The organism is Streptomyces sp. PsTaAH-137 (genome assembly GCF_003259365.1).
Lineage (GTDB): Bacteria > Actinomycetota > Actinomycetes > Streptomycetales > Streptomycetaceae > Streptomyces.
In genome coordinates this window covers 113,332-171,002 of record NZ_QLLY01000005.1, presented here as the reverse complement: position 1 = coordinate 171,002, position 57,671 = coordinate 113,332, and the positions used below count along the sequence as shown (strand labels likewise).

Sequence of the window (57,671 nt, the reverse complement as noted above, 5' to 3'; positions counted from 1 at the left end):
GGAGGACCACGAACTGCTGCGGGAGACGGTCCGCGCGTTCGCCGACAAGCACGCCGCGCCGCACGCCGAGCGGTGGCGGGAGGCGGGAGTGGTCGACCGGGACCTCTTCGAGGAGGCCGCCCGCGCCGGACTCCTCGGCTTCAACATCCCGGAGGAGTACGGCGGCGGCGGGATCACCGACTTCCGCTTCAACGCGGTGATCGGCGAGGAGTTCTCCCGCCACCCCGCTGCGGACGCCCTCGCGGCGGTCGGCCTCTCCAACGACATCGTCGTGCCGTACTTCACCGACCTCACCGACGACGCGCAGAAGGCCCGCTGGCTGCCCGGCATCGCGGCCGGACGGCTCGTCGTGGCGGTCGCGATGACCGAACCCGGCACCGGCAGCGACCTGGCCGGCATCGCCACCACCGCCGTCCGCGACGGCGACGACTACGTCGTCAACGGCAGCAAAGTCTTCATCTCCAACGGCCAGAACGCCGACCTGGTGGTGACCGCCGTCCGCACCGGGCCCGACCGGCACGGCGGCCTGAGCCTGCTCGTCGTCGAGGCGGACCGGCCCGGCTTCTCCCGCGGCCGCAACCTGAAGAAGGTCGGCCTGCACGCCCAGGACACCAGCGAACTGTTCTTCCAGGACGTCCGCGTCCCCGCCGCCCACATGCTGGGAGCCGAGGGCTCGGGCTTCCGGGCCCTGATGCGCAATCTTCCCCAGGAGCGCATCTCGATCGCCGCCAACGCCATGGCGTCCATCGAGGTCGTACTGGAGCGGACCGTCGACTACGTGCGGGAGCGCAAGGCGTTCGGCCGGAGCGTCGGCTCCTTCCAGAACACCCGCTTCCAGCTCGCCGACATGGCCACCACCGCCCGCGTGGGCCGCACGTACATCGACGACCTGCTCGCCCGGCACTCCCGCGGCGCCCTGAGCGCCGTCGACGCCGCCGCCGCGAAGTTCTGGGCGACGGAGCAGTACGTCGACATCGTCGGCCGCTGCCTCCAACTGCACGGCGCCTACGGCTACATGCTGGAGTACCCCATCGCCCACGCCTACCTCGACTCCCGCATCACCACCATCTACGGCGGCACCACGGAGATCATGAAGGAGATCGTCGCCCGCGACCTGGATCTCTAGCCCGGGCGCCTGCCGTGGAGGGCGCAGCCGCAGGCGGGCGGGCCCGTGGGGCCCGCCCGCCGGTACCCCGTCGGGGGTGTCAGTTGTCGTTCAGGGCCTTGTTCAGCGCGTCGATCGCGAGGTGCCGGGCGACGTTCGCGGCGCGGGTGTCACGCAGACTGTCCAGGAGCAGGAAGTCGTGGACCATGCCGGCGACGCGGACGGACGTGACGTCGACACCGGCCTCGCGGAGCCTGTTGGCGTAACTCTCGCCCTCGTCGCGCAGCACATCCGCCTCGTCGGTGATCACCAGCGTGGTCGGCAGCCCCTTGAGCTGGTCGAGACTCGACTGGAGCGGCGACGCGTAGTGCTGCTTGCGCTCCTCCGGATCGCCGGTGTAGGCGTCCCAGAACCACTTCATGCCGTCGCGCGTGAGGTAGTAGCCCTCGGCGAACTGCAGATACGACGGGGTGTCGAAGTCCGCGTTCGTCACCGGGTACAGCAGCACCTGCGCCTTCAGGTCGATGCCGTTGTCGCGCTCCTTGTTCATGAGGGCGAACACGGCGGACATGCAGCCGCCGACGGACTCACCGGTCACCGCCACCCGCGAGGTGTCCAGACCGTGCTCGGCGCCGTTCTTCAGGACCCACTGGCCCACGGCGTAGTTCTGCTCCACCTGCGTGGGGTACTTCGCCTCCGGCGCCCGGTCGTAGACGGGGAACACACCCGCCGCGTTCGCCCCGACGACCAGTTCCCGGAAGAGACGGTCGTGGGTCTTGTCGTCGCCGAAGACCCACCCCGCGCCGTGGATGTACACGACGACGGGCAGCGGGCCGGTGGCGCCCTTGGGCCTGATGATGCGGGTACGGACCGTGCCCCACTCGCCCGCGTCGACGTCGACCCACTCCTCGTCGACCTCGGGCCGGGCCACGCCCTCGCCGCTCTGCAGGCCCGCGAGGATGTCACGGCCCTGCTCCGGCGGGACCTCGTAGATCCGCGGGTGCGGGTCGGTGGCCTCGGCGAGCTCGCGGGCGGCGGGCTCCAGGTACGGGGTGATGGGGTCGGGCAGATTCGACATGCGCACACGCCTCCAGAGCGGGGAACCGAGCGAATCGGGCCAGATGGCGGGCCCGCGGGACGGCTGTCGCGGGACGTGCCGGCGACCGCCTCCGTGTGGAGATCCCATCCTTGCCGACCCCCGGTGCGCCGCAACTCGGCGCCACGCTCCGTAGCCGCGTCAGGCCGGCCGGCACAGCGAGCGCTGCCGGCCCAGCCCCGCGATCTCCATCTCCATCACATCGCCGTCGCCCAGATACGGGAAGCGGCCCGACAGCGCCACGCCCTGCGGTGTGCCCGTGTTGATGACGTCGCCCGGCTCCAGGACCAGGTACCGCGACAGGTGGTGCACGATCTCGCCGACCGAGAAGATCATGTCGGCGGTCACCGAGTCCTGCCGCGGCTCACCGTTGACCCACGACCGCAGCCGCAGCCCCTGCGGGTCGCCCACCTCGTCCGCCGTCACCAGGACCGGACCGAGCGGGTTGAACGTGGCGCAGCTCTTGCCCTTGGACCACTGGCCGCCCGACACCTCCAGCTGGAAGGCCCGCTCGGACACGTCGTTGCTGACCGCGTACCCGGCGACGTGCGCGAGCGCCTCCTCGGGCGAGTCGAGATAGGCGGCGCGGCGGCCGATGACGACGGCCAGCTCGACCTCCCAGTCGGTCTTCTCCCCGCCGCGCGGGATCAGCACGTCGTCGTACGGACCGACGACCGTGTTCGGCGACTTGTAGAAGAGGATCGGCTGCTCGGACGGCTGCGCACCGGACTCGGCGGCGTGCGCCGCGTAGTTCTGGCCGATGCACAGCACTGCCGAGGGCCGGGCCACGGGCGCGCCCACCCGCTGACCGGTGAGGTCGATCTCGGGCAGGTCCTCGGCCGGTGGCACGAGTCCGGGGCGCTCCGCGAGAGCCGCGAGGAACGTGCCGTCGATGTCGTCCGTCACGGACGACAGATCGTGGTGGCGGCCGTCGGGGGCGGCGAGGACGGGACGTTCGCGGCCCGGCGGGCCGACGCGCATGAGACGCATGAGAGGTCAGATCTCCAACTGGTCCTGTTGCAGGGAAGGGTGGGTGAGTGGATCAGTGCAGCCGCGCCAGCGACTCGACGCCCACCGCCGTCAGCGCGGGCAGCCCGTCGAGCAGGCGCAGCACTTCGGTCACGGCGCTCGCGCCGAGCCTTTGCCGGCACTCCACGGTGCCCGCCGCGGTGTGCGGGGTGAGCAGGACGTTCGGCAGGGTGCGGAACGGGTGGTCGACGGGCAACGGCTCCGCGTCGAAGACGTCGACGGCGGCGTCGATCCGGCCGGTGCGCAGTTCGGCGGCGAGCGCAGACTCGTCGACGAGCCAGGAGCGGGCCGTGTTCACCAGCCCGGCCCCGTCGGGCAGCAGGGCCAGTCGCTCCACGTCGAGCAGGCGCCGGGTCTCCTCGGTGGCCGGGGCGTGCACGGCGACGATCCTGCTGCTCCGCAACAGCGTTTCCAGCGGCATGAGTTCGACGCCGAGGCGGTCCGCCTCGGACGGCGGCAGAAACGGGTCCGTGACCGACACCCGCGCGCCCAGCGCCCGGGCCAGAGCGATGTACGCCCGGCCCGTGCGGGACGCGCCGATCACCCCGATCGCGCTGCCGTGGATCTCGTGCCGGGGCGGCGCCTGTCCCGCCGCCTCCCAGGAAGCGCCGGTGCGCAGCGCGTGGTCGAAGCGGTGCGTGCGGTGCAGCAGGGCGAGCGTGAACGCGAGGGCCACCTCGGCGACGGGCCGCGCCATCTCGTCCCCGGCCTGCGTGACCCGCACCCCGCGCCGGAACACCTCCTCGGCGACGTACGGGGCGACGGCCGAACCGGTGTGCGCCACCAACTCCAACTCCGGCGCGTGCGTCAGCAGTTCGCCGTCGATCCGCGGTGTGCCCCAGGACGTGATCAGTGCGCGGGCGCCCGGCAGGGCCGCGGTCAGCGCCGCCCGGTCGGTGTGCGCGTCGAGGACGGTCAGGTCCGCCGCCGCGTCGAGGCGCCGCCAGGTCTCGGCGGTGAAGAACTCCTCCCGCCGCCCCGGCGGCACGCTCACCACGACCTTCGGCCGCTCAGCGGAGCCAGTCATCCAGGTGCTCCTTCACGAAGGCGTCGTCCGTCAGCCACGGGTACGCGGCCGCCACCCGGGTCAGCTCGTCGGCCTGGCCCGGTGACAGCGTCTCCGCCGGGTCCAGGCACCAGATGCCCTCCAACAGGCCCTGACGGCGCAGGACTTCGTGGATACCGGCGATGCAGCCGCGGAACGCCCCGCGCACGTCGAAGACGGCCTGGTTGGCGTCGGTCAGCTCGGGGCGGCGGGCCAGACAGCGCAGCAGCGCCTCGTGGTCACCGGCCCGCGCCGCCCGCACGTCGTCCAGGAGCGTGGCCGCCGACCGGGTCCACACCGCCCACTGCCCGAGCAGCCCGCCCGCGAACCAGCGACGCCCGCCCGCCGTCTCGTACGGGGTGAGCAGGTCGCCGATGATGTCGTCGTCGTTGCCGGTGTACAGCGCCACCTCGGACGCGCGGTCGGCGGCGCCCACCGCGCGGATGACGTCGGCCGTCCGGTACCGGTCGAAGGGGGCGATCTTTACGGCCGCCGTCGACGGCAGGTCCGCGAAGGCCGACCAGAACGCCGGCGACAAGTACCGCCCGCCGACGGCTTCCTGGAGGTAGAAGCCGATGACCGGCAGCACCTCGCCGACCGCCCGCGCCCGTTCCAGGAGGCCCTTCTCGTCGGCGCCCGGCACGGCGGGGCTCAGCAGCACCGCGTCGTAGCCGAGCGATGCCGCGAGTTCGGCCTCGGCGACGGCCTGCGCCGTGTACCCGCAGGCCCCGGCCACCTTCACGAAGGGGCGGCCCGCCTCGGCCCGTACGGTCTCGGCGGCCAGTTCGAGCACCGGCCTCAGCAGGCCCACGCGGGGCTCGCGGATCTCGAACTGGGTGGTGTGCACGGCCACCGCGACACCGCCCGCGCCGGACGCCAGGTAGTAGCGGGTCAGCGCCCGCTGGCGGCGTTCGTCGAGCCTGCGGTCGGCGTCGAGTGCAAGGGGGTGGGCGGGGATGACGGTGCCCTGGGAGAGCACTTCGAGCGCGGTCATGGTGCGGTTCAGAACCTTCCGTCGCGGACCTGGAACTTGGTGGGCTTGCCGGACAGCGGCAGACCCCGGCGGAGCCAGTCGGCCTGCCAGCTCACCAGCGTGCGCAGCGGCACGTCCGGATAGCCGAACAGGGCGTGGCAGCGGCTCGCGTCGGACAGCAGCGCCGTCGGCGCCTCGGTGCCCGTGAAGGACGGCTCCTTGCCGAACTCCGCGCCGAACCAGTGCGCGAGCCGCCGCACCGACGCCGTCTCCGGGCCGGTCAGGTTCACGGTGAACCCGTCGCCGTCCGCCGCGTGCTTCAACGAGCGCAGGGCGACCTCATTGGCGTACCCCTGCCAGACGACGTTGGCGTGCCCGGTCGTCACGTCCACCGGCTCGCCGTCGCGGACCCGGGAGGCGATGTCGGCGAGGACTCCGTAGCGCAGGTCCACCGCGTAGTTGAGGCGGATCAGGGCGACGGGCGTGCCCCGGGTGAGCGCGGCGTGACCGAAGATCCGCTCGCGGCCCAGGCACGACATGGCGTACTCGCCGACCGGCGCGACCGGGTCGTCCTCGGTGCAGCCGCCCGAGCTCACCGGGACCAGCGGATACACGTTGCCGGTGGAGAACGCGGCGATCCGGGCCGTCGGCCAGCGGCGCGCGACGCGGTCCGGCATGGCCGCGTTCACCGCCCACGCGTGCGCAGGCGTCCCGGCGGAGCCGAACTTGGCGCCCACCATGAAGACGATGTTGCCCGCGTCCGGCAGGGCGGCGAGGTCGGCCGCCGGGTCCATCAGGTCGAAGGCGACCGTGCGCACCCCGTCGGCCTCCAGGGCGCGCGCCGCCTCCGGGTCCGACCAGCGCGACACCGCGTGCACGGCGACATCGGTGCGGCCCGCCGCATCGAGGGCGCGGCGCGCGAGCCGGCACAGGCTCGGGCCCATCTTGCCGCCCGCGCCGAGCACCAGCAGATCGCCGTCGAGCCCGGCGAGGTCCGCGACGAGCGCGGGGGAGGGGGTGGCCAGGCGCTCTTCCAGCGCCGCCTCAGCAGTGAACATCGTGGAACTCAACCCTTGATCCCGGACGCCGTGACGCCCTCGGTGAAGTAGCGCTGGCCCACCAGATACGCGGCGAAGATGGGCACGAACGCGATGACGGAACCCGACAGGACCACGTTCAGCGGCACGTTCTGCTGCTGGAGCGAGGCGATGCCGACGGTGAGCGTGCGCATGTCGGTGGACTGGCCGATGACGAGCGGCCACAGGAAGTCGTTCCAGTGCCACAGGAAGACGAACACGCCGAGCGTGGCGAGGATCGGCTTCAGCAGCGGCAGCACGATCCGGCGGAACACCTGCCACTCGCTGCACCCGTCGAGCCGCGCCGCCTCGAACAGCTCGTCGGGCAGTCCCTGGATGAACTGCCGCATCAGGAACACCGCTTGGGCGTTGGCGAGGGTCGGCACGATGAGCCCCCAGTAGGTGTCGACGCCGCCCAGCTTCGCGATCATCGCGAAGGTCGGGATCATCGTGACGTGGTAGGGCACCATCACCATCGACAGGAACGACCAGAACATCGCCTCGCGCCCCGGGAACCGCTTCTTGGCGAACGCGTATCCCGCGAGCGAGGCGAGGAGCAGCACGCCGACCACGGAGACGACCGAGTAGACCAGCGTGTTGAGCAGCCAGCGCGGCACGTCCTGCGAGCCGAGCACCGAGTCGTACGCCTCGCCGGTCAGCGGCCACGGCAGCAGGCTCCCGGGGAACTCCACGGCGGCGGACGGTTTCAGGGACAGGACGACCATCGCGTAGAACGGGAAGATCGTGGCGAGCGCGGCGATCGTGAGGAGCACGCCCCGCACGATCCGGCCGCCGGGCGTGCCGCGCAGTCCGGCCGGCACAAAGTCCCGTTCGGCCTCCTTGCGCAGCCGCCGCGACGGGCGAACGGGCGCTTCCGGCGCGGGAGTCGGGGTCTTCTCGACAGGCGGTGCGGTCATGGTCACTGGTCCTTCCCGATCACGAGCCGCTGGACGACGGCGACCACGAGGGTCAGCACGAACAGGGCGACCCCGATCGCGGAGGCGTAGCCCAGGTCGAAGTACTTGAAGCCCGCGTCGTACAGCTGGAACACGAGGGTGTAGCTGGCGTTGGCGGGGCCGCCGCCGGTCATCGTGTACACCGCGTCGAACACCTGGAACGACGCCGTCGTCTCGATGACGGCGAGGAAGAACAGCGCGGGCCGCAACTGCGGCAGCACGATGTGCCGGAAGCGCTGCCAGGGCCCCGCGCCGTCGGTCAGCGCGGCCTCCTCCAGCTCCCGCGGGATGTCCTGCATCCGGGCCAGCAGGATCAGCATCCCGTAGCCGAAGCGGGACCAGATCCCGACCACGGCGAGCGCCGGGACGACCAGCGTGTCGGACGTCAGCCACGACTCGTCGGACATGCCGAACCAACTGACGAACGTCGCCCACGGGCCGCCCGTCGAGAAGATCCACACGAAGACGGTCGCGGCCAGCACCAGCGAGGTGACGACCGGCAGGAAGAACACCGAACGGAACACCTTCGAGCCGCGGAACGCCCGCCGCGTCAGCAGCGCGAGCGCCACCGAAGCGACCAGCGTGCCCGGCACGGCGAGCACCGTGTACAGGACGGTGACCTTGAGGGACTTCCAGAACAGCGGATCGGCCCACAGACGCGTGAAGTTGTCGACGCCGATGAACCTGCCGCCTCCGGTCAGGGTGTAGTCGGTGAAGCTCATCAGCACACCGGCGACACCCGGACCGAACCGGAAGGCGAGGAAGAGGAGGAAACAGGGAAGGACGAACAGCAGGCCGATCCGGGCTTCGCGGCGCGCTTGGGGGCCGGGGCGGGTGGTTCGGCGGGTGTGGTCCGCGACTGCTGTCACGGTCGGTCTCCTTGTGGTACGGGGGAGGGGGTGCAGTCCTCGATCGCCGGACGGGCTCGAATGTGTCAGCCGCGGGCGGCCAGCGCGTCGGCCGCCTTGGCCGCCGTGTCCAGCGCGTCCTTCGGCGACTTCTTGCCGAGCAGCGCCGCCTGGATCTCCGGCGCCAGCACGCCCATCACCTCACGCGCCTTGTCCTGGAGCGGGCCGGCCGTCATGGTCGGCAGGGTGTCGCCGACGGCCTTCTGGAGCGCGTCGCCCGGGTAGAGGTCACCGGCCGATTCGCGCGCCGGGAAGTAGCCCGCGCCCTTCTCCAGACCGGCCGCGTTCTTCGGCTCGGCGACGAAGCCGATCCAGTCGCCGGCCAGGTCCGTGTTGGCACCCTTGAGCATCGACAGCGCGCCGACGGTCCCGTACCCGACCGACTTCGCGTCCTTCAGCGGCGGCTGGACGACGATGTTCTCCTTGCCCCAGAACGGCTCGACGTCCGCCGGGGTGTTCTGCCACGTACAGGCGACCTTGCCCTGGGCGACCGGCGTCTGCTCCAGCTTCGGCGTCGTCGTCACCAGGTCCTTGTCGGTGTAGCCGCCGTCGACCAGCTTCTTCAGGTACGTCAGCGCCTTCACACCGGCGGCGCTGTTGAACGTCGTCGCCTTCCCGTCCTCGGCGAACACGTCGCCGCCCGCCTGCCACAGCAGCGGGTAGAACGTCATGTTGAGCGTCTGCTGCGTGTCACCGCTGTAGCTGGTCGCGTAGTAGCCCTTCTTCTTCAACTTCGGCGCCAGCGCTTCGAGGTCGGCCCACGTCGTCGGGTACGACGTCTCGCCGATCGCCTTGAAGACCCGCTTGTCGCAGATCAGCGGGTTGGCGCTGGTGAGCACGGGGGTGCCCAGCGCCTTCCCGTCGACGGTCACCGACTGGAGCGCGAAGTCGGTGTAGTCCTTCTTCGCGTCGGCCGGCATGTAGTCGTCGGCGGGCACGATGTTCTTCGCGTACTTGGGCAGCTGGTCCGGGATCAGGTACACGACGTCGGGGCCCTTGCCGGAGGCGATGGCGGTGGCCAGCTGGGTGTCGCGGTTGGCCCAGGGGAAGGTCTCCACCTTGACGGTGACGCCAGCGTGCTTCTTCTCGAACGCGGAGACCAGACCGTCCCAGTACGCCTTGTTCTTCGCCTCGTCGAAGATCACGGGGTACGTCCACATGGTGACGGTCTTGCTGTCGGAGCCGCTGCCCGAGCCGCCGCACCCGGCGAGGGCGCTCACGGCGAGGACGGTGGCGAGGGCGGGCGCTGCGGCCACACGCAGTCTGGAACTCCGTTGCGTGGTACGGGACATGAGGGTTTCTCCAGGGGCGTGGAAGGGGCGTGGAAGGGTGTGGGGGAGGTCAGTGGGCGGGGACGGTCTGCACGGTCCCCGTGTGCCGGGCCCGTTCCGCGGCGAACGCCGCGAGATGGCTGCCGAGGGACGCCGTCGTCCCCGAGCGCACGGCGGCCGGGTCGCCGGTCGCGACGGCCCGCACGAACGCCTCGACGAGTGCGGTGTCGCCGCCGCCGTGCCCGTCGGCCGCGTTCGACCCGCTGGCACCGAGCTCGTGCACGACGGTCTCGCCGGTGCGGAAGTCCTGCACGGTGACCCGCTCGCCGTCGCCGCGCAGCCAGCCGTGCGAGCCGAAGATCCGGGTCTGCCGGTGCGTCTGCTCGGTGAAGGCGACCATCTGGAACGTGGCGGTCACCCCGTCCGACAGCTGCATGGCGAGGACCTGGTGGTCGACCACGTCGTTGTCGGAGCGGTAGACGCACATCCCGTACGGGCCCTCGCGCAGCGCGGTGAGCAGCCCGGCCTCGTCGGTCGCCTCCGTGACATGCGTGACCGGCCACACCGGACCCCGCTCGCGGAGCGTGGGGACATACAACTTCAAGGCGCTGTAAGGGCACTGGGCCTCGACCGCGCAGTCCAGGCAGCGTTCGCCGGAGCCCTCCGGGGCGTTCCCGGGTGTGAAGTGCCGCAGCCCGCCGAAGCTCGCGACCTGCTCGATCCGGGCGTCGCCCAGCACGTACGAGAGCCAGTCCAGGTCGTGACAGGACTTGGCGAGCAGCATCGGGGAGGAGTCCCTCTCGCTGCTCCACGGCCCGCGGACGTAACTGTGCGCGTAGTGCCACCAGCCGACCGGCTCCAGATGGTCGACCGACACCAGCTGCCCGAGCACTCCCGAGTCGACGACCTCCTTCACCAGGTCCGTGTACGGCATGTACCGCATGACGTGGCACACGGCGAACAGCACGCCGGCCTCCCGCACCCCCTCGACGAGGGTCCGCGTCTCCTCCTCGGTCGGCGCGAGCGGCTTCTCGGCGAGGATCGCGTACCCGGCGCGGGCGAGCGCCAGGACCGGTTCGACGTGGTCGCGGTCCTGGGTGGCGACGATCACCGCGTCCGCGATCCGCTCCTCGGCGAGCGGCCGCCAGTCCTCGTACTGGACGGGCGCCCCGGACGCGGCCCGCGCGGCGGGGCGCGGGTCGGCGACCGCGACCAGCTCGGCCCGCTCGGGGTGCTGCTTGATCCACTCGGCGTAGGTGAGGCCGCGGTTGCCCGCGCCGACGAGGGCGACGCGGACCGGGCGGCCGGTGATCGGGGTGTGCGTGGACACGAGGGTTCCCTGGAGGTGTCGGTGGGCCGGGGTGTCAGTAGCGGACGGTGCCCGCGGTGTGGGCGACGCGCGCGCCCTCGTCGGGGAGGGCGGCGCGTTCGACGCCGTCCTCGACGCAGCCGGTGTGCAGCAGATGGCTGCCGGAGCCGGCGAACGCGGCGGCGCGCAGGTCGAGCCGCCCGCCGGTGAAGGTGCATCCCGTGGCGCGGTACCGGTTGACGCCCTCGGTGACGAGCAGATGCGCGGTCTTCGCGTCGGCGGCGTCGGAGGTGACTCCGGACAGCTCCCAGGTGACGGTGCGCTCGGCGCCGCCCGCCCGGGTGAGCAGGGCGTCGTCCCTGGTGCCGCCGCCGACGCGGAGCCCGTCGGCGCGCAGTCGCTGGTCCTTGGCGCCGGTCAACGTGACCCCGGTGTCCTTGAGTTCACCGCCGTGGAAGGTCAGCTCGCGGTGCGCGTACGAGACCGCGGCCGCGTCCGCAGCGCCGGTGAGGGTGCAGCCGTCGAGGGTGAGCGGGCCGGTGCCGTTGAAGGCGGCGCCACCGACCCCGGTGAGGGTGACGCCGCGCAGGGTGAGCGGATCGGCGACGTCCGCCTTGGTGATCTCGGCGCCGGACGCGAACGCGAAGCTCGAATCGGCGATCACGTTGGGGCGCTTCGACCGCGACGAGGCCTGCGACACGATGAGCGGGCCGCTCGCGGTGCAGCCCCGCATCTGGATGCCGTCGGCGTTCACCCACAGCATGCCGGAGCCGTCGAGGGACGGCTTCCCGATGACGGTGACGTCCTCCAGGGTGAGGTCGGTGACCTTGACCCGGGCCACGAACCACGAGCAGGCGTGCCGCCGCACCGTGATCCGCTTGGCCGCGCCGCCCCAGGCGGCACCGGAGTTCGCGAACGTCATCAGACCGGAGTTGCCCGTGTACACGAGGTCGTGCTCGAACTGGCCGTGCGTGACGAACGGGCCCTGGTCGTCCCCGTCGCCGTGACAGTTCGTCACATAGCAGTAGGCGGAGGCCGTGAAGTCGTTCAGATGCCGGGCGTTGGAGGTGTGACAGTCCTCGACGTGCCCGTACAGGCAGTAGATCTGCTGGGTCAGATAGCCGGCGCCGCCGTACGTCACGGACTTCGGGTTGGCCAGCGAGCACTGCTCAGTGCGGAAGAAGGTGCACCAGCGGCGCATGACCACGGGCCAGAAGGTGCCGGTCGCCTCAATGCCGGAGACGTCGCAGCGGACCGCGTACTCGTACGACACCGGGTGCGAGCCGGTGAGTTCGTCGTCGCCCGCGCCCTCGAAGACGAGGTTGCGCACATGGGCGCCGTCGACCGGCTCGACCCGCGTCCAGGTGAGCGTCCGCCCCGCCGCGAGGTCCCAGCCGATCTGGTAGCCGACGCGGATGTGCGTGCCGTCGACGACATCGGTGACCTGGACGAGCCGCTGGATCTCCTTCTCGTACTTCCCCGACAGGGCGTCCACCTCGACGGCCCACCACTGGCCGGCCTTGAACAGACCGGAGTCGCCGACCTCGAACAGGTCGGAGAGGTCAGGCATCGCCGCGCCCAGCTTGTGGGTGTGGGTGGTGTCGGTGGGGGTGCCGCGGAAGGCGAGGACGGCGCCGAAGGGGTTGTCGTGGGTGTTGGCCTCGATGCCGGTGGTGAGCATGCGGTGGCCGTGGAAGTCGAGTTCGATGCGGGAGCGGTGCCACAGGTGGCGCTTGGTGAAGAGGAGGTCGGTGTGGGCCTCGATGCGGTGGACGGCCGGGTCGTCGACCATGGCGTCGAGGGCGGCGTCGGCGGGGGTGTCGGCGTCGAAGTGGCCGAAGGTGCGGAAGTCCAGGACGCCGGTGTGGAGTTGGTGCCAGCGGCCCCGGGCGGTGGTCTTGGCGGGGGCGATGACGGTGCCGCCGTTGTGGGCGGCCCGGGAGCCGGCGTCCCAGCGGACGGCCATGGCGCCGCCGTCACCGGGCGTGCGGTAACCGGCGACGATCACGACCGCCCCGTCCCGGACACCCTTCACGGCGCGCAGTTCGGCGACGGTGTCGACGTGACCGACATCTTCCTGGGACGCGGCCTGCGCGGTGCCGGTGGCCGCGACAGTGCCGACGACGGCGAGGCCGGCGAGGCCGGAAGCGCGCAACAGGGCGCGGCGATCGGTTCTCGTGGTCGTGCTCGGATGCTGCGGAACGCTCATGACGGACTTCGCCTTCCGAGAAGTGCCGAAGGGAGGGGAGCGTTCCTGCGGGGTGCTGCCGTGACGGCGGATGGCTGAAAGCGACCGTTCCTGAGGCGACTCAGGGTGCGTCCCGGTGACATGGGCAGGTACCGGGGAGCGGATCGATCGAGGTGAAGTGCCGGTGATGAAGCGACAACCGGCTGATGGCCCAGGACCGTACGTCGAACGATTCCAGCCGTCAAGCCCCGCCAGGGCCGCGGGGCTGTGCCAATGTGTGGCTCCGCCGCGTGGGCGCGGCCGGCTGATCGGGCCCCGTAAGGGGCGCGGGGAACTGCGCGACCAGCCACACACGACCCGCGCCCGCACACCAAGAGACCCCTGAACGGCGCCTAGGCGGACCCCTCGAAAACCCAGCCCAACGCCGAACTGACCGCCCGCGCAGCGTCCCGCACTTGACCGCCCAACTCTTGGTACTTCCAGGCAGGCAGCCCCAACTTCAGCCCCGTGATGCTGATCGCCCCGACACACACCCCGTGATCGTCCCGCACGGGCGCCCCGATGCAGATGATCCCCTCGGCGTCCTCCTCGTCGTCGAGCGCGTACCCGACCCGGTCGATGTCCTTGAGGTGGGCGAGGAACGTGGCGGGATCGGTGATCGTACGAGGAGTGCGCCGAGGCAGCCCGAACCGCTCGACGACCCGCGCCGCCTCGGCCTCCGGCACCGCCGACAGCAGCGCCTTGCCGAGCCCGGTGCAGTGCGGCAGCTCGCGCTGGCCCATGCGCAGATCGAGGCGGACCCGCTGGTCCAGCTCGACCTGGTCCACGACCACCGCGTGGCCGTCCTCGGGCACGGCGAGCCGCGAGGCCATCCCGGTCCCGGCGGTCAGCTCCCGCAGCACCGGCTGGGCGACCCCGCGCAGGGACACCTGCGACCGGGCGCGGTCGCCGAGCCGGGCGAGCCCCATGCCGAGGCGGTAGCGCCGGCTCATGCCCTCGCCGTCGTCGGAGACGAGACCGTACGAGCGCAGTGTCTGCAGCGTGCCGAACGCGGCGCTCTTGGAGATCCCGCAGGTCTGCGCGACCTCCGTGACGCTCAGGCCGTTTCCGGGCGCCGGGGCGGCGAGGACTTCGAGGATGTCGGCGGCTCTGGCGACGCTCTTGACCCAGTACTTCGGCTCGGCCGGTGGGGAGTCTGGGCCCTCACTGTTCGTCATGGCCGAACAGTCTAGTCACATCCTGTTCTGGATGACGCCCGAAGGGGGTTGACCGGCCCGGGAACCGGTCGTAGTCTCCAGACGTGTTCTGCACCACAGAACGCTGTTCTGAAAATTCAGAACGTCTGTGAGAACACTTCCTGCGGAGACTGCCGGGCGGATGGCGCCAGGGTGCACGGGCCGGGCAGGGCCCCTGACATCGACGACTCTCGACGCAAGGAGCAAGCCCCATGAGTGCAGGCCCGGACGCCACCTCCGGAGCCCGGATCGCCGAGCGCGCCCGCACGGTCGTGCCCGGCGGTGTGAACAGCGGCCAGCGCAGCATCCCCGGCCTCACCGATCTCGTCGTCACCGGCACCGGAGGCGCCCGCTTCCGGACCGCCGACGGCCGCGAGTTCACCGACTTCCACGCCGCGTTCGGCCCGCCGCTGCTCGGCCACAACGACCCCGACGTGGCCCGCGCCGCCGCCGAGGCGGGCGCCCGCCTCGGGCACATGGGCGTCGGCGTCACCGAGGGCGAGGTCGCCCTCGCCGAGCAGCTCGTCGAGCTGATCCCGTCCGTCGAGAAGGTGCTGCTCACCTCGACCGGCAGCGAGGCCACGTTCCACGCGCTGCGCGTCTCCCGCGCCGCCACCGGCCGCCGCCTGATCGTCAAGTTCCAGGGCTGCTACCACGGCTGGCACGACGCCGTGAGCCTCAACGTCATCTCCGCACCCGAGAAGGTCGGCTCCCACGACCCGATCTCCACCGGCATCCTGCCGGAGGTCCTCGACGCCACCCTCGTGCTCCCCTTCAACGACAGCGACGCCGTCCGTCGCGCCTTCGCCGAGCACGGCCACGACATCGCCGCCGTCATCGTCGAGCCCGTACCGCACAACGTCGGTGCCCTCCTGCCGCACCAGGAGTTCCTGACCACCCTGCGCGAGGAGACCGTCAAGGCGGGCAGCGTGCTGGTCTTCGACGAGGTCATCACCGGCTTCCGGCACGACCTCGGCGGCTGGCAGTCCATCTGCGGCGTCACCCCCGACCTGACCACCCTCGGCAAGGCCATTGCCAACGGCGCGCCCGTCGGCGCCATCGGCGGCCGCGCCGACCTGATGGACCTCTTCTCCACCCGGCCCGGCGCCCCCGCGTTCTTCGCAGGGACCTACAACGGCCACCCGTCCGTGGTCGCCGCCGCCCTCGCCACCCTGCGCAAGCTGCGCGAGGAGCCGGTCCACGCCCACGTGTACCGCCTCGGCAACCGGGTCCGCGCCGAACTCGCCGCGCTCTACGACCGGTTGGGCGTCCCGGCCGTCGTCACCGGGCACGGTTCCGTCTTCGTCTCGTACTTCATGCCGGGCCCCGACACCCCGCGCACCTACGACGACCTCCTCGCCAACGACGCGTCACTGTTCGTCGGCTACCGGCGCAAGCTCCTCGACCACGGTCTGTTCGAGCTGCCGCTCAACCTCAAGCGCAGCCACATCAGCTACGCGCACACGGACGCCGACGTCGACCGGCTCCTCGAAGGCACCGAGGCCGCCGTGAAGGCCGTCCTCGCCGAGGGCGGCGCCCGCGACCTGGAGAACACGTCGACGATGGGCGGGGCGGTCAACTGATGCTCACCGTGAACACCACCCGCCCGGCGGGCCCCGCAGGACGCATCACCCGCGTCGAGACCCTGATGCTCGGCACCGCCTGGCGCGACTTCGGCTACGTCCGCGTCCACACCGACGAGGGCCTGTCCGGCATCGGCGAGATCACCCACCCCTACCGGGGCCAGGAGGTCTGCGCCCTCACCGAGTCCCTCGCCCGCCGCCACCTCATCGGCGCCGACCCCTTCGACATCGAGGAAGTCTGGCTGCGGCTCTACCAGGGCGACTTCCTGCGCGGCGGCGACATGGGCGGCATCGCCCTGTCCGGCCTCGATCAGGCCATGTACGACCTGATGGGCAAGGCCCTCGGCGTCCCTGCTTACCGGCTCACCGGCGGCGCCTGCCGCGACCGCGTCCGCGTCTACGCCAACGGCTGGTACAACGGCGAACGCGAACCGGACGTCTTCGCCGCCAAGGCCCGCTCCATCCTCGAAAAGGGCTTCACCGCCCTGAAGTTCGACCCGTTCGGCCCCGGCCTGCACGAGCTGGAGCGCGCCGAACTGCGCCGCTCCGTCGACCTCGTCGCAGCCGTCCGCGAGGCCGTCGGACCCGACATCGACCTCTTCATCGAGGGCCACGCCCGGTTCGCCATGCCGACCGCGGCCCGGCTGCTGCGCGAGCTGGAGCCGTACGACATCGGCTGGTTCGAGGAGCCGCTGCCCTGGACCCACATCGAGCGCTACGCGGAGCTGCGGCAGCGGGCCCCGTTCCCCATCTCCGGCGGCGAGCACTTCCACAACCGCTACGAGTACAAGCAGCTCTTCGCCACCGAGGCCGTCGACATCATCCAGCCCGACCTGTCGATGGCCGGCGGCTTCACCGAGGTCCGCAAGCTCGCCGCGATCGCCGACACCCATGGCATGCTCGTCGCCCCGCACAACTCCAACTCGCCGCTCTGCACGACCGTTTCGGTGCACGCCGCGCTCGGCATCCCCAACTTCAAGATCCTGGAGACCTTCGACGGCCTCCTGGAGGACTACGTCTTCGAAGCCCTCAAGGGCACCCTGCCGCTCGCCGCCGACGGACACATCGACCTGCCCAAGGAGCCCGGCCTCGGCGTCGAACTCGTCGACGAGGTCTTCGAGGAGCACCCGCCGACCCACCGGTTCTGGAACATGTTCGCCGAGGGCTGGGAGAAGAGGAACCGGGCATGATCGTCGACGTCCACTCCCATCTGTTCCGGCACAGCCACGACTTCACCGACCCGTTCGCCTCCGACTCCGCCCGCGCCCACGAGGGCGAGGTCGACCTCACGGTCACGTGGGACGAGTACGCGGCCAGTTCGCCCGCCGACACCCGCACGATCGTCGTCGGCGGCAAGGCCCGCCGCAGCGGCCTGTGGGTCGACGACACGGCCGTCGCCGCCTACGTCGCCGAGCACCCCGACCGCCTGATCGGCTATCTCGCCCTCGACCCCACCCAGCCCGGCTGGCAGGACGAACTGCGGTACGGACACCAGGAACTGGGCCTGCGCGGCATCAAACTGATGCCGATGTACGCGGGATTCGACCCGGCGGCCGAGGAGTACGACGAGCTGTACACGTATGCCGAACGGCACGGCCTGCCGCTCCTCGTGCACACCGGCACCACCTTCGTGTCGGCGGCGCCGCTGGAGTACGCGATGCCGCGCCACCTCGACGCCGTCGCCATCCGACACCCCGAACTGCGCATGGTCCTGGCCCATCTGGGCCATCCGTTCGAGGGCGAGTGCATCGCCGTCATCCGGAAGCACCCGCACGTCTACGCGGACATCAGCGCCCTGCACTACCGGCCGTTCCAGCTCTGGCACAGCCTTCGGCTCGCCCAGGACTACGGCGTCCTGCACAAGCTGCTGTTCGGCAGCGACTACCCGTTCACCACCGTCGACGACTCGGTGAAGGGGTTGCGGGAGATCGCCGCGATCCCCGGCATCCCCGGCCTCCCGCCGCTGGACGCGGACGCGGTGGAGGCCATCATCGAACGCCCTTCCCTCGATCTCCTGGGGCTGTCGTGAGCGCCGGGGCGCGGGGCGTCGACCGCTTCGACCTGACGGGCCGCACCGCGCTGGTGACCGGTGCGGCCCGGGGCCTCGGCCGCGCGTTCGCCGTCGGCCTCGCCGAGGCGGGCGCGGACCTCGTCCTCGTCGACCTGCCGGGAGCCGAGGGCATCGGCACCACGGCCGCCGCCGTCGAGAAGCTCGGCCGCCGCGCGTGGAGTTACGGCCAGGACCTGTCCCGCACCGAGGAGCTGGCCGCCTTCGCCGACACCGTCCGCGCCGACTGCGGGCCGCTGCACATCCTCGTCAACAACGCGGGCACGGCCGCCCTGGAACGGGTCGGCGAGATCACCCCGGCGAGCTGGGCGGCGGTGATGCGGGTGAACGTCGACGCCGTCTTCTTCCTCACCCAGCGCGTCACCGAGCACATGGTCGCCGACGGAGTCCGGGGCCGCGTCATCACCATCACCTCGAAGAACGCGCTGGTCGCCGAGGCCGGCCTCGCCCACTACAACGCGTCCAAGGCGGCGGCGCAGCTCCTCACCGAGACCTACGCGGTGGAGCTGGCCCCGCACGGCATCACCGCGAACACCCTCGCCCCGGGCATGGTCGAGACGCCGATCGACGGGGAGTTCCCCTTCGACCGTGAGGCGTTCGAGGCCGCCTACCGCGAGCGCATCCCGCTCGGCCACTACGCCCAGCCGGACGACTGCGTCGGGGCGCTGCTGCTGCTCGCCTCCGACGCGGGTGCGTACCTCACCGGTGCCCGGATCGTCGTCGACGGCGGCGTGCTCGCCGACCAGATGCCCCGGATGCGGTTCATGCCGCCGTACAGCAACTCACTTACACGCAAGGACAACTGAGGAGTGACGTCCCGATGGACGAGTCACGCAGACGGGCCCTGCTGCTGTCCGGGCTGACCGGGGTGGGCGTCCTGACCGCCGCCCCCGGCACGGCGTACGCGGCGGCCCGGGAAGACGCCGCGTACGTCGACACCGTCGCCGCGTTGCGGGCGGTGAAGGGTGTTCGGGACGGGGCGGTCGTGATCGTCGCCGGTTACCGCACGCCCGGTGACGGCGGCGGCATGGCCGTCCGCTGGGACGCCGGCTCCCGGGCCGCCCACAACGGCGGCACCGTCATCGCCCCCGCCAAGACCACCGCCCGGGGCCGCTGGCACCAACTCCACACCGGAGTCCTCGACTTCCGCACCTTCGGCCACTTCGACGCCGACACCCCCGCCGACGCCGCCCTGGACGCCATGGTCGACGACCCGGCCGTCCACCGCATCGAGGCCCACACCGACCTCCTGTTCACCAAGCGCCATCTGTGGCACCGCTCCCGCATCGAACTCGACTTCCACGGCCACCGCATGCTCACCACCGGCATCGAGGCCAACACCCACGACAACCCCTTCGGCGCCGTCCTCGCCTTCCGCGGCACCCCCACCGACACCACCCACACCTACGCACTGCCCGCCGAGGTCATCGAGCTGACCGACACCTTCCCCGTGCCGGACGCGGCCGTCTTCACCGTCGGCCAGTGGTGGACGGTGCAGGTCGACCCGGTCGCGGGCGGCGGACGCGACGAGCGGGAACTGCAGAAGCTCGTCGAGATCACCGAGATCGTCGACGGCACCCACATCCGCGTCGGCTACCTCAACGGCTGGCCCCTCGCCCAGGGCCGCACCCTCACCTGGACCCGCGTCGAACCCGTCCGCGCCGCCCATGTGCGCAACCTCGTCTTCGAGGGCGCGGGCGACGACGAGTACACCGGCTCGCACCCCGTGTCCTACGAGTACGCGGTGGACTGCGACGTCTCCGGCATCCACGCCACCGGCTCCTTCTGGCCGGTGATCATGCGCCGCTGGTGCACCCGGTTCCGTACCGAGCAGTGCTCCCTGAAGAACCCGCCGACGGTCGAATACGGCGGCGCCGGCTATCTCACCCAGCAGATCTACTGCCTCTACGGCCGGATCGCCGACTGCACCACCAGCAACGTACGCCACCTCAACGACCTGACGGCATCGGCCTACTGCACCGTCGTCAACTGTCACGGCGACGGCGACGACGCGGGCGGCAACCCCTTCACCACCCACGGCCAGTACGAGCACGACCTGCTCTTCGACGGCAACTCCGGCCTGATGGACATCGCCAACTCCGGCGCGCAGTGGGGAATCTCGGCCCAACGCATCACCGTGCGGCGGCACACCTGCTCCTGGTTCACCGCCAGCACGAAGATCACCGATCTGACCCTGGAGGACGTCACCGTCATCGCCCGCCCCACCTTCGACCGGGCGGGCACCCTCACCGTCAACGCCGACGGAGCGCAACTGCGCGGCTGCACCGCGAAGACCTTCGCCGTCGCCCAGCGCTCGGCGCGCTCCACGCGGCCCACCGTGATCAGCGACTGCGTCTTCAGCCCGCCCGCGGGCACCGTCCTCGTCCAGACCCCGGTGACGGCGCCCGTCCACTTCGTCCGCTGCGTGATCAAGGAGGCCGACGGGCTCGTCCTGCGCGGCGCGGGCCCCGTTCACCTCACCGACTGCACCGTCGAGGGCGCCCCGGCCGCCGCGCCGCTGTCCGTCGGGTCGGCCCAACTCGTCATCGAGGGCGGCACGTTCACCGACACCGGCATCGAACTGAGCGCCGTGCGCGACCAGCGCCTCCAGATCGCCGGGGGCGTCCGCATCACCGGAACGAACAAGGCCAAGGCGCTCCTCGGCCGCGCCGCCGGCGGCTCCGGCACCGTCACCTGGCAGCTGACCGGCACCGCGTCCAGCACCGACGACGCGGCCACCGCCCATGTCCGGATCGCCGACGGCACCAACCACTACGCCGCCACCGGCTGCCGCTTCACCGGCGGCCGCCTGCACCTGGAGCCCGCCGCCTGCGCCGACGTCCTCCACACCGCCTGCGTCGAGCAGGGAACCATCCGCAGCGCCCTGCCGAAGGACGGCGACCACGTGCGCACCGAGGGAAACCTCCTCCTGTGATCCCTGAGCCGGTGATCCGCACCGCCACCCCCGCCGACGAACCCGCCCTGTACGCGCTGTGGGCCCGGTGCTTCGGCGACGCCCCGCACCTGCCCGCGCTGTACGCCCTCGACGACGGCCGCCACCACCGCACCTTCGTCGCCGCCGGACCTGACGGAGCCCTCGACGCCGTCGTCGTGTACGTCCCCCGCACGGTGCGCGACGTGCACGGCGTCCCGCACCGGATCGGCGGCATCGGCAGCGTCGCCACCCGGCCCGAGGCGCGCGGCAGGGGACTGGTCCGCGCGCTGCTCGCCGAGGCGACGGCGACCATGTCCGGGGAGGGCTGCGGCTGGTCCCTGCTGTTCACCGGCACGCCCGGCGTGTACGAGAGTTCGGGATGGCGGACGTTCGCGCGGCCGCACGCCGAGGGGCCGCTCGCCGCAGCGCCGGAGGCCCCCGGCGGCGTACGCGAGGCACGCTCCGTCGACCGCGCACCACTGGCCCGCCTCCAGGAAGCCCACAATGCCCACCGGCCGCTCAGCTCCGTTCGCTCGGCCGACGACTGGCGGGTGCGGGTGCCCGCCTGGTACGGCGCCGACACGCTCCAGCTGGTGGCCGAGGACGGCGCGGGCGGGCTGCGCGGCTGGCTCGTCGCCCGGATCGCCGACGGGACGGCGGAGGTGCTGGAGGCCGCGGTCGCCGCCGACGACTGCCTGGGCACCCTGTATGCGGCACTCGCCGTCCGCGCCCGCGCGGCCGGAGCCGTCCGGGCCCGCACCGCGGTCCCGGCCTCGCCCGGCGCCGAGCACGCCCTGCCCCGGCTGCTGCGGTCCGGCGCCGTGACGAGGGGGACCGACACGACAGGCATGTACCGTCCGCTGCTCACCCCGGCCCGCACCGTGGAACGGACAGTGGCCGCGCCCGGCGCCGCCTACTGGTACGGCGACTCCTTCTGATCCTCCCGAGAGCACGCCGTCCGGCTGGCCCAGCTCGCGGCCTGCGCCGCGTGCGCCGAGTCGGTTGGTGCGCGGTGGGCACCTCGGCGGTCTCCGTCTTCGGCGGCGGCTACCCGGGATACGGGGCGAACATCGGCCCCGCGACGGTCTTCGGCCACCAGGTCGGCCGGGACATCGCCGCCCACGCGAAGGAGCGGGACGCCCGGCCGGAGTAGGCCCCAAGTCCCATTAGGTAAAGGGGTGTTGGCGTGCGGTGCGGGCGTCTCAGGCGAGGTCGCCGATGGACGTCTGCAGCCGCTCGCTCGCCATCCGCATGTGCTCGGCCATCGCCCGGTCCGCGGCCTCGGGGTCGCGCGACCGGATGGCCTCCAGCACGGCGTCGTGCTCGCAGAGGGTGCCGGTGACGGTGCCCTCGATGTCGTTCACTCGCTCCATCCAGACCTGGAGCAGCGCCCGGATGCTGTGCAGGATGTCGCTCAGCACCGTGTTGCGCGCGATGTTCGCGCACTCCAGATGGAAGGCGATGTCGGCGTCGACGAACGCCTTGACGTCCCCGCCCGCCTCGCGCATGTCCCGCAGGTGCTCCTCCAGGCGCGCCACGTCCTCGTCGGTGGCCCGCTCGGCCGCGAGCCGCGCCGAGACGCCCTCCATGTACGTGCGCACCTCGACCAGGTCCTGGGTGCGCCGCTGCCCGAGCATCAGGCCCCAGTTGATCGCGCGCGGCAGGAACTCCGACGTGCCCTCGCGCACGTACGACCCCGAACCCGGCCGGATCTCGACGATGCCGAGCACGTCGAGCGCGGACAGCGCCCCGCGCACGCTGGAGCGCGCCACGCCCAGCGCCTCGGCGAGCTGGCGTTCGGCCGGCAGCCGGGTGCCCGGCCTGATGTTGCCCGCCGAGAGGTGGTCGAGCAGCCGCTTGGCGACCTCGCTCACCGAGGACTCCCGCACCACGGGGCGCAGGAGCCGGGCGAGGTCCGGCTGGGGTTCTGAGGCGGCGGAAGCGGGCTGACTGGTCACGGTCACCAGTAGACCAGACCGCCCGCCGCGACCGGCTCCCGCCCGCGTTCTGCGCCCTCCCACCTGCTTTGTCAAGGGTTCAACCACGACGGGGAAGTGCGACGCTCACCACATTGGTAAATTGGTGACCAATTTGAGAATCGGGCATAGCGTGACGACCGGATCGGCCCACCGGGTGGGGTCAGCCCCCGCTGACGTGTCCCGTGCGCCGAGAGTGCCGCCAGTCCGGACAGAGTTGTCCGGAGAGTCGAGGAGCCGCCATGCCTGCCAGCACCGCGCCACCCGTGCCGGAGTCGCGATCAGCCGTCGAGACGTCGGCCATCAGGAAGATCTCGATCCGTCTCGTGCCCTTCGTGGCCCTGATGTTCTTCGTGAACTACCTGGACCGGACCGCCGTGTCGTTCGCGGAACCCAACGGGATGGGTGACGACCTGGCACTCACCGCCGCCCAGTTCGGCTTCGCCTCCGGGGTCTTCTTCATCGGCTACATCGTGCTCGAGATCCCGAGCAACATGGCCCTGCACCGCTTCGGCGCCCGCCGCTGGCTCGCCCGGATCATGGTCACCTGGGGCATCGTCTCGCTCCTCTTCACCTGGGTGAACAGCAGCGGCGAGCTCTACACGCTGCGCTTCCTGCTCGGCGTCGCCGAGGCCGGCTTCTTCCCCGGGGCCATCCTCTTCCTCAGTCAGTGGGTGCCCAGCCGCCACCGCACCAAGATCCTCGGCCTCTTCTACCTCGCCCAGCCGCTGACCACGGTCTTCGGCGCCCCGCTCGCGGGCTGGCTGATCGGCCACCACGGCCTGTTCGGCCTGGAGGGCTGGCGCGTGATGTTCCTCTTCGTGTCCATCCCGGCGATCCTGCTCGGCGTCATCGCCTGGTTCTACCTGATCGACCGGCCCGCCGACGCGAAGTGGCTCACCACCGAGGAGAAGGACTGGCTCACCGGCGAACTCGCCGCCGAGAACTCCGGCAAGACCGGCCACGAGGCCGCCCATGCCAAGGGCGACCTGAAGGCCGCCTTCACCAACGGCCGGGTGTGGACCCTCGCCCTCGTCTACTTCGGCTTCGTCTACGGCCTGTACGCGCTCGCGTTCTTCCTGCCGACGATCATCAACGGCTTCCAGGAGCAGTACGACACCACGTTCAGCGTGATGGACAAGGCGTGGATCACCGCGATCCCGTACCTGCCCGCCGCCGTCGTCCTCTTCTTCTGGTCCCGCCACGCCACCCGGCACGGCACCAGCACCTGGCACGTCGCCGCCCCGGCGATCGTCGGCGGCATCTCGATCCCGCTCGCGCTGTACATGGGCTCGCCGACCGCGACCGTCGCCGTCATCACCGTCACCGCCTGCTCGATCTTCGCCGCGCTGCCGGTGTTCTGGGCCCTGCCCTCCCGCTTCCTGACCGGAGCGGCCGCCGCCGCGGGCATCGCCCTGATCAACACTGCGGGCAACCTCGCGGGCTTCGCCGCCAGCTACATCACCGGCTGGCTCAAGGACTGGACCGGCGCCTACTACGTGCCGCTCTACCTAGTGGGCGCCCTGATGCTGCTCTCCGCCGCGCTGATGATCCGGCTCGCCTCCCGCACGCGCACCACCACCGAGAAGGACCTCCTGCGATGACCCGCCTCTACAACGACCCCGCAGCCTTCGCCGACGAGGCCCTCGAAGGGTTCGCCGCCGCCCACCGCCGCTGGGTGCGCCCCGTCCGGGGCGGCGTGGTCCGCGCCACCGCCAGGACGCCCGGCCAGGTCGCGGTGGTCATCGGCGGCGGCTCCGGCCACTACCCGGCCTTCTCCGGGCTCGTCGGCCAAGGCCTCGCGCACGGCGCCGCCGTCGGCAACGTCTTCGCCTCGCCGTCCGCCCAGCAGATCGCCACGGTCGCCCGCGCCGCCCAGGCCGACGGCGGCGTCCTCCTCCTCTTCGGCAACTACGCGGGCGACGTCCTCCACTTCGGACAGGCCGCCCGGACCCTGACCGCCGACGGGATACCCACCCGCACCTTCGCCGTCACCGACGACATATCCAGCGCCGCCCCCGCCGAGTCCCACAAGCGCCGCGGCATCGCTGGTGACCTGCCCGTCTTCAAGGCCGCGTCCGCCGCCGCCGAACAGGGCCGACCGCTGGAGGACGTGGCGCAGGTCGCCGAGCGCGCCAACGCCCGTACCCGCTCCTTCGGCATCGCCTTCTCCGGCTGCACCCTGCCGGGCGCGGACCACCCCCTGTTCACCGTCCCCGAGGGCCGCACCGCCGTCGGCCTCGGGATCCACGGCGAACCCGGCATCGGCGAGGAGGCCGTGCCCACCGCCGACGAGGCCGCCGATCTCCTCGTCTCCGCGCTCCTCAAGGAACTCCCCGAGGACGTCACGGGCCCGCGCGGACAGCGCGCCGCCGTCATCCTCAACGGCCTCGGCTCGGTCAAGTACGAGGAACTCTTCGTCGTCTACCGCCGCGTGGCCCGGCTGCTCGACGAGGCCGGGGTCACGATCGTCGACCCCGAGGTCGGCGAACTCGTCACCAGCTTCGACATGGCCGGCGTCTCCCTCACCCTGACCTGGCTCGACGACGACCTCGAAGCCCTGTGGACCGCGCCCGCCGATACCCCCGCCTTCCGCAAGGGCGCGGTCCCCGAGGCCGCCCCCGCCGACGAGGAGCCGGACGACACGGCGCCCGAAGAGCGGTCCTACGAGGCGACCGAGGAGTCCCGGGCCGCCGCGGCCACCGCCCTCGACGCGCTGCGCCGCCTCAAGGAGACCGTCGACACGCACGCCGACGAACTCGGCCGCATCGACGCCGTCGCCGGTGACGGCGACCACGGCATCGGCATGCGGCGCGGCTCGGCCGGCGCCCACACGGCCGCCGAACGCGCAGCGGCCTGCGGAGCGGGCGCCGGTTCGCTGCTGGCCGCCGCCGGGGACGCCTGGGCCGACAAGGCGGGCGGCACCTCCGGCGCCCTGTGGGGCATCATCCTGCGCTCCCTCGCCGACGCGCTCGGCGACACCGAACGGCCGACCCCGGCGACCGTCGCCCACGGAGTCCGCGCGGCGTCGGACGGCGTCCGCGAGACCGGCGGCGCCGAGGTCGGCGACAAGACCATGGTCGACGTCCTCGTCCCCTTCGCCGAGAACCTGTACCAACAGGTCGCGTCCGGAGCGGAGTTGACCGCCGCCTGGGACACCGCCGCCACCGCCGCCGAGCGGGCCGCCCGCGACACCGCGCACCTGCTGCCCCGCATGGGCCGCGCCCGTCCGCACGCCGAGAAGTCCCTCGGCACGCCCGACGCAGGCGCGCACTCCCTCGCCCTGATCGTCCGCGCCGTGCACGGCGCGCTCGCCCCCCGCCGCTAACTCCCCCTAAGGACACCAGAGATGAGCGACAAGCTGCGGATCGTCGTCGGCTGCGACGACGCCGGACTCCAGTACAAGGAAGCCCTCAAGCGGGACTTCGAGGCCAGCGGCCTCGTCGCCTCCGTCACCGACGTGGGCGTGGACGCCGACGGGCACACCGCCTACCCCGAGATCGCCATCGCGGCCGCCGAACTCGTCGCCCGCGGCGAGGCCGACCGGGCGCTCCTCGTGTGCGGCACCGGCCTCGGCGTCGCGATCGCCGCCAACAAGGTCAAGGGGATCCGCGCGGTCACCGCCCACGACTCCTTCTCCGTGGAGCGCGCGATCCTCTCCAACAACGCCCAGGTGCTGACCTTCGGCCAGCGCGTCGTCGGCCTCGAACTGGCCCGCCGCCTCGCCGCCGAATGGCTCACCTACCGCTTCGACGAGACCTCCCCGTCCGCCGCGAAGGTCCAGCTCATGGTGGACTACGAGAGCGAGTCCGAGGCCGCGTGATGACACCCCCCGTCCTGCTCGGGGTGAGCCTGAAGATGTACTTCGGCCACCACGACACCCTCAACTGGGCGCGCAAGACCGTCGAACTGGCCGACACGCACCCCGCCGTCACCAGCGGCGCCGCCCGCCTCTTCGTGCTCCCCGCCTTCCCGGCGATCGTGCCCGTCGCCGGCATCCTGGCGCGTAGCGCCGTCGCCGTCGGCGCCCAGGACATCGCCACCGAGGACGCCGGCGCGTACACCGGCGAGGTCTCCGGCTCCTACCTGTGGGAGATCGGCTGCCGCTACGCCGAGGTCGGCCACGCCGAGCGGCGCCGCCTGTACGGCGAGGGCGACACCGTGGTCGCCGCCAAGACCGCGGCCGCGCTGCGCAACCGGCTCACGCCCGTCCTGTGCGTCGGCGAACTCGACCCCGTCGACCCCGCGGAGGCCGCCCGCCGCACCGTCGCCGAGGCCGCCCGCCTCCTGTACGGCCTGCGCGGCAGCGTCGTCCTCGCCTACGAGCCGCAGTGGGCCATCGGCGCCCCCGAACCCGCCTCGCCCGACCACATCACGACGGTGTGCGGCGCGCTGCGCGCATGGCTCGACTCCCGTCCGCAGCACGCCGGTTCGACCGTGATCTACGGCGGCAGCGCGGGCCCCGGCCTGCTCACCCGGCTCGGCGACTCCACCGGCGGACTCTTCCTGGGCCGCTTCGCCCACGACCCGGCGGCCGTCGGCCGGATCCTCGACGAGATCGAGGCCATGAAGTCCCCCGCGGCGGTGGCGTGATGGCGTACGGCATCAGCACCTACGCCTACTTCTGGCGGATCTCCGAGCGCGCGCCCAAGCCGCTGTCGCTCCTCGACATGCTCGTCGACACCAAGGAACTGGGCGGACAGGTCTTCCAGATCTGCGACTACCCGGCCATCGAGACCTACGACGCCGCGCGCCTCGCCGACGTCAAGGAAGCCGCCCGCGACCTCGGCCTCACCCTGGAACTCGGCACCCGAGGCATCACCCCCGAGCACCTGCTCAAGTACCTCGACATGGCCGAGCAGTTGGGCGTGAAGCTGGTCCGCTCCATGACCCACACGCCCGCCCTGCGGCCCACGGTCGACGAGGCCGCGGCCCTGCTCGGCGAGGCCGTGCCGCGGTACGCGGCGGCCGGGGTCACCCTCGGCCTGGAGACGTACGAGCAGATCGCCACCGACGACCTGATGCGCATCGTCCGCGCCATCGACGACCCCCACCTCGGCATCGTCCTCGACCCGGGCAACAGCGTCGCCCGCCTGGAACGCCCGGCCGACGTCGTCGCGGCCACCGCCGCGCACACCGTGAACATCCACGTCAAGGACTTCGCCTTCACCCGCCGCGACGGCTGGGTCGGCTTCACCTACGCCGGCTGCCCGCTGGGCACCGGCCTCCTGGACCACGCCGCCATGATCGCGGCGGTCCGGCCGCACGAGCGCGGCATCAACCAGATCGTGGAGCACTGGCTCCCGTGGCAGGACGAGGGCTTCGAAGCCACCGTCCGGCTCGAACACCAGTGGACGCACACCAGCATCACCACCCTTCTGAGGAGCGCATGACCATGGCCACCGAGAACAAGACCGTCGCCGTCATCGGGGCCGCGGGCAAGATGGGCCAGCGGGTCTCCAACAACCTGGTGAAGAGCGACTTCCGGGTCCTCTTCAGCGAGGCGTCCGAGAAGGGGCAGGAACTCATCCGCTCCCTCGGCCGCGAACTGACCGACTCCGACGTCGCGGCCAAGGAGGCCGACGTCGTGATCCTCGCGGTCCCCGACATCGTCCTCGGCACCGTCTCCGAGCAGTTGGTGCCGCTGATGAAGCCCGGCGCCGTCGTCCTCACCCTCGACCCGGCCGCCGCCTACGCGGGCCTGCTCCTCGCCCGCGACGACGTGCACTACGCCTGCGCCCACCCCTGCCACCCGTCGGTCTTCCTGGAGCGCACCACCAAGGAGGAGTGGCAGGACACCTTCGGCGGCATCGCCGCCCCGCAGGAGGTCGTCGCCGCGTACGAGGGCGGCGACGCCGACAAGCAGGCGCTCGCCGACTCCGTCATCCGCGTCATGTACGCGCCCGTGGTCGACGTCCACTGGGTCACCGTCAAGCAGCTCGCCGTCCTGGAGCCGACGCTCGTCGAGACCATCGCCTGCATGGTCGGCGCGCTGCTCACCGAGGCTCTGCACGAGACCGTGCACACCGTCGGCGTCCCCGAGAAGGCGGCCCGCGCGATGCTCCTCGGCCACACCCAGGTGGCCCTCGCCAACACCCTCAAGGGCTCGAACCCGTTCTCGGACGCGTGCCTCATCGCCATGGACTACGGCCGTGAGTCGATCGTCCGTGACGACTGGAAGAAGGTCTTCGACGACGCCGAGCTCGACAAGGTCATCACGCGCATGCTGAAGATCAAGGAGATCAAGCGCTAGGCGGCCGCCGACCGCTCTCCGGGGCGCTCAACTCGTCGTAGAGAAGGGCGCAGTCGCCCGTCTGGCCGGTGCGGTACGCGGCTCGCGCGACCAAGTGGGCGGCGACGGCGCTGGTCAGGAGCTGGAAGAAGGCGACGAGGGCGAGCGTGCCGAGGTCGACCCCGGAGCGCAGCCGCAGCGCGAGACCGGCCACGAGCAGCAGCATCCCGAACGTCTGCGGATTGGTCGCGGTGGCGCTGCGCGTGAGGACGTCGGGCAGCGTGAGCATCCCGATGACGCCGGCCAGACAGACCGCGGCACCCAGGAAGAGCAGGATCGAGCCGGCCAGATCGGCCGTCTGCTGCCAGGCGTTCACGGGCGCTCCTTGGTGCCCGCGCGGTCGCGGGAGGCGATGAACCGGGCGATGCCGACCGAGCTGGTGAAGCCGAGGAAGGCGAGGACCAGCATGATCGACAGGTAGTAGCGGGTCCGGGTCATCGCCGCGTCCACCCCGATCCCCGCGATGATCAGCACCGCCGCCACGTCGACGGCGACGGCCCGGTCCAGCATCGAAGGGCCGCGCCAGATGCGGATGAGCAACAGCACGCCCGCGAGGACGATCAGGGTCAGGGCGGCGTTGAGCAGGATGTCGTTGGCCAGCCTCACGAGCCGCTCTCCTTTCCGGTGGGGGAGGACGGATCGGGGTCCGCCGCGATCCGGGCGATCTCCTCGCGCGTACCGAAGGCCCGTACGACCAGGGCCTCCAGGCGCCACACGTCGCGGCGCGAGCGGGGTGCCGTCGCCGGGTCGTCGGCGTCGCTCACGTGCAGGTACAGGGTGGCCGTCGCGGCGTTGACCTCGACGAGGGCGCCGCCCGGCACGCTGGAGACGGCGACGGCGGTCGCCGCGATCATCAGATCCGTACGGCAGCGCAACCGAACCCGCAGCACGGCGGCCGGACGACGGCGCCCCGTCAGCGCGTGCCGGGTCACGACGACGCTGGACGTCACCATGTCGACCAGCAGATATCCGGCGAGCCGCAGAATGCCGCGCGGACGCAGCCGCAGATCGAGGTCGACGGCCGGCAGCGGGAACGCCAGGCACAGGATGACCGCGACCACGACACCGCTGATGAGGTTGCCCCAGGTGAGGCCCGACCACAGCAGCATCCAGATGACGGTCAGCCACGCGATCAGCGGCCAGTCGAGGCGGCGCCGGCGCGCCGCGAGAGCGGGGGAGTTCACGGTCCGAGCACCGCCTTGACGTAGGGGGTACGGGCGAGGAGTTCGGCGGCCGAGCGGTCGGCCAGGCCGGTGAGCGGGGTGGCGAGCACGGTGTAGGAGAGGCCGAGGGCGACGGCCGCCGCGGTCGCCGCCGTCATCACGCGCGGGATCCGGGCGGTGGTGCGCACGACGGTCTTCGTCATCGGTCCCGAGCCCTCCTCGGGATCCGAGTCGGGATCGTCGCTCTCCTCCAGGACATCGCCCTCCACGGGGAGTTCGGTCGTCGCGGGCCCCCGCCAGAACGCCAGGTTCCAGACCTTCACCATCACGTACAGCGTCAGCAGACTCGTCACCGCCGCGCCCGCGAGCAGGACGTACGCCCAGGCGCCGCCGTCCGCCGCGCCCGCGCGCATCAGCCCCAGCTTGCCGATGAAGCCGGACAGGGGCGGGATCCCGGCGAGGTTCATCGCGGGCACGAACCACAGGGCGGCCAGCAGCGGGGCCGTTCTGGCCGCACCGCCGAGCCGGGTCAGCTCCGTGGTCCCGTACCGCTTCTCCAGCAGCCCCGCCGCCAGGAACAGCGTCGTCTGCACGGTGATGTGGTGGGCCGTGTACACGATCGCGCCGCCGATGCCGCCCCGGCTGCCGAGCGCGAGCCCGAACAGCATGAAGCCGATGTGGCTGACCAGCGTGAACGACAGCAGCCGCTTCAGGTCGGTCTGGGCGACCGCGCCGATGATGCCGATGACCATGGACGCGAACGCCACCGCCATCAGGACGGCCGACAGCCGGTTCCCGGGGAAGAGCAGCGTCTCGGCGCGGATCATCGAGTACACGCCGACCTTGGTGAGCAGGCCCGCGAAGACCGCCGTCACCGGCGCGGGCGCCGTCGGATACGAGTCCGGCAGCCAGGCCGCGACCGGGAACGCGGCGGCCTTCACCCCGAACACGGTGAGCAGCAGCACCTCGGCCATGGTCCGTACACCGAGCGGGAGTTCGGGCAGCCGCACGGCGAGCTGAGCGAAGTTCACGGTGCCCGCCGCCGCGTACGTCACGGCCACTCCGGCCAGGAACACCAGGGAGGAGACCAGAGAGACCACGACATAGGTCGAACCGGCGCGGATGCGCGGCTCGGTGGCGCCCACCGTCAGCAGCACGAAGCTGGCCATCAGCATGATCTCGAAGCCGACGTAGAGATTGACGAGGTCGCCCGCGAGGAAGGTGAGCGACACCCCGGACACCAGCACCAGGTACGCCGGGTGGAAGACGGCCAGCGGCGCGTTCTCCTCGCGGTCGGCCATGTCCTGGCCCATCGCGTACACCAGGACGATGAGGGTGACGGCGCCGGACACGGTCAGCATCAGCGCGGCCAGCCGGTCGGCGACCAGGGTCACGCCCAGCGGCGGCCCGAAGTCGCCGAGATGCACCACGAGCGGGCCGATCCGGTCGGACTCGACGAGCAGCACCAGGTCGACGGCGACGACCCCGGCGAGCACCCCGACGGTGATCAGCCGGTGCAGCCAGCGCAGCCGGGGCCCGATGAACAGACTCAGGCCGCACACCGTGAGCGGCATGACGACGGGCAGCGGAACGAGAGCGTTCACCGGGTCTCCTCCGGATCGGTGCCGAGCACGTCGTCCCACAGGTCGCCGGACGAGTCCCGGGCCCGCGCCTGGAAGGCACGGTCCGCGCGGATCCGGTGGCGCTGCTCGCGGCGTTCCTCGCGCCAGGCCCGCTTGCCCTCCTCGCGGTGCTGCTCGCGCAGCTCGTGGCGTTCCTCGGCGATCTGGGCGCGCAGCACCACGCGCCGGTCGGCGATGTCGTCCGGCACGAAGTCCGAACCGGTCAACTGGCTGCTGCGGTAGGCCATCGCGAGCACGAACGCCGTGGTGGCGAGCGTGATCACGACGGCGGTCAGCACGATGGCCTGCGGCAGCGGATCGGTCACCCGGGCGTGCGAGACACCCGGGTACAGCAGCGGGGGAAGGCCCGCCCGCCCGGCCGAGGCGAGGACGAAGAGATTGACGCCGTTGCCGCACACGATGATGCCGATCAGCACCCGCGTCAGACTGCGGGTCAGGATCAGCATCCCGCCCGCGGCGACCAGCACGATGCCGCAGACCAGCAGGGTCGCACTGACGGTCACCGGCGCTCCTCACCGGCGAGCGCGAGACCCGCCCTGTACTCGGTCTGCTGGTCGATCTTGGAGCCGAGGGCGCGGACGACGTCGAGCACCACGCCCAGCACCAGCAGATACACGCCGAGGTCGAACAGGACGGCGGTGCCCGCGTGCCAGTCGCCGATCAGCGGCAGATGCCCGTGCCAGGTCCAGGCGTGCAGCACGGTCCCGTCGGCGAGACCCACGAGGGCGACCCCGGTCGACAGGGCGAGGCCGAGGCCGGTGAAGAAGCCCGGGTGCACCGGGGCCGCGGCCGCCAACTCGTGTCGGCCACCCGCGAGGTAACGGATGGTCAGCGCGACCCCGGCGACCAGGCCGCCGACGAAGCCGCCGCCCGGCAGGTTCTCCGCGCACAGCAGCAGATACACGGACAGCATCAGGATCGGGTGGAAGACCAGTCGGGCCACCACCTCGAAGACCACCGACCGGTGCTCGGGCGCGAGCGTGTCCCCGGCCACCAGCCAGCTGCGCTCCGGCGCGCCCTGCCGGTACTTGGCGGGCACCCGGAGCCGGGACGTGGCCAGCGACCACGCCGTCACCCCGCCCGGCAGCCGGGTCGGGGGCGAGGCCGCCCGGCCCTGCCTGCGGTGCACGTAGAGCAGGCTGGTCACGCCGAGCACCGCGACCGCGAGGACGGCGGACTCGCCCATCGTGTCCCAGGCCCGGTAGTCCACGAGGATCGTCGCGACGACGTCCTTCAGGCCGTGGTGCGCGGTCTCCTCGGTCATCGCGGCCCCGGCCGGTTCCGCGGTGCGCGCGCCCGCCGCGAGCCACACCGCGCAGGCCACCACGGCGCCGCTGCCCAGCGCGAGCAGCACGCCCGTCAGGCGGCGGCGGATCTTCTGGGAGTCGCCGAAGAACACCGGAAGGCGCCGCAGGACGAGCACGAGCACCACCGTCGACACGGTCTCCACGCCGAACTGGGTGAGCGCGAGATCGGGGGCGCCCTGCACGATGTACAGCGCGGCCGTGCCGTACCCGGTGAGGCCCGCGAGCACGGCGGCCTTCATCCGTCGCTGCACCAGCAGGCACATCAGGGCGCAGGCGCAGGTCAGCGCGCCGACACCGGCCTGCCACGGGGAGTCCCACACGCGGGGCGCGGGGGTGCCGGCCCAGGGCAGGTCGGTGGCGAGGACCGCGACGAGCCCGGCGAGCATGACCGCGAGGACCGTGGCCACGTACGCGGGCAGCGAGCCCTTCTGCACCGAGCCCGTCACCTGGAGGGACGAGCGTTCCAGGCCGAGGACGATCCGGCCGAACACCTCGTCGGCCTTGGGCCAGGCGAGCCGCCGGCCGAGCCGCACCACCGGCTCCCGCGCGAGGAACAGCGCGGCGCCGCCCGCCCAGGCGAGTGCCGACAGACCGAGCGCGAGCCCGAAGCCGTGCCACAGCGCGAGGTGGTAGGGGTGCTCGGGCACTGGGTAGGCGTGCGCGTACTCCTCGAAGAGCCCGGCCAACAGGCCGATGCCGGGGCCGAACACGAGACTGCCGAGCGCGAGCAGCGCGGGCGGGACGAGCAGCCCCGCGCCGACCCGGTGCACCGGGGTGTCGGCGACGCCGGGCTTGCGTGCGAAGGCGCCCCACAGGAAGCGCAGGGTGTACGCGGTGGTGAGCGCGGAGCCGACGACGATCAGCGCGAGGGACCACCGCTCGCCGGTGCCGCCGTGCGCCAGCGCGTCGAACGCGGCCTCCTTCGCGGCGAAGCCGAGCAGCGGCGGAAGCGCGGCCATCGACGCCCCGGACACGACGGCGACCGCGCACACCCACGGCAGCGACCGCCCCACGCCGGAGAGGCGCCGCAGATCGCGGGTGCCCGCCGCGTGGTCGACGATGCCGGTGACGAGGAACAGCGGGGCCTTGAACAGCGCGTGGCCCAGGATCATCGCGACGGCCGCGAGCGCGGTGTCGTACGTCCCGGCGCCCGCGAGCACGACGAGGAACCCCAGCTGGCTGACGGTCCCGTAGGCGAGCACGATCTTGATGTCGTTGAGCCGCAGCGCACGCCAGCCGGCGAGCAGCATCGTCGCCGTGCCGAGGGTCAGCAGCACCGGCCGCCACGGCGTGACGTCCGAGAGGGCCGGGGCGAGCCGCGCGACCAGGTAGACGCCCGCCTTGACCATCGCCGCCGCGTGCAGATAGGCGCTGACCGGGGTGGGCGCGGCCATCGCGTTGGGCAGCCACAGACTCAGCGGCCACACCGCCGACTTGGCCAGCGCCCCGCACAGGATCAGCACCACGGCCACGGTGAGCGCGGCGCTCGGCGCGGGCGGCGCCTCGACGATCCGCGAGATGCGGTAGGTCCCCGCGAGTTTCCCGAGCATCAGGAACCCGACGAACATCGCGAGCCCGCCCGCCGCCGTGACGGTCAGCGCCTGGAGCGCCGAGCGGCGGCTGCCGCGCTTCTCGCTGTCGTACCCGATGAGCAGGAACGACAGGACGGTCGTCAACTCCCAGAACAGATAGAGGATCATCAGATCGTCGGCCAGGACCAGGCCGAGCATCGCGCCCGCGAACGCGAGGAGGTTCCCGCCGAACTGGCCCAACTGGCGGGTGCCGGGCCGGAAGTAACCGGCGCAGTACACCAGCACCAGCGCCCCGATCCCGGCCGCCAGCAGCACCATCACGAGCGACAGCGCGTCGAGCCGGAACGCGGCCTCGACGTCGTACGCCCCGATCCAGGACCAGGTCTCGGTGCTCGGCCGCCCCGACGCCACGTCGCCCCACCGGGAGAGCGCCCAGCAGAGCGCCGCCAGGGGCGGCAGGGCGAGCACGAGGAAGGCGCGCGGGCCCGCTCTGCGGACCAGCGGTGCGGCGCAGAGCGCGACGGCGAAGTGTGCGAGGACCAACAAGGTCATGAACCATGCATATCTGTACTTATGGTGCATAGCGGGTGAGACGCGCCGGGTGGCGTGCACGGATCGTTGTGCCGTTCATCTGACGCCCGTACCGCGACGGGGATAGCCTGGCCAGCTACAACTCCAGGGACGGGGGAGGGAGTTGGGTCACATGCATGCCCGGACTGCTTCGGCGCAGGACGTGGACGAGGGGCGGCGGCTGTCCGTTCTCGATCTGGTGGGACTCGCCGCCGGCGGTGTCGTCGGCTCGGGCTGGCTCCTCGCGGCGGGGCAGGCCCACTGGGCGGCGGGCGAGGACGCCGTGTGGGCCTGGGTGATCGGCGGCGCCGTGATGCTGCTGATCGCCGCCGTGATGGTCGAGCTGGGCATCGCCGCGCCCAAGACCGGCGGGCTGATCTTCCTGCCGCTCCAGGCCGCCGGGCCGCTCGTGGCCACCGTCGTGGCCGCGGCCCTGTGGATCGTCTACGCCGTGAACCCGGCCAGCGAGGCCGCCGCCATGGTGCGCGGCCTCGCCCACTGGTTCCCCTCCCTGCTGCGCAGCGGCCACGTCGGCGCCGACGTGGCCGGGCTGCCCCTCGGCATGGACCGGGCCAACGACCTGTCGCTCACCGGCGCCCTGTGCGCGGTACTCCTGATGATCGTGGTCGTCGGCTTCAACCTGCTGCCCGCCCGGCGGCTGATACGGCTGAACCTGTTCCTCACCGTGATCAAGGTGCTCGTCCCGCTGCTCATCGTCGTCTGCCTCACCTTCGCCGCGACCGACACCATCGGCTCCTGCGCGCCCGGCGACGCCTGGTACCTGAGCGGTCAGTCGGGCGGCGCCGACCAGCTGCGCGGCCAGGCCGGACACTTCTCGGCGCTGTACGTGGTGCTCGGCGGCGGCATCATCTACGCGTACATCGGCTTCCAGGCGCCCCTGGACTTCGCGGGCAACATCAAGCGCCGCGGCATGGGGGAGGCGGCCCGGCTGCGCTGGGCGGTCTACGGCACCCTGGTCGGCGCCGTCGCCCTCTACACCGCCTTGCAGTACGTGTTCGCCCGGCACTGCGGCGCGCTCGCCGCGGACCTGCTCCAGTCGCCCTACGCCCAGTTCGCCACCGCCGCCTCGATGAGCTGGCTGGCCTGGCTGATCCGGCTCAACGCCGTGCTGTCCCCGATGGGCTCCGGCATCGTCTTCACCCACGCCCTCACCCGCGAGGTCGCGGCCCTCAGCCGCGCCCACCTCACCCACCGCGGACTGCAGACCGCGCGCCGGGCCTCCTTCAAGTTCCGCGGGGCCGAGATCGACGCGTACTGGATGATCCTCATCGTCAACCTCGTCATCGGCCTGACCACCCTCGCCCTCGTGCGCGGCAACTGGGAGCAACTGGTCGCCCTCAACAGCGTCCCGATCATGGTCGTCTACGCCATGCCGGGCGTCGTGCTCGTCGCGCTGCCCGGCACCGACGCGACCGGGCTGCGCAAGGCGGTCCGCTGGTGCCTGGCCTACGCCGGGTTCGTGGCGGTCGCCGTGGTCATCCACGAGGCGGGCTGGGCGGACGTCTGGCGGGGCATGGCGGGCGTGGGCACCGGGGCGGCGCTGCTGCTCGCGCTGCCCTGGCTCGCCGTGCGCGATCTGCCGTACATCGGGCGGGTGTTGCGCCACTACGACGCCCGCGAGCACGTGTCCCGGTTCACCCGGCGCGGCGATCCCGCGGTGCCGCCGCTGCTGTTGCTGGTCGGCTACATCGGCGTACTCGTCGGCTGCACCGGGCTGCGCGCACTGTTCGGCGAGCACACGGCGCCGCTCACGCGCGCGGTCTCCGTGCTGGCGGCCGTCCTGGTCTTCCCGCTGCTCGTGCGGGCCGCCCGCCGCTACATGGACCGCGTCAAACCCACCCTGCCGCACCAGGGCGAGGCACCGCGCCCGCGGGTCAGCGCAGAGACTTGACGATCCAGTCGGCCTGCGGGCCGAGGCCCTCCGCGCGCAGCGTGTCGACCGCCTCGTCGCGGTGCCGCACGTCCGACCAGCGGCCCACCGTGGCGCGCAGCAGCAGCTCCGCGTCGGGCAGCGGGATCGCGAGCACGCCCCGCACCACGCACAGCACGTCGGACGCCTGCACCAACTGCTCGTTCTCCAGGAACCGTTCGAGCAGGGTCCAGGCCGCGTTCTCCAGACCGGCGACGTGCAGCAGCCGGGCGACGGCGGCGACGAGCAGCGCGTCCGCCCCCTGCGACGCCGAGGGGTCGGACAGCTCACGGCAGGCGGCCCCCACCGCCTCGGCGTGCCGGCTCCCCTGAAGCACGACCAGGCAGTCGACGAACCACTCCCGGTCGGCGCCCGGTTCCATCACGGCGACGGCGAGCTGGCGGCCCACCTCGTGCGCGGCCCGGGTCCGCTCGCGGTTGCGCGTGATGCGGTTCAGCAGCTCGGTCAGTTCGTCCCCGGAGCGCCCGCGCACCTGCACCGCGGCGATGTGGCACAGCAGCGCCACACAGGTCTGGTCGCCGCCCTCCTCCTCGTTCAGCCAGTCGCACAGCTGCGCGAGGACATCGAGGGAGCGCGGCACGGCGTCCGGTCCCGCGGGCACGGTCACGATGTCGGCCAGCAGCTCACGCGTCCCGGCCGTGAGCACCGGGTCCCGGTGCCAGAGCGACACCAGCTTGGCCAGTCCCTGGACGTTCGGCTGTCCGGCCGCGTGCCGGCGCAGCAGCTCGGACTTGGCGGGCGACTCCTCCTCGCGGGTCAGCAGCGCGCAGAGTTTGACCACGTCACGCGGTTGCGCGGTGCGGCCGATGTGGGCGGCCAGCGCGTCGTGGCCCGTGCCGCGGCGGGCGATCAGCCGGGCGATGAGCTTGCGCGCCCGGTCCACCTGCTTGGCGTCGGCCGCGCTCAACTGCGTCTGCGCCCAGGTCTCCAGGATCTGCCCGTGCGGACTCAGGTGGAGGAACGCGCCCGCGAGGTCGGCGATCTCCTCGCCCTGCCCCTCCGGGCCGCCGGGCGCGTGAGCGGCGACGACGCGCAGCGTCAGCCTGAGGAGCTGGTCGGCCTGGTCCGGGCACTTCTCGTCGAGCAGCGCGGTGTGCAGCAGCGCCTTGTCGAGGTTGGTGCGGCCCGAGTCGGGACCGCCGAACACCGCCACCGTCCCGTCCGCGAGCTGCGGATACCGGTCACGGACGACCCGCACGAAGACCGCCACGTCGAACGCGGTGCGCTGGCAGGCGACGTCGTGCACGATGCTCGCGGTGATCGGCGCGCTGGCCCGGCCCGCCTCCATCTCCTGCTGGAGCATCGCCAGTTCGGCGGCCTCGCTGACCGGCCGGGCCAGCGCCGCCGTCGCCATGATCATGACCGCGTCGCGGGCGTCGAACCCGTCGGCCAGCTCCACCAGATCCTGGACACCGCGGCGCAGCGCGAAGGCGTGCAGCGCGCGCATCGCCATGGCCTCGCTGCGGGTGGACCGCATCTGGTCGAGGATCCGGGCGAACTGCGGCCCGTCGACCTGCGTCACCCACGCGTAGTCCTCGGTGAGCAGCTTCGCCACGTCCGGCTGGAACAGCAGGTGGGTGCGGCGGGCGCCCGCGGCGCCGTTGTGCTCGCTCACGCGCCGCCCAGGAGCGCCGGTTCGATCTCACCCCAGTAGCGGACGAAGTCCGCCGGGTTCGGCAGCAGCGTGGCGGCGCGGCGCTCGACCCGGCTCGCCAGGTCGCGGCTCTGCTCGTCGCCGGACTTCAGCCGGACCACGACGCGGCCCGCCAGATCCGGCTTCTGCATCAGGCTGCGCAGCTTGCGCTCGCCGTACAGCCTCAGCTCGCGCACCCAGTCGTCCTCGGTCTGCGGCTCACGGCCGGGCGTGCGGCGGCCCTTCGCGTGGTTGGTGAACAGCGACGCCGCCTCGGACGCGTCGTTGAGCAGCATCCGGGGCGCGTCGTGCACCCCGCACGACTGCATGTCCTCGTCGATGCCCGCGCGCAGGGCGCCGAGCGTGAGGTCGTCGTCGTGCTCGGACATGCCCTGGCCCAGCACGTTCAGCAGATGGCCGCTGAACGGGGTGCAGCCGTCGAGCGGACTCGGCAGATTGGCGCAGGCGTCCGCCGACGCGTTGTGCACGTCGCCGCTGACCGCGCTGAAGACACAGGTGCCGTCGGAGCGGGTGCCCAGGATGCCCGGGAGCGGCGACTCCGGGCCGAGATGCGGCAGCAGGTTCGAGTAGCAGCAGTCGGTGATGAGGACCTTGAGCCCCGCCCTGCTCTGCCGGATCGCCCGGTACACGTACCAGGACGACAGCCACGTCCACGGCTCGTTCTGGTACGAGGAGCCCACGGCGAAGTGGACCTGGCCGCCGGGCACGTCCTTCCAGTACGCGCCGTGCCCGACGTACACGACGAGGAGGGTGTCCTCGGGGCCCTCGCCCGCCGACGCGGCGTCGTGCAGGGCGCGCATCACGCCGTCCGCGGTGCGCGCGGCGCCGTCGGAGAGGATCACCGAGCGGGCGGTGTCGCCCCAGCGCGGGTCCTGGGCGAGCGCGTCCCCGTAGGCACGGGCGCTGGTCTCGATCGTGGGATAGCCGCTCATCCCCGAGTTCACTTCGTAGGTACCGACACCGATCACCAGGGCCCGGGAGGCCATCGTCCTCAGCTCCCCTCGGGAAGGGCGGGCGGCTCGCCGTCGGTGCCGTCGGCGCCCTCCTCGGGCAACTCGGCCCGCTGGTCCGCCTGGACCACGACGACGGTGACGGTCGGCGGGTCGAGCCGGCGCTCGCGCCACGCGTCGATGGCGCGCTGCGCCGCGGCCTGCACCACGGCCCCGGTCGCGCTGGTGAGGACCGCCATCAACAGGGCGGCGGCCGTCCCGCCGTCGAGCGTGTCCCGCTCCTCGTCCGCCGCTTCGAGCCGCCACTGGAGCGCGGTCTCCCGGGCCAGCTCGGCGCGGAGTTCCTCTGGTTCGTCCAGCCCGACGGGGCCCTCGACCCTCACGGAGATCGTCGCTGTCATACCGTCCGGTTCCTCCCCCGAGGCGGTCGGAGCATCCTTGTCAGTCTGCCAGGCGGCCGGTCGGGGCGCGAGGGCCCGCCGATCACCGTTACACGCTCATGACACGGTCAACGGGCCCTCCAGGTTCACCACTTGACGCTGTTTCCCGTTGCCGCGCTCCGCGCACTGTCGCTGCCGAGCGCCTCCTCCTCCGGCCGCCGTCCTCGGCGCTGCCGGGTAGGCACGGGGAGGCGGGCGAGGGGGCGTGCGGTCGGCTTCGTCGTGCGTGACACCGTGTGGGGGCGGGCTCATCGGGCACGACGAACGGGTCCCGGCCGTGTTGGCACGGTGCCGGGCGCGGGCGGCTGTGTACGTTCGCGACGACGACAGCGGCGATGTACGGGAAGGATCATCGAGGTGAGCGACGACAGCGCGGGGCAGGACACCGGTGCGCACGAGCGGGCGGCGGTGTGGGGCGAGCGGCTCAAGGAGCGCATCTACGCCTCGCTCACCCTGCTCGCCGTCCTGGTGGGCCTCGCCATGAGCGGCCACCCCAGCCACTCGGGCGCCGCGGTCGCCGTCGCCGTCACCGCGCTCGGCCTGTGGCTGGCGACCCTCGTCGCGGATCTGCAGGCGCACCCGGTCGCCCACAAGAGCCGTCCGGGCGCGCACGAGATCCGGCACGTCCTGTTCGTCAGCAGCCCCCTGCTGACCAGCGCCGTGGGACCGCTGCTCCTGATCGGCCTGTCCGCGGCCGGAGCGCTGCACCTCGACACCGCCCTGTGGGTCTCCGTCTACAGCGAGGTCGCGGCGCTCGCGCTGTGGGGCTTCGCCGGTGGCCGCAGCATCGGGGCGGGCATCCCGCGCGCCACGGTCACCGGCGTCCTCAACGCCGTGATCGGTCTGGGCGTGGTCGGCGTCAAACTCCTCGCCGGCCACTGACCGCCCTGGCGGGCCTCAGGAGCCGGTCGTGCCGTCGAGCATCTCCCGCAGGATGTCCAGATGCCCGTTGTGCCGGGCGGTCTCCTCGGTCAGGTGGAGCAGGATCCACCGCAGGTCGACATGGCGCCCGTCCCTGATGGCCCGCTCGGCCCGCGCGTCCAGGTCCGTCGCGGAGGCCAGCTCCCGGTTCCGGGCGCACTGCGCCTCGTACTCGTCGAGCACTTGCTTCACCGGGAACTCCACGGCGATCCGCATCTCCCGGTCGGGATCCTCGTCCGTCCACGGCCCCCGGTCCTCCTCCCCGAGGAGAACCACCTGGAACCAGTAGTACTCGACCCACCGCAGATGGTTGATCAGCCCGCTCACCGTCATCAGCGGCGAGCCCGGCAGAAGCGCCCTGCGGGCGTCCTCCTCCGAGATTCCCTCGCACTTGGCGCGGGCGGTGTCACGTGTGTAGTCGAGGAACGTGGTGAGCTGAGTGCGCTCGTCCCACGTCATGGGTGTGTCATCGATTCTGGTCATCGGGTGCAGGGTGCCCCGCCGGGGTGATCGCTGTCGAGGCAATTGAACGGCCGTGTCCCACGGCCGGGCACCCTCCCCCGGTGGCCCGCGCGGTGCCGGGCGCGCTTCACCGCTCCGACGGCACGTCCTGAGCGAGCGTGCTGTGCAGCGCGTCGAGCCCGTCGGCGTAGATGCCGGTGAAGAGCTCGACGACCTCCTCCTCGGTGGCACCCCGGGGATGGAAGCGGCCGGACCACTGGACCTCGGCGAGGTCGTCGCGGCCGGGGACCGTGTGGACCCGGATCGTGGAGAGGTAGCCCTCGACGGGGAACGGCGCTTCGAGGATGGCGTAGCTGTAGTGACGCCCGGTCTCGTCGAAGCCGGTCAGCCGCTCCACGATGAGGTCGCCGTCGGGGTTGGTCAGGCGGCGCACCCGGCCGCCTTCCAGAGCGGTGCTCGTGGAGATGTAGGGGAGCCAGTCGGGCAGGGCGTCGAAGCCGCCGATCAGGCTCCACACCCGGTCGGGCGAGGCGGGGACGGTGCGGGAGACGGACGTGGAAGCCATGGTCGCTCCTTGTGGTGTCGCGTGGGGGATCAGGCGTGGTGGGGGAGCGGGGCGGCCGCGCCGACCAGGCCCTCGGCGCGCAGGTCGGTCCAGAACGCGGCCGGAATCGTCTCGTTCAGGGCAGCGGTGTCCTCGGAGAGGCGGCCGGGCCGGGTCGCGCCGGCGACGACGGCGGCGGAGGCCGGGTGGGCGAGGGAGAACTGCAGGGCGGCGGCCTTGATGCCGACACCGTGCTTCGCGGTGAGGGCCTTCAACCTGCCGACGCGCTCGATGATCTCGGCGGGCGCCTGCTGGTACTCGAAGTGCGTGCCGCCGGCGAGGACGCCGGAGCTGTACGGGCCGCCGACGACCATGTCGACGTTCTGCTCCTGGGCCATGGGGAGCAGGCGGGTGAGCGCGTGCTCGTGGTCGAGCAGCGTGTAGCGGCCGGCGAGGAGGAAGCCGTCGGGCCGGGGCTCGTCGAGGGCGAGGGCCAGCTCGATGGGTTCCGTCTTGTTGACGCCGAGGCCCCAGGCCTTGATGACCCCCTCGTCGCGCAGCCGGGACAGGACGCGGAAGGCTCCGGTGCGGGCCTCCTCGAACCTGGCCAGCCACGCGTCGCCGTGGAAGTCCTGCGCGATGTCGTGGACCCAGACGATGTCGAGGCGGTCGGTGCCGAGCCGCTTGAGGCTTCCCTCGATGGAGCGCTCGGTGGCGTCGGCGGTCCACTCGTGAAGGATCTTGTTCGGGTTGCCGTGCTCGAACAGGCCGCCTTTCTCGCCGAAGTCCGGCACGTCGGTCTCGTGCTCGTCGAGGATCACCCGGCCCACCTTGGTGGAGAGGACGAACGCGTCGCGCGGCTTGCCGGCGAGTACCTCGCCGAGCCGCTCCTCGGCGAGGCCGGCGCCGTAGAAGGGGGCGGTGTCGTAGTAGCGGACGCCGTGGTCCCAGGCGGCCTCGACGGTGGCGCGGGCCTCGTCCGCGGGGATGTCGCGGAACATGTTGCCGAGCGGGGCGGTGCCGAAGCCGAGACGGCCGGGAAGGAGGTGCTTGAGTGCCATGGGTGGTGCCTTCGCAAGATGTGGGGGAGGGGCCGAGCGGCCACCTGTGAGCGCCGCGGTCGCATGCCGGCGCGTGCCTTACAGAGGAAGACAGTACTTGCAAGCGCGGGCTATTGCAACCGCCCCTATTGTGCGTACGCGCATCAAGCGTGGGCCGCGCCGGCCTCCCCGGAGGTTCTCTCCTCCCCCTGTCACCGCCCGTCGCGGCGGAACGTCCCGAGGAGCGCGGTCAGTTCACCCGGGGTGAGAGCGATGTCGAAGGTGTCGGCGAGCAGCTCGCCGATCTGCTCGGGCCCGACCTCCTTCTCCACGCACGCGCCGTCGGGCGTGAACACCTTCCAGGTCGTGCCGTCGAGCTGGTGGTGCTCGGCGCCGGTGAATCGCTGGGCGAACAGGCGCGTCACGAACGGCGAGCGCGGGTGGGTGCCGACGTAGTGGCTGCCGACCCGGTAGTCGACCGGGTACTGCTGCACCAGAACGAAGGTGTTGCGACCGGTCCAGCCCTCGGCCCCGTACTGGTACGTCGTCCACGAGTCGGCCAGGGCGCCGGGCCGTCGTTCCAGGCGGTAGCGCCAGCCGTGGGCCTCCAGCGTGGCACCGTCGGCGAGCTCGATCGGCGCGGTCGGGCCGCTGCCGAAGCCCACGTCGCACAGCCAGGCACGCGCGTCGTCGGGGAAACGCACGACCACCATGGCGTGGGTCGCCGGTGTGATCCTGGGGGCGCCCAGGGTGATACGGCCGCTGATCCCGGTGAGGTCGAACCCGAGCCGTTCCAGCGCGGCCGCGAAGAGGATGACGTGCTCGAAGCAGTAGCCCCCGCGGCGGCGCCGCACCAGACGCTCCTGCACGGAGTCGAGGTCGACCGGGAGGGGGAGGCCCAGGACGGCGTGGACGTTCTCGAAGGGGATCGACGTGGTGTGGGCGTGCTGGAGCCGCCCGAGGGTCTTCAGCGTCGCGTCGCGCGACCCGCTGAACCCGATCCGCTCGAGGTACGCGTCGAGATCGAGCTCCGCTCCCTGCCACACCGATGTCGTCCGCTCGCCGTGCATGTCCTCGCCTCTCCTCCCGATGCGCCACGGCCGCCGCTGCGGCCCCGCACGCCTGTCGGTCTCGGAACCTACGCGAGACGCTCTCCACCCACCTCGCCCGGAGGTCCCGGACCGAACCCGCCATTGGACCTAGGCCGCGGTCGGCGACCCGGCTGCCCGCTCCGGGAGGCGCAGGGGAGCGCACCCCGGGTGACCGGCGTGCGTCATCTGCTCCTGTTTGTACCCGCTGGTGCAGTCGCGCCCCGACCACTCAGCCCGGAAGTTCATCCAGCACCGTGTGCATCGAGGACGTGCGGGCCAGATCGGCCAGCGCCTGCTCCATCACCGACAGTGGGGTACGGGGCGGCAGCAGCAGCCCGATGCTCGCGCTGCGCCGGGGCCGCAACAGGGGCACGGCCCGCATTCCGGCGGGGATGCCGAAGACGTGCAGCCAGGTGTGCGGGACGACGGTCGACCAGTTCCCCGTGCGGACGTGCGCGATGAGCGAGGCGATGGAGTCGGTCTCCACGCGTGGCGCGACCGCGACCCGCAGCTCGGCGAAGACGGCGTCGAGGACCTGGCGGCCCACCATGTGCGGATGCAGCAGACACAGCGGCCGGCCCGCCGCCTCGGCCCAGCCGACGCCCTCCGGCTCGACGTCCGCCGACTCCTGCGTCAGCAGGACGTACCGCTCCCGGTACAGCGGCACGAACGGCAGCCCCGGCTCACGGGTCGGATAGGTCACCGCGCCGTGCAGTTCGAACGCGCGCAGCCGCCGGACGATCTCGTCGCCCTGAAGATCCGCGTGCACTCGTACGGTGGTGTGCGGATTCGCCGCGCAGAACGGCTGTGTCAGCAGCGCGACGGCCGCGACCGCCGTCGGCACGGCACCGATCCGCAACTCACCTTCAAGACCGGAGCGCAGCGCGGCCAGACCGGCCGTCATGGCGTCCCGGTCGGCGAGCATCCGCCGCGCCCACACCACGACCTCCTCGCCCTCCGCCGTCAGCCCCTCGAACCGGTGGCCGCGCCGCACCAGCGGCACGCCCAGCTCGCTCTCCAGCTTGCGGATGCCCTCGGACAGGGTCGGCTGGGAGACGAAGCAGTTCTGGGCCGCCCGGGCGAAGTGCCCGGTGTGCGCCAGCGCCACCAGGTACTCGAGCTGTCTCAGGAGCACGGGTCGGGGCCACCGCCTGTCCGGTCACGGAGGAGTTCATGTTCGGAGGAGTCCACGTGGGGAGTCCGGCGTGATCGTAGCCGCCTATCGACCATCGGATCTTCCGCTTTGACCGTGCGGGCGGCCCGGGCGAATGCTGCTGTGCGCGGGCCGCCGGAACTCCACGGCCCACGGACGAGACACCGAGGTGATGGGCATGCGTGACACGGGCGAGCCCGCGGAGGAACTCTCCCTGCACAAGCCCAAGACCTGGGCCACGGGAGCCCCGGCCGTGGCCCACGCCCTGAAGTACGCGCTCGGCCAGACCTCGCCCCGCCGCACGGCCCTCACCCTCCTGAACATCAATCAGGCCGGCGGCATCGACTGCCCCGGCTGCGCCTGGCCCGAGGAGGCCCCGGGCAAGCGGCACCGCAACGAGTACTGCGAGAACGGCGCCAAGCACATCAGCGACGAGGCCACCACGCGCCGCGTCACCCGGGAGTTCTTCGCCGAGCACCCCGTCAGCGAACTCGCGCAGCGGTCCGACTACTGGCTCAACCAGCAGGGCCGGCTCACCGAACCCATGGTCAAGCGGCTCGGCAGCGACCACTACGAGCCCATCGGCTGGGACGAGGCCCTCACCCTGCTCGCCGACGAGCTGACCGGCCTCGACGACCCCGACGAGGCGCTGTTCTACACCTCGGGCCGCCTCGCCAACGAACCCGCCTTCCTGCTCCAGCTGTTCGCCCGCGCCTTCGGCACCAACAACCTCCCCGACTGCTCCAACATGTGCCACGAGTCCAGCGGCTCCGCGCTCAACGAGACGCTGGGCATCGGCAAGGGCAGCGTCAGCCTGGACGACCTCTACGACAGCGACCTGGTGTTCGTCGTCGGCCAGAACCCGGGCACGAACCACCCCCGCATGCTCTCGGCACTGGAGGAGACAAAGCGGCGCGGCGGACAGATCGTCGCGGTCAACCCGCTCCCCGAGGCCGGACTCCTGCGCTTCAAGCACCCGCAGAAGGCGCGCGGCGTCATCGGCAGGGGCACCCGGATCGCCGACCAGTTCCTCCAGATCCGCCCCGGCGGCGACCTCGCCCTGTTCCAGGCACTGAACCTGCTGCTCCTCCAGGCCGAGGACAAGGCCCCCGGCACCGTGCTCGACCAGGACTTCATCGACCGCCACACGACCGGCTTCGCCCTCTTCAACGACAACGTCCGCGATCTCGACTGGGACGACGTCCTCGCCGCGACCGGACTGCGGCGCGAGGAGATCGAGGAGGTCCACGAGCGGGTCCTCAACGCCCGCAGCGTCATCGTGTGCTGGGCGATGGGCCTCACCCAGCACAAACACGGGGTCCCCACCATCAGGGAAGTCGTCAACTTCCTGCTGCTGCGCGGCAACATCGGCCGGCCCGGCGCCGGAGTCTGCCCGGTGCGCGGGCACAGCAACGTCCAGGGCGACCGGACGATGGGCATCTGGGAACGCATGCCGCAGACGTTCCTCGACGCCCTGGAGAAGGAGTTCGGGTTCGCGCCGCCGACCCGCCACGGCCTCGACTCCGTCGACGCGATACGGGCGATGCGCGACGGCCGGGCCCGGTTCTTCCTCGGCGTGGCCGGCAACTTCGTCAGGGCCACCCCGGACAGCGACGTGACCGAGCGCGCGCTGCGCAACTGCCGGATCACGGCCCACATCTCCACCAAGCTCAACCGCTCGCACACGGTCTGCGGCGACACCGCCCTGATCCTGCCGACCCTGGGCCGCAGCGACCGGGACGTCCAGGCCACCGGCGAGCAGTTCATGACGGTGGAGGACTCCATGAGCGACGTCCACACCACTCGCGGCCGACTCGCGCCCGCCTCGCCCGCGCTGCTCAGCGAGGTGGCGATCATCAGCAGGCTGGCCCGCGCGGTCCTCGGCGACCGGCACGGAATCGCCTGGCGGAAGTTCGAGGACGACTACGACCTCGTACGCGACCACATCGCCCGAGTCGTCCCCGGCTTCGACGACTTCAACCGCCGGGTGCGCGAGCCCGGCGGCTTCACCCTCCCCAACCCCGTCAACGAACGGCGCTTCCCGACCGCGTCCGGCAGCGCCGTCTTCACCGCCAACACTTTCACCGGCCTCACGGCACCGCCCGGCCACCTCATCCTCCAGACGCTCCGCTCGCACGACCAGTGGAACACCGTTCCGTACGCGATGGACGACCGCTACCGGGGCATCAAGGGTGCCCGCCGCGTCGTCCTGACCCACGCCGACGACCTGGCCGAACTGGGCTTCGCCGAGGGCGACCTGGTCGACCTCGTGAGCGTGTGGGAGGACGGCGTCGAGCGCCGGGCCCCCGGCTTCCGGGCCGTCGCCTATCCGACGCCCCGGGGCTCGGCCGCCGCCTACTACCCCGAGACCAACGTGCTGGTCCCGCTGGACAGCGTCGCCGAGCGCAGCAACACACCGACCTCGAAGGCCGTCGTCGTACGCCTGGAACGGCACTGAACCCACCGGGACCTCACAGTCAGCCGCGCGCCAGAGCCCGTTCCTCCGCGTCCGCGTCGAAGCCCACCGGCTCCCACCGCTTCACGAGGAGCGCCACCAGACCGAGGACGGGCGCGCCGAGGATCACCCAGTACACATGCGTGCCGAGGCCGGTGCTGAGGATCGGGAAGAAGAACAGCGTCAGCGTCGAACCGAGCCGCAGCACCGCCTGGTTGAAGCCGATGCTGACGCCGCGCATCGACGTCGGGAAGCCCAGCGAGGCATAGCTCATGATGTGCGCGCCCGGCCCGAAGCCCTGGGCGAACATGAACGCGCCGAGCATGAGGATGCCCGCCGTGACGACGGCGGTGCCGGACGGCTGCCCGATCAGGGCGAGCACGGTGATGGCGACGAACTGGATCGCGAAGCCGAGCGTCATCATCGGCCAGGCGCCGCGCGTCGACGCCCAGCGGATGCCGAGCAGACCACCGGTCAGCGCGAAGACGAGATTCAGGGTGAACGAGGACGCGATCGTGGTCAGCGGGCCCTGCGTCATCAGCGTGGCGATGATGATGGGCAGCCCGAAGGCGACCGCGTTGTAGCCGAAGGTCTCCGCGAGACCGACGGCCACCGACTGCACGGTGCGCGTGCGGTACGGGCCCGTGAACAGGCGCGCGTACGAGGCGAGCCCGGGCCGCGGCGGGCGGGGCGCCCGCGCCGGGACGTCGTCGGCGACCCGCGCGTCCACCCCGTACGACTCCCGCAGGATCCGCGCCGCCGACTCCAGGTCGCCCTGCTCGGCGGCCCAGGTCGGCGACTCGTTCATGTAACGCCGGCGCAGCAGCATCACGATCAGCGCGGGCACCGCGCCGAAGCCGACGGTGAACCGCCACAGCCAGCCCAGATGGGCGTCCGGCAGCACGAAGTACAGGAACATGATCACCAGGTAGCAGCCGCTGGTCGCGGTGTACCAGGCGGGCGACCAGGCCGCCGTGCGCGAGCCCTTGCTGCCCTTGCCGCGCAGCCGGGAGAACTCGGCGAGGAAGGCGATGGCGACCGGGATGTCCATGCCGACGCCGATGCCCATCACGAACCGCGCCGCGATCAGCGTCCACACGTCCTGCGCGACCGCGCACACCAGCGCGGTGACGACGAAGAAGACCATGTTGGCCATGAAGACGCGGTAGCGGCCTATTCGGTCGACCAGCCAGCCGCCGAGCAGCGCGCCCAGCAGTGAACCGACACTGATCGAGGCGGTGACCGTACCGGCCATCGCGGAACCGAGGCCGAACTGGCGGGTGATGTCGGGCAGCCCGTACGCGAGCGAACTGAGGTCGTACGCGTCGAGGAAGATGCCGCCGAGCGCGATCACCACGATCATCTTGGCGTGCCGGCCGCTGGCCGTACCCGAGTTGACGAGGTCGGAGACATCGGCGGCGGAGCGGATCGCCACCGTGGCGGACGGGGCGTGTGGGGGAGAGGTGGAGCTCACGAGCGCCTTCCGGGATGGTGCGGGGACGGTTCGCGGAATCGTATGCACCAACCGGAACATCGCCGTCCGCCTGTCCGTATGGCGGTCACCTGTGCGATCAGAGTGTGGCCAGATCCGCGTACAGCATGTGGTGGTCCGAGTACTCGCTCGGCCGCACCCGGTGGGCGCGGGGCTCGATGCCGCGCAGGAAGACGTAGTCGAACCGGCTCTGCCAGTCGGTGGTCGGCTCGCAGATCCCGTCCGCCGAGGGGCCGCACCGGGGATCGGCGTCCGTGGCCAGCGGCCACATCGGGCCGAGCTCGGGGGAGTCCGGCACCGCGTTGAAGTCGCCGAGCACGATCGCGCGGTCGTGCCGAGCGACCTCCTTCGCGAGCACGGGGACCTGCCGCTCGCGGACCGCTTCCTGGCGGCGTTCGGCGAGATGGGTGTTGAAGACCCGGACCGGGCGGCCGTCCACCTCGGTGGTGACCGCCATGAAACCGCGATCCTCGGAACCGCCGTCGGGATACTCCACCAGCACACTGTCCGTCGCGGGCGCCGCGGACAGGATCGCCTGACCGTAGCCGCCGGGATGCCACGGCAGTCCGCCGCAGCGGCTCCAGTTCCGCAGCACCGAGCCGTACGTGACGTGGTAGACCAGCCCGTACACGTGCTCCAGATCGCTCTTGATCTGCTCGACGTCGCGGACGCACGCCTCTTGCAGGCCGACGACCTGAGGCGCGTACGTGGCGATGTCGGCGGCGCGGCCGAGGTTCTGCCCCGCGCCGCGGCAGGGATTGCAGATGTTCCACGTCATGACCCGGTTCGGCACGATGTCCGTGGCCGCGCCCGCGGGCAGCGGCTCGGCGACGGGGAGATCGTCGCGCGGTGCGCCGGGACCGATCAGCAACAGACAGACCAGGGCCAGGGCGCCCGCGACCCACCGCGTGTTTCTGCCGACCACCGCCACCTCCTCGGACGTGGACGCTCATGCCATCACAGAAGGCGAGGCCCGGTCGACCCGGGGTGCGTCAGCCCTCGGCGAGCGAGGCCAGGTGGCGCAGCGAGTCGGGGAGGTGCTCCGGCGGGAACGGCGGGAAGTGCAGACCCTCCGGGACGGAGTCCGGCACCGCCGACCAGTCGTACGTGAGCGTCACCTCGGTCCGTTCCGGGCCGAGCGGTACGAGGTCGTAGCGCCAGAACCAGCCGCCGAACCGCAGGCTGCCGTCCTCGGCCTCCGTGCCCGTGTACCAGCCGATGGCGTGCGGGGGTTCGAGCACATGGACGCGGTTGGCGGTGCGGTAGTCGCCGTCCGGGTGCTTGGGGTGGTACATGCCCATCCGGAAGACCTGCCCCGGCTCGGTCAACGGGGCCGGGTCGACCGCCCGCTGGACCCAGCCGGTCCCGTCGATCGCCGCGTGCGTGGCCGGATCGGCCAGTACCGCGAACACCTTGGCGATGGGTGCGGCGACGGTCCGTACGGCGCTCACCCGGTCCTGATCCGTGCTGTCCGACCTGTTCATGAGTTCTCTCCTCGTCCGCTGCCGGTGTCCCTCATGAAGACGGCCCGGCGGGGCGGGACTCATCGGTCGCCGCCCCGCCGGGCCCGCGGGGGACGGGGAAGGTCAGCGAACCCCGTAGTAGAGGGAGCTGTGCGCCGTGTCCGGAAGGTACAGCACGTCGTTCCCGTCCGAGTCGCGCCGCACCGCCAGCCGGTCCGCGCTCACGCCGGGCGCGACGGACTCGGCGGTCCAGGAGGCGTCCGCCGCCTGCGTCGCGGCGAACACCCGGTCGGTGCCGGACGACTTCACGAAGTAGATCCGCTTGCCGTCCGTCTCGTCCCACGTGATGCCGAGGGCCGCGTTGGTCTGGCCGCCCGCGTAGACCGTCTTGCGGAGCCAGCCGGTGCCGCTCGGGTAGGCGTAGTACACGACGAAGTTGCCGCCGCTGTCGGCCGACCGGTAGCGGTACGCGACCTTCGGGGTGTCACCGTCGAGGACGAGCTTCGCGCTCTGCACGGTCGCGCTGGTGTACCCGGCGTTGTCGATGCTCCACTCCTCGCCCGTGGTCAGCCCCTGGATGACGTCGGAGGTGTCCGGCGAGGTGGGCAGGGTGACCGCGGCGCCGTCGTGATCGGCGAAGCCGCCCGTGGACGGGTCGTAGCGCAGGTAGGAGAGCTGGTGGCGCCAGGCCGACGCGGGTGCCTTCGCCCACTCGTACAGCAGGTGCACGCGTCCGGAGGCGTCCACGGTGAGGTCGTCCGGGTACACGGACCGGTTCAGCGCGGAACCGAAGGTGGCGACCGTGCTCCAGGTGCTCGTCGCGTTGTTCCAGCGGTAGAGCTTGCCGTCGCGCTGGGAGTTGCCGCAGCCGACACGGGCGGCCAGGTAGAGGTCGCCGTTGGGCGCCGTGGTCAGCACCGGGTACGTGATGCCCTGGCCCTGGTCGGGCAGTTCGCTCGCGTGGTCGGTGACGTCCGCGCCGGGCGCCGTGGTGCGGAAGTAGCGCCAGGAGTCGCAGTGCATGGACGTGAAGACGTGCAGCCGACCGCTGCCGTCACGCGCCACGGACGGCTGGTTGTGGCCGTTGTCGTCGGCGAACTCGGCCTGCTGCCCGTCGCTGTTCAGCAGCGGCAGCCGGCTCCACACGCCGTCCGGGTCACGGCGGGCGATCGCCGGCCGGTGCGTGGCGGCCGTCGTACCGGGCTCGTTGAACGCGAAGTACGTGTACTGGCCGCGGCCCTTGTACGTGGCGGCCGGCGTCCACCAGGCGGCCTGGTTCGACGAGTCCATCGCGTACGGAACCTTCTCGACGCTCGCCGCCGCCGTCGCCGTGGCGCTGTCGGCGCTCGCCGCCGATACGGGCATCAGCAGGGCGGCGACGGCGGCCGTCGCGGCGGCGTACGTGCGGACGGTGGGTCGTCTCATGGTGAACTCCTTCGCGGGTGCGGTGAGGTGCCGAACAGGAGTGGCCCGGGGGCCTGGTCAGGGGGGAGCGGGGCAGCGCGGAGCGAGCGCGGACGGCGAAGGGCCCGGTGACGGCCGTGCGACGTTCACCGGGCCCTGGCTTGTGCCGGGTCAGCGCTTCATGAACAGCGCTTCATGAGGTCAGCGCTTCATGAAGTCAGCGCTTGATGAGGTCGGTGACCTCCTCGGCGGCCTGCTTCATCGCGTCCTTCGGCTTCGACTTGCCGACGAGGACGGCCTGGACCTGCTTGGCCACGGCCTCCTCGATCTGGGCGTTCTGAGCGAACTGCCAGAACGGGCTGCCTGTCGCCGTCTTGGTGATCTTCTCGGTCCACTCGGTGGTGAACGTGTCCTTGGCGACCTTCGGGTCGGCCAGGCCCGCGGTCGTCGACGGCGGCAGCGCCCGCTCGACGAAGTACTGGGCGATCGTCTCTGGGTCGGTGGTGGCGTGCAGCGCGAAGTCCGTCGCGGCGTCCTGGCCCTTGCCCTTGACGATGGCGATCACGCCGCCCCACAGCAGTGCCTGCGGGGTGTCACCGGCCTTCAGCACCGGGCGCTGCATCGGCTGCATCGCGTCGGCGAGCGTCTTGTCCTTCGACTGGGCGGAGGTGACGCCCTTGCCGATGATCGCGTCGTCGTAGAAGGCGGCCTTGCCCTGGCTGAACAGGGCGCGCGCGTCGAAACGGTCCACGTCGGCGGCGATCAGCTTCTGGTCGTGCAGCTTCTTGTACCAGGTGACCGCGTCGATCGAGGCGTCGTCACCGATGGTGACCTTGTCCCCGTCGAGGAGCGTGCAGCCGAAGGTCTGCATCCACGGGAAGATGTCCTTGAGCTGCGCCACCTTGGTCGCCGCCGCGTAGGGCACGACCCCGCCGCCCAGGCCCTTCAGCTCGCGCAGCGCGTCCTCGAACTCCTCGACGGTGGTGGGCTGCTTGTCGATGCCCGCCTTCTTCAGGAGCTTGGTGTTGGCTATCACGCCGATCGAGCCGGTGTTCCACGGCAGGCCGTACTGCTTGCCGTCGTACTTGCCGCTGTTCAGCGCCACATCGGTGTAGCCGCCCTTGCCCGCCACGGAACCGAGGTCCGCCAGCTTGCCCATCTGCGCCACCGCGGCGAGCCAGGCGATGTCCAGGTGCACCGCGCCGGTGGTCTCCCCGCCGCCCAGCTTCAGGGTGAGCTGGCTCAGGTACTCGTTGTACGGGTACGAGACCGCGCGGATCTTCGACTTCTGGTCCGTCTCCCACGCCTTGATGATCTTCTCGATCGACGGCTTGGCGGCTTCCTCGTTCAGCGACCAGGAGGTGAAGTCGAAGTTCTTCGACTTCGTGTCGCCGCCGTTGGAGGAGGTGCTGGCGCCGGACGGCGCACAGGCGCCGAGCACACCGGCGCCGGCCACACCGAGCGCTCCGATACCGAACATGCGCAGGGCGCCGCGGCGGCTGATGCCGTTGGTGGTCATGGTGTCTCCATGGGGAGTGTGACGGAAGGGAAGTGTGGGGGCGCGTGCGGGCGAGGCCCGCGCGGGTTCAGCTGAGGCTTCTTCGGGAGGCCGCGGGCGGTTACTTGACCGAGCCCGCGGTCATGCCGCCGACCAGGTAGCGCTGGAGGAACATGAAGGCGACGACCACCGGGACGGACACGACGAGGGAGGCGGCCATCAGCTCGGGCCAGGCGGTCTGGAACTCGCCGATGTAGGTGGAGACCAGGCCGGGCGGCAGCGTCTGCTTCTCCTTGTCGGCGAGCGTCACCGCGAAGATGAAGTCGTTCCAGCCGCGGACGAAGGCGAACAGGCCCGCGGCGATCATGCCGGGCGCGGCCAGCGGCGCCACGATGGAGTGCAGGGTGCGCCAGCGGGAGGCGCCGTCGATGGAGGCCGCTTCGAGGAGGGCGTCCGGGATGGTGTCGAAGATGCCCTTCAGCATCCACACGCACAGCGGCATCGTGAACGTGGTGAACGACAGCACCAGCGCGGTGTACGTGTTGAGCAGGCCGAAGCTGGAGAACACGGCGTACAGCGTCACGAGCAGCAGCGCCTGCGGGAACATCTGCGAGGCGAGCACCATGTGCATCAGGGAACGGCGGCCGCGGTAGCGGAACTTCGAGAACGAGTAGCCCATGTACGTGGCGACGATCACGCTCAGGACGGCCGTGATGGTGGCGACGATCATGGAGTTGACCAGGTACTTGATCAACTGGTCGTTCTCGGCGAGGGCCGTGAAGTTGTCCAGCGTGAGATCGGTGGGGATCAGCTTCGGCGGGAACTGGAACGTCGATTCGGGCGTGCTCAGCGCGGTGGCGAGCAGCCAGTACACCGGCAGCAGGCCGAAGCAGCCGATGACGACGACCGCGGTCCAGGCGGCGATCCGCGAGCGCAGCACGTCCTTGCGGATCCGGCGGCGCGAGGTGTGACCGGTGGCGGCGGCGGGCGTCCGTGCCGCGCCGGACGCTTCTTCCGTGCCGGACGGCCGGGCCGTGGAGGTCATGGGGGTCGTGGTGGTCATCAGACGTCGCCCTTCCGCTCGGTGATCCTGAGGTAGACGACGACGAGGACGAGCAGGAGCAGCATCCACAGTCCGCCCAGCGCGGTCGCGCGGCCGATGTCGAAGCCCTTGAAGGCGGTCTGGTAGACGGCGGTCGCGAAGGTCTCGGTGGACCCGGCGGGGCCGCCGCCGGTGAGCACGTAGATGGTGTCGAAGTGCTGGAAGTTCCAGATGAACTCCAGGAGCAGCACGATCGAGGCCACTCCGCGCACCTGCGGCCACGTGACGTTGAAGAAGCGTCGGATCGAGCCCGCGCCGTCCATCGAGGCCGCTTCGTGCAGTTCCTTGGGCACGGTCTGCAGACCGGCGAGCAGCATCACCATCATCCAGGGGAAGCTGGCCCAGGTCTTGGTGATGATCACGGCGAGCATGGCGGTGCCGGGCTGGCCCAGCCAGGAGACCGAGTCCTCGATGAGGCCGGCCTTCATGAGGATGCCGTTCAGGACGCCGTAGTTGGCGTTGAAGATCCACATCCAGAGGAAGGAGACCACGACGCCCGGGATCACCCAGGGGAAGAGGAAGAGGCCGCGCATGAAGCCGCTGCCCTTGAGGCCCGTGTTGAGCGCGAGGGCGAGGGCGAAGCCGATCACGAAGGGGACGATCGTCGCGCCGACGGTGAAGATCAGCGTCTGCTTGAGGATGGTGAGGAAGTCGCCGTCCAGCCAGTACGTGAAGTTCTCCAGGCCGACGAACTCACGGCCCGGCAGCCGCAGGTCCTGCTTGAAGAAACCGGTGAACAGGGCCGATATCAGCGGATAGATGATGATCGCCGCGAAGAGGGCGAGTCCCGGCGCCGTCAGCAGGAGGGCGAACGCGCCGTTGGAGAGCCGTCCGCCGGTCCGCTCACGGGGTGGAGAGACCTTCCGGGGAGGTGCGGCCGTACTCATGGGTGTGTCCTCTCGAACGGGGCGGGAGCGCCGGGGCCCTGTGTGAACGCCATCCATGCTCCATTGAACGCAAGTTGCAGCATGCGGGATCGTTCTCCATATCGTGCGACGGCGTCAACCCTTTTGGTCGGTGAATCGCCGGTTCTGCGCAGGACCGGCGAACTCGCCCCACCTGCCATGAACTTCAAAAGCGGCTCGTGCCAGCCGTGTCCGCGGCTGCGTCGGAAACTTACAACGGATCCCACTGACTGAACAGTGGTTGCACAATATGCATGTGATGTACGTTCGAGGCCGCCCCGCTCCGGCGGGAGGTATCCGCGCGTCACATCGCGCCACACCGTCACACCAGGGAGGCCGCTCCGTGCGGGAAGAAGAGGTCCATTACGACATCGCCGTCATCGGCGGCGGCTTGGCGGGGACCTGCGCGGCCATCGCCGCGGCCCGGCTCGGCCGACGCGTCGCGCTGGTCAACAACCGCCCGGTGCTCGGCGGCAACGCCAGCAGCGAGGTCCGCGTCTGGGTCTGCGGCGCCACCGCACACGGCGTGCACCGATGGGCGCGCGAGACCGGCATCATGGGCGAGCTGTACACCGAGAACCAGTTCCGCAACCCCGAGGGCAACCCGTACTACTGGGACCAAGTGGTCCTCGACGCCGTCCTCGCCGAACCGAATATCGACCTGTACCTCAACACCGACGTGCGCGAGGTCGAGGCGAGCGGCCCGGACGACGCACGCGAGGTGCACTCCTGCACCGGCTGGATGATGGGCTCCGAGCGGCGCATCACCTTCCACGCACAGCAGTTCCTCGACTGCACCGGCGACGGCCTGCTCGGCCACCTCGCCGGCGCCCGCTACCGCATCGGCCGCGAGGCCCGCGCGGAGTTCGACGAGCCGTGGGCGCCCGAGGAGGGCGACGAGGCGCTGCTCGGCTCGACGATCCTGTTCCACACCAAGGACGCGGGCCACCCCGTGAAGTTCGTGCCGCCCGCCTACGCCCGCGACCTCACCACCACGCCCATCCTGCGCAACCGCGTCCTGCGCACCGGGGACAACGGCTGCGACTACTGGTGGATCGAGTGGGGCGGTGAGCTGGACACCGTCCACGACAACGAGCGGATCCGCGACGAGCTCCAGGCCGTCATCATGGGCATCTGGGACCACATCAAGAACTCGGGCGAGTTCCCCGACGCCGCGAACCTCACCCTGGAGTGGGTCGGCTCCCTGCCCGGCAAGCGCGAGTACCGCCGCTTCCTCGGCGACTACGTCCTCACCCAGCAGGACATCCTCGAACAGCGGCAGTTCGCCGACCGGATCGCCTTCGGCGGCTGGTCCGTCGACCTCCACCCCGTGCAGGGCATGTACGCCGACGAGCCCGGCGCCCGCCAGCGCTACGCCGACGGCGTCTTCCACATCCCGCTGCGCTCCCTGTACTCGGTGAACGTCACGAACCTGCTGTTCGCCGGGCGCAACATCTCCGCCACCCACATCGCCTTCGGCGCCACCCGCGTCATGGCCACCTGCGCCACGATCGGCGAGGCCGCCGGCACCGCCGCCGCGCTCTGCGTCGCCGAGAGCCTCACCCCGCGCGAACTGGCCACCAAGCGCCCGGAGCTGGTGCGCCGCGCCCTGCTCCGTCAAGATGCCTCCGTCATCGGCCTCGCCGACGACGACCCCGACAACCTGGCCCGCACCGCCCGCGTCAGCGCCGCCGGCCACCTGGCCCGGCTGGCCGCGGAGCCCACCACCGACGCGCCCGGCGAGCCCTACCCGCTCACCCGCGATCTCGCTCTCCTGCTCCCGGCGGACCCGGCCCTCGACACCGTGGACCTGCTCGTCCACGGCGCCGCCGACGGCGCCGGGCGCGAGCTGACCGTGGAGCTGTGGGGCACGGGCCGCCCCGAGA

General features: G+C 71.6%; 51 protein-coding genes (2 of these 51 only partly in view). 18 read left to right on the top strand and 33 right to left on the bottom strand.

Annotated features, from left to right (window positions below):
* Positions 1-1,126: the 3' portion of an acyl-CoA dehydrogenase family protein gene (locus K377_RS12605; protein ID WP_111663374.1), read on the top strand. Its footprint begins 38 nt before the window's first position; 1,126 of the gene's 1,164 nt are visible here — the last part of the coding sequence; its start codon lies off the left edge, out of view; its stop codon occupies positions 1,124-1,126.
* A gap of 79 nt (positions 1,127-1,205) precedes the next feature.
* Here the strand turns inward: K377_RS12605 and K377_RS12600 are convergent, their stop codons facing one another.
* The 11 genes from K377_RS12600 to K377_RS12550 form a co-directional block, all read right to left on the bottom strand.
* Positions 1,206-2,183 (bottom strand): alpha/beta hydrolase, encoded by a 978-nt coding sequence (locus K377_RS12600; protein WP_111663373.1) that lies wholly within the window; start codon positions 2,181-2,183, stop codon positions 1,206-1,208.
* Positions 2,184-2,342: 159 nt separating this feature from the next.
* Positions 2,343-3,191: a fumarylacetoacetate hydrolase family protein gene (locus K377_RS12595; RefSeq protein WP_111663372.1), complete on the bottom strand. Its 849-nt coding sequence runs from the start codon at positions 3,189-3,191 to the stop codon at positions 2,343-2,345.
* A 52-nt stretch (positions 3,192-3,243) separates the two neighbouring features.
* The gene (locus K377_RS12590) at positions 3,244-4,257 is read right to left on the bottom strand and encodes a hydroxyacid dehydrogenase (protein WP_111663371.1); all 1,014 of its coding nucleotides are present in this window, start codon (positions 4,255-4,257) and stop codon (positions 3,244-3,246) included.
* Positions 4,241-5,269 (bottom strand): dihydrodipicolinate synthase family protein, encoded by a 1,029-nt coding sequence (locus tag K377_RS12585; protein WP_111663370.1) that lies wholly within the window; start codon positions 5,267-5,269, stop codon positions 4,241-4,243. Before K377_RS12585 ends, K377_RS12590 begins: the two co-directional genes overlap by 17 nt.
* An 8-nt stretch (positions 5,270-5,277) precedes the next feature.
* Positions 5,278-6,306 carry an NAD(P)-dependent oxidoreductase gene (locus tag K377_RS12580; RefSeq protein WP_111663369.1) on the bottom strand — a complete coding sequence of 343 codons (1,029 nt, stop codon included), beginning with the start codon at positions 6,304-6,306 and terminating at the stop codon, positions 5,278-5,280.
* A gap of 8 nt (positions 6,307-6,314) precedes the next feature.
* Entirely contained in the window at positions 6,315-7,241 is a 927-nt protein-coding gene (locus K377_RS12575; protein ID WP_111663368.1) for a carbohydrate ABC transporter permease, read from the bottom strand.
* Positions 7,242-7,243: 2 nt separating this feature from the next.
* Complete coding sequence (locus tag K377_RS12570; protein WP_111663367.1) at positions 7,244-8,149, bottom strand: carbohydrate ABC transporter permease; 906 nt, start codon at positions 8,147-8,149, stop codon at positions 7,244-7,246.
* A 65-nt stretch (positions 8,150-8,214) separates the two neighbouring features.
* Positions 8,215-9,444 (bottom strand): ABC transporter substrate-binding protein, encoded by a 1,230-nt coding sequence (locus K377_RS12565; RefSeq protein WP_258395027.1) that lies wholly within the window; start codon positions 9,442-9,444, stop codon positions 8,215-8,217.
* Between the two features lie 85 nt (positions 9,445-9,529).
* A complete protein-coding gene (locus K377_RS12560) occupies positions 9,530-10,789 on the bottom strand; it encodes a Gfo/Idh/MocA family protein (protein ID WP_111663365.1) in 1,260 nt (419 codons plus the stop codon).
* 34 nt (positions 10,790-10,823) lie between these two features.
* Positions 10,824-12,977, bottom strand: coding sequence for a peptidase C14 (locus tag K377_RS12555; protein ID WP_237551968.1), 2,154 nt, complete (start codon positions 12,975-12,977; stop codon positions 10,824-10,826).
* A gap of 371 nt (positions 12,978-13,348) precedes the next feature.
* Positions 13,349-14,173, bottom strand: coding sequence for an IclR family transcriptional regulator (locus tag K377_RS12550; RefSeq protein ID WP_111663364.1), 825 nt, complete (start codon positions 14,171-14,173; stop codon positions 13,349-13,351).
* A gap of 230 nt (positions 14,174-14,403) precedes the next feature.
* On the opposite strand from K377_RS12550, the gene K377_RS12545 reads away from it, so the two are divergent.
* From K377_RS12545 to K377_RS41650, 7 genes are read left to right on the top strand one after another with little or no spacing between them, the layout of a single operon-like run.
* Positions 14,404-15,774, top strand: a complete 1,371-nt coding sequence (locus K377_RS12545) for an aspartate aminotransferase family protein (RefSeq protein ID WP_111663363.1) — start codon at positions 14,404-14,406, stop codon at positions 15,772-15,774.
* Positions 15,774-16,964 (top strand): mandelate racemase/muconate lactonizing enzyme family protein, encoded by a 1,191-nt coding sequence (locus K377_RS12540; protein ID WP_111663362.1) that lies wholly within the window; start codon positions 15,774-15,776, stop codon positions 16,962-16,964. The genes K377_RS12545 and K377_RS12540 overlap by 1 nt, the downstream gene beginning before the upstream one ends.
* On the top strand, positions 16,961-17,803 hold the full coding sequence (locus K377_RS12535; RefSeq protein ID WP_111663361.1) for an amidohydrolase family protein: 843 nt from the start codon (positions 16,961-16,963) through the stop codon (positions 17,801-17,803). The genes K377_RS12540 and K377_RS12535 overlap by 4 nt, the downstream gene beginning before the upstream one ends.
* A complete protein-coding gene (locus K377_RS12530) occupies positions 17,800-18,648 on the top strand; it encodes an SDR family NAD(P)-dependent oxidoreductase (protein WP_111663360.1) in 849 nt (282 codons plus the stop codon). Before K377_RS12535 ends, K377_RS12530 begins: the two co-directional genes overlap by 4 nt.
* A 14-nt stretch (positions 18,649-18,662) precedes the next feature.
* A complete protein-coding gene (locus K377_RS12525; RefSeq protein WP_181512551.1) occupies positions 18,663-20,777 on the top strand; it encodes a peptidase C14 in 2,115 nt (704 codons plus the stop codon).
* Positions 20,774-21,715, top strand: a complete 942-nt coding sequence (locus K377_RS12520; protein WP_258395026.1) for a GNAT family N-acetyltransferase — start codon at positions 20,774-20,776, stop codon at positions 21,713-21,715. The genes K377_RS12525 and K377_RS12520 overlap by 4 nt, the downstream gene beginning before the upstream one ends.
* Before the next feature lie 50 nt (positions 21,716-21,765).
* Positions 21,766-21,930, top strand: a complete 165-nt coding sequence (locus K377_RS41650; RefSeq protein WP_181512569.1) for a hypothetical protein — start codon at positions 21,766-21,768, stop codon at positions 21,928-21,930.
* 49 nt (positions 21,931-21,979) lie between these two features.
* On the opposite strand, the gene K377_RS12515 is transcribed toward K377_RS41650, so the two are convergent.
* Positions 21,980-22,741, bottom strand: a complete 762-nt coding sequence (locus tag K377_RS12515; RefSeq protein WP_111663359.1) for a FadR/GntR family transcriptional regulator — start codon at positions 22,739-22,741, stop codon at positions 21,980-21,982.
* A 254-nt stretch (positions 22,742-22,995) separates the two neighbouring features.
* On the opposite strand from K377_RS12515, the gene K377_RS12510 reads away from it, so the two are divergent.
* From K377_RS12510 to K377_RS12485, 6 genes are read left to right on the top strand one after another with little or no spacing between them, the layout of a single operon-like run.
* Positions 22,996-24,357, top strand: coding sequence for an MFS transporter (locus K377_RS12510; protein ID WP_111663358.1), 1,362 nt, complete (start codon positions 22,996-22,998; stop codon positions 24,355-24,357).
* Positions 24,354-26,081, top strand: a complete 1,728-nt coding sequence (locus tag K377_RS12505) for a dihydroxyacetone kinase family protein (RefSeq protein ID WP_111663357.1) — start codon at positions 24,354-24,356, stop codon at positions 26,079-26,081. The genes K377_RS12510 and K377_RS12505 overlap by 4 nt, the downstream gene beginning before the upstream one ends.
* A gap of 21 nt (positions 26,082-26,102) precedes the next feature.
* Positions 26,103-26,576 carry a ribose-5-phosphate isomerase gene (locus tag K377_RS12500; RefSeq protein ID WP_111663356.1) on the top strand — a complete coding sequence of 158 codons (474 nt, stop codon included), beginning with the start codon at positions 26,103-26,105 and terminating at the stop codon, positions 26,574-26,576.
* Positions 26,576-27,346, top strand: a complete 771-nt coding sequence (locus K377_RS12495) for a triose-phosphate isomerase family protein (protein ID WP_111663355.1) — start codon at positions 26,576-26,578, stop codon at positions 27,344-27,346. The genes K377_RS12500 and K377_RS12495 overlap by 1 nt, the downstream gene beginning before the upstream one ends.
* Positions 27,346-28,146, top strand: coding sequence for a sugar phosphate isomerase/epimerase (locus K377_RS12490; RefSeq protein ID WP_111663354.1), 801 nt, complete (start codon positions 27,346-27,348; stop codon positions 28,144-28,146). The genes K377_RS12495 and K377_RS12490 overlap by 1 nt, the downstream gene beginning before the upstream one ends.
* Positions 28,143-29,006 carry a phosphogluconate dehydrogenase C-terminal domain-containing protein gene (locus K377_RS12485; RefSeq protein ID WP_375605921.1) on the top strand — a complete coding sequence of 288 codons (864 nt, stop codon included), beginning with the start codon at positions 28,143-28,145 and terminating at the stop codon, positions 29,004-29,006. The genes K377_RS12490 and K377_RS12485 overlap by 4 nt, the downstream gene beginning before the upstream one ends.
* Here the strand turns inward: K377_RS12485 and mnhG are convergent.
* From mnhG to K377_RS12455, 6 genes are read right to left on the bottom strand one after another with little or no spacing between them, the layout of a single operon-like run.
* Positions 28,996-29,361, bottom strand: coding sequence for a monovalent cation/H(+) antiporter subunit G (gene mnhG / locus K377_RS12480; protein ID WP_111663353.1), 366 nt, complete (start codon positions 29,359-29,361; stop codon positions 28,996-28,998). The genes K377_RS12485 and mnhG overlap by 11 nt on opposite strands.
* Positions 29,358-29,651: a monovalent cation/H+ antiporter complex subunit F gene (locus tag K377_RS12475; RefSeq protein WP_258395025.1), complete on the bottom strand. Its 294-nt coding sequence runs from the start codon at positions 29,649-29,651 to the stop codon at positions 29,358-29,360. The genes mnhG and K377_RS12475 overlap by 4 nt, the downstream gene beginning before the upstream one ends.
* Positions 29,648-30,229, bottom strand: a complete 582-nt coding sequence (locus K377_RS12470; protein ID WP_111663352.1) for a Na+/H+ antiporter subunit E — start codon at positions 30,227-30,229, stop codon at positions 29,648-29,650. Before K377_RS12470 ends, K377_RS12475 begins: the two co-directional genes overlap by 4 nt.
* Complete coding sequence (locus tag K377_RS12465) at positions 30,226-31,812, bottom strand: Na+/H+ antiporter subunit D (RefSeq protein ID WP_111663351.1); 1,587 nt, start codon at positions 31,810-31,812, stop codon at positions 30,226-30,228. The genes K377_RS12470 and K377_RS12465 overlap by 4 nt, the downstream gene beginning before the upstream one ends.
* Positions 31,809-32,354 (bottom strand): Na(+)/H(+) antiporter subunit C, encoded by a 546-nt coding sequence (locus K377_RS12460; protein WP_111663350.1) that lies wholly within the window; start codon positions 32,352-32,354, stop codon positions 31,809-31,811. Before K377_RS12460 ends, K377_RS12465 begins: the two co-directional genes overlap by 4 nt.
* A complete protein-coding gene (locus K377_RS12455; protein WP_111663349.1) occupies positions 32,351-35,242 on the bottom strand; it encodes a Na+/H+ antiporter subunit A in 2,892 nt (963 codons plus the stop codon). The genes K377_RS12460 and K377_RS12455 overlap by 4 nt, the downstream gene beginning before the upstream one ends.
* 151 nt (positions 35,243-35,393) lie before the next feature.
* On the opposite strand from K377_RS12455, the gene K377_RS12450 reads away from it, so the two are divergent.
* Entirely contained in the window at positions 35,394-37,172 is a 1,779-nt protein-coding gene (locus K377_RS12450; protein ID WP_111663348.1) for an APC family permease, read from the top strand.
* On the opposite strand, the gene K377_RS12445 is transcribed toward K377_RS12450, so the two are convergent.
* Genes K377_RS12445 through K377_RS12435 form a run of 3 tightly spaced genes read right to left on the bottom strand, consistent with a single transcriptional unit; the run spans position 37,156 to position 40,216 of the window.
* Positions 37,156-38,826: a hypothetical protein gene (locus K377_RS12445; RefSeq protein WP_111663347.1), complete on the bottom strand. Its 1,671-nt coding sequence runs from the start codon at positions 38,824-38,826 to the stop codon at positions 37,156-37,158. The genes K377_RS12450 and K377_RS12445 overlap by 17 nt on opposite strands.
* Complete coding sequence (locus K377_RS12440) at positions 38,823-39,851, bottom strand: caspase family protein (protein ID WP_111663346.1); 1,029 nt, start codon at positions 39,849-39,851, stop codon at positions 38,823-38,825. Before K377_RS12440 ends, K377_RS12445 begins: the two co-directional genes overlap by 4 nt.
* Before the next feature lie 5 nt (positions 39,852-39,856).
* On the bottom strand, positions 39,857-40,216 hold the full coding sequence (locus K377_RS12435; RefSeq protein WP_111663345.1) for a hypothetical protein: 360 nt from the start codon (positions 40,214-40,216) through the stop codon (positions 39,857-39,859).
* Between the two features lie 396 nt (positions 40,217-40,612).
* Here K377_RS12435 and K377_RS12430 point away from each other — a divergent pair, with 396 nt between their 5' ends.
* Entirely contained in the window at positions 40,613-41,137 is a 525-nt protein-coding gene (locus K377_RS12430) for a hypothetical protein (RefSeq protein WP_181512549.1), read from the top strand.
* Positions 41,138-41,152: 15 nt separating this feature from the next.
* Here the strand turns inward: K377_RS12430 and K377_RS12425 are convergent, their stop codons facing one another.
* From K377_RS12425 to K377_RS12405, 5 genes are all read right to left on the bottom strand, one after another.
* On the bottom strand, positions 41,153-41,659 hold the full coding sequence (locus K377_RS12425; protein WP_111663344.1) for a DinB family protein: 507 nt from the start codon (positions 41,657-41,659) through the stop codon (positions 41,153-41,155).
* Between the two features lie 106 nt (positions 41,660-41,765).
* Positions 41,766-42,203 (bottom strand): SRPBCC family protein, encoded by a 438-nt coding sequence (locus K377_RS12420; protein ID WP_111663343.1) that lies wholly within the window; start codon positions 42,201-42,203, stop codon positions 41,766-41,768.
* A 29-nt stretch (positions 42,204-42,232) separates the two neighbouring features.
* Positions 42,233-43,243 carry an aldo/keto reductase gene (locus K377_RS12415; protein WP_111663342.1) on the bottom strand — a complete coding sequence of 337 codons (1,011 nt, stop codon included), beginning with the start codon at positions 43,241-43,243 and terminating at the stop codon, positions 42,233-42,235.
* Between the two features lie 191 nt (positions 43,244-43,434).
* Positions 43,435-44,292, bottom strand: coding sequence for an arylamine N-acetyltransferase (locus tag K377_RS12410; RefSeq protein WP_111663341.1), 858 nt, complete (start codon positions 44,290-44,292; stop codon positions 43,435-43,437).
* 250 nt (positions 44,293-44,542) lie between these two features.
* Positions 44,543-45,448, bottom strand: a complete 906-nt coding sequence (locus K377_RS12405) for a LysR family transcriptional regulator (RefSeq protein ID WP_111663340.1) — start codon at positions 45,446-45,448, stop codon at positions 44,543-44,545.
* A gap of 196 nt (positions 45,449-45,644) precedes the next feature.
* Between K377_RS12405 and K377_RS12400 the strand changes: the two genes are divergently transcribed.
* Positions 45,645-47,924 (top strand): FdhF/YdeP family oxidoreductase, encoded by a 2,280-nt coding sequence (locus tag K377_RS12400; protein ID WP_111663702.1) that lies wholly within the window; start codon positions 45,645-45,647, stop codon positions 47,922-47,924.
* Positions 47,925-47,943: 19 nt separating this feature from the next.
* Here the strand turns inward: K377_RS12400 and K377_RS12395 are convergent, their stop codons facing one another.
* The 7 genes from K377_RS12395 to K377_RS12365 all read right to left on the bottom strand — a co-directional run bounded on the left by K377_RS12395 (position 47,944) and on the right by K377_RS12365 (position 55,767).
* The gene (locus tag K377_RS12395; protein WP_181512548.1) at positions 47,944-49,395 is read right to left on the bottom strand and encodes an MFS transporter; all 1,452 of its coding nucleotides are present in this window, start codon (positions 49,393-49,395) and stop codon (positions 47,944-47,946) included.
* A gap of 97 nt (positions 49,396-49,492) precedes the next feature.
* Positions 49,493-50,338 carry an endonuclease/exonuclease/phosphatase family protein gene (locus K377_RS12390; RefSeq protein ID WP_258395024.1) on the bottom strand — a complete coding sequence of 282 codons (846 nt, stop codon included), beginning with the start codon at positions 50,336-50,338 and terminating at the stop codon, positions 49,493-49,495.
* Positions 50,339-50,405: 67 nt separating this feature from the next.
* Positions 50,406-50,897: an SRPBCC domain-containing protein gene (locus K377_RS12385; protein WP_111663338.1), complete on the bottom strand. Its 492-nt coding sequence runs from the start codon at positions 50,895-50,897 to the stop codon at positions 50,406-50,408.
* Positions 50,898-50,999: 102 nt separating this feature from the next.
* Positions 51,000-52,301, bottom strand: a complete 1,302-nt coding sequence (locus tag K377_RS12380; RefSeq protein WP_111663337.1) for a BNR-4 repeat-containing protein — start codon at positions 52,299-52,301, stop codon at positions 51,000-51,002.
* Between the two features lie 196 nt (positions 52,302-52,497).
* Positions 52,498-53,799, bottom strand: coding sequence for an extracellular solute-binding protein (locus K377_RS12375; RefSeq protein ID WP_111663336.1), 1,302 nt, complete (start codon positions 53,797-53,799; stop codon positions 52,498-52,500).
* Between the two features lie 100 nt (positions 53,800-53,899).
* The gene (locus tag K377_RS12370; protein WP_111663335.1) at positions 53,900-54,841 is read right to left on the bottom strand and encodes a carbohydrate ABC transporter permease; all 942 of its coding nucleotides are present in this window, start codon (positions 54,839-54,841) and stop codon (positions 53,900-53,902) included.
* Complete coding sequence (locus tag K377_RS12365) at positions 54,841-55,767, bottom strand: carbohydrate ABC transporter permease (RefSeq protein WP_111663334.1); 927 nt, start codon at positions 55,765-55,767, stop codon at positions 54,841-54,843. Before K377_RS12365 ends, K377_RS12370 begins: the two co-directional genes overlap by 1 nt.
* A gap of 361 nt (positions 55,768-56,128) precedes the next feature.
* Here K377_RS12365 and K377_RS12360 point away from each other — a divergent pair, with 361 nt between their 5' ends.
* On the top strand, positions 56,129-57,671 hold the 5' portion of the coding sequence (locus K377_RS12360) for an FAD-dependent oxidoreductase (protein ID WP_111663333.1). 746 nt of this gene lie beyond the right edge of the window; the window shows 1,543 of its 2,289 coding nt (coding positions 1-1,543); its start codon is at positions 56,129-56,131; its stop codon lies beyond the right edge, outside the window.

Excerpts from the sequence above, each read along its gene's own strand:
- K377_RS12380 (WP_111663337.1), bottom strand. The coding sequence starts at position 52,301 with ATGAGACGACCCACCGTCCGCACGTACGCCGCCGCGACGGCCGCCGTC.
- K377_RS12435 (WP_111663345.1), bottom strand. The coding sequence starts at position 40,216 with ATGACAGCGACGATCTCCGTGAGGGTCGAGGGCCCCGTCGGGCTGGAC.
- K377_RS12590 (WP_111663371.1), bottom strand. The coding sequence starts at position 4,257 with ATGACTGGCTCCGCTGAGCGGCCGAAGGTCGTGGTGAGCGTGCCGCCG.
- K377_RS12420 (WP_111663343.1), bottom strand. The coding sequence starts at position 42,203 with ATGGCTTCCACGTCCGTCTCCCGCACCGTCCCCGCCTCGCCCGACCGG.
- K377_RS12370 (WP_111663335.1), bottom strand. The coding sequence starts at position 54,841 with ATGACCACCACGACCCCCATGACCTCCACGGCCCGGCCGTCCGGCACG.
- K377_RS12400 (WP_111663702.1), top strand. The coding sequence starts at position 45,645 with ATGCGTGACACGGGCGAGCCCGCGGAGGAACTCTCCCTGCACAAGCCC.
- K377_RS12375 (WP_111663336.1), bottom strand. The coding sequence starts at position 53,799 with ATGACCACCAACGGCATCAGCCGCCGCGGCGCCCTGCGCATGTTCGGT.
- K377_RS12540 (WP_111663362.1), top strand. The coding sequence starts at position 15,774 with ATGCTCACCGTGAACACCACCCGCCCGGCGGGCCCCGCAGGACGCATC.
- K377_RS12555 (WP_237551968.1), bottom strand. The coding sequence starts at position 12,977 with ATGAGCGTTCCGCAGCATCCGAGCACGACCACGAGAACCGATCGCCGC.
- K377_RS12550 (WP_111663364.1), bottom strand. The coding sequence starts at position 14,173 with ATGACGAACAGTGAGGGCCCAGACTCCCCACCGGCCGAGCCGAAGTAC.
- K377_RS12425 (WP_111663344.1), bottom strand. The coding sequence starts at position 41,659 with ATGACCAGAATCGATGACACACCCATGACGTGGGACGAGCGCACTCAG.
- K377_RS12600 (WP_111663373.1), bottom strand. The coding sequence starts at position 2,183 with ATGTCGAATCTGCCCGACCCCATCACCCCGTACCTGGAGCCCGCCGCC.
- K377_RS12385 (WP_111663338.1), bottom strand. The coding sequence starts at position 50,897 with ATGAACAGGTCGGACAGCACGGATCAGGACCGGGTGAGCGCCGTACGG.
- K377_RS12450 (WP_111663348.1), top strand. The coding sequence starts at position 35,394 with ATGCATGCCCGGACTGCTTCGGCGCAGGACGTGGACGAGGGGCGGCGG.
- K377_RS12495 (WP_111663355.1), top strand. The coding sequence starts at position 26,576 with ATGACACCCCCCGTCCTGCTCGGGGTGAGCCTGAAGATGTACTTCGGC.
- K377_RS12585 (WP_111663370.1), bottom strand. The coding sequence starts at position 5,269 with ATGACCGCGCTCGAAGTGCTCTCCCAGGGCACCGTCATCCCCGCCCAC.
- K377_RS12545 (WP_111663363.1), top strand. The coding sequence starts at position 14,404 with ATGAGTGCAGGCCCGGACGCCACCTCCGGAGCCCGGATCGCCGAGCGC.
- K377_RS12410 (WP_111663341.1), bottom strand. The coding sequence starts at position 44,292 with ATGCACGGCGAGCGGACGACATCGGTGTGGCAGGGAGCGGAGCTCGAT.
- K377_RS12595 (WP_111663372.1), bottom strand. The coding sequence starts at position 3,191 with ATGCGTCTCATGCGCGTCGGCCCGCCGGGCCGCGAACGTCCCGTCCTC.
- K377_RS12535 (WP_111663361.1), top strand. The coding sequence starts at position 16,961 with ATGATCGTCGACGTCCACTCCCATCTGTTCCGGCACAGCCACGACTTC.
- K377_RS12500 (WP_111663356.1), top strand. The coding sequence starts at position 26,103 with ATGAGCGACAAGCTGCGGATCGTCGTCGGCTGCGACGACGCCGGACTC.
- K377_RS12510 (WP_111663358.1), top strand. The coding sequence starts at position 22,996 with ATGCCTGCCAGCACCGCGCCACCCGTGCCGGAGTCGCGATCAGCCGTC.
- K377_RS12455 (WP_111663349.1), bottom strand. The coding sequence starts at position 35,242 with ATGACCTTGTTGGTCCTCGCACACTTCGCCGTCGCGCTCTGCGCCGCA.
- K377_RS12365 (WP_111663334.1), bottom strand. The coding sequence starts at position 55,767 with ATGAGTACGGCCGCACCTCCCCGGAAGGTCTCTCCACCCCGTGAGCGG.
- K377_RS12485 (WP_375605921.1), top strand. The coding sequence starts at position 28,143 with ATGACCATGGCCACCGAGAACAAGACCGTCGCCGTCATCGGGGCCGCG.
- K377_RS12440 (WP_111663346.1), bottom strand. The coding sequence starts at position 39,851 with ATGGCCTCCCGGGCCCTGGTGATCGGTGTCGGTACCTACGAAGTGAAC.
- K377_RS12490 (WP_111663354.1), top strand. The coding sequence starts at position 27,346 with ATGGCGTACGGCATCAGCACCTACGCCTACTTCTGGCGGATCTCCGAG.
- K377_RS12505 (WP_111663357.1), top strand. The coding sequence starts at position 24,354 with ATGACCCGCCTCTACAACGACCCCGCAGCCTTCGCCGACGAGGCCCTC.
- K377_RS12525 (WP_181512551.1), top strand. The coding sequence starts at position 18,663 with ATGGACGAGTCACGCAGACGGGCCCTGCTGCTGTCCGGGCTGACCGGG.
- K377_RS12580 (WP_111663369.1), bottom strand. The coding sequence starts at position 6,306 with ATGTTCACTGCTGAGGCGGCGCTGGAAGAGCGCCTGGCCACCCCCTCC.
- K377_RS12575 (WP_111663368.1), bottom strand. The coding sequence starts at position 7,241 with ATGACCGCACCGCCTGTCGAGAAGACCCCGACTCCCGCGCCGGAAGCG.
- K377_RS12415 (WP_111663342.1), bottom strand. The coding sequence starts at position 43,243 with ATGGCACTCAAGCACCTCCTTCCCGGCCGTCTCGGCTTCGGCACCGCC.